This is a genomic window from Planctomycetota bacterium (assembly GCA_016872555.1).
Taxonomy (GTDB): Bacteria; Planctomycetota; Planctomycetia; order Pirellulales; family UBA1268; genus F1-20-MAGs016.
The window spans coordinates 1-56,824 of the sequence record VGZO01000025.1 but is presented as its reverse complement, the minus strand read 5'-3'; the positions used below and the strand labels follow the sequence as shown (position 1 = coordinate 56,824).

Annotated in this window: 50 protein-coding genes, 1 tRNA gene, 2 pseudogenes and 1 riboswitch (1 of these 54 cut by a window edge); of the genes and pseudogenes, 22 read left to right on the top strand and 31 right to left on the bottom strand. The window is 70.3% G+C overall.

Going from position 1 to position 56,824, the window contains the following annotated elements:
• The 3 genes from hisI to FJ309_10145 all read right to left on the bottom strand — a co-directional run.
• A protein-coding gene (hisI, locus tag FJ309_10155) for a phosphoribosyl-AMP cyclohydrolase (protein ID MBM3954959.1) crosses the window boundary here: on the bottom strand, positions 1 to 323 show its 5' portion. The gene continues 256 nt to the left of window position 1, outside the view; only the first 323 of its 579 coding nucleotides appear in the window; it begins with the start codon at positions 321 to 323; its stop codon lies off the left edge, out of view.
• Between the two features lie 223 nt (positions 324 to 546).
• A complete protein-coding gene (locus tag FJ309_10150) occupies positions 547 to 1,146 on the bottom strand; it encodes a hypothetical protein (GenBank protein MBM3954958.1) in 600 nt (199 codons plus the stop codon).
• 302 nt (positions 1,147 to 1,448) lie between these two features.
• Entirely contained in the window at positions 1,449 to 4,268 is a 2,820-nt protein-coding gene (locus FJ309_10145) for a hypothetical protein (protein MBM3954957.1), read from the bottom strand.
• A 302-nt stretch (positions 4,269 to 4,570) separates the two neighbouring features.
• On the opposite strand from FJ309_10145, the gene FJ309_10140 reads away from it, so the two are divergent.
• On the top strand, positions 4,571 to 5,869 hold the full coding sequence (locus FJ309_10140; GenBank protein MBM3954956.1) for a pyrrolo-quinoline quinone: 1,299 nt from the start codon (positions 4,571 to 4,573) through the stop codon (positions 5,867 to 5,869).
• A gap of 16 nt (positions 5,870 to 5,885) precedes the next feature.
• Here the strand turns inward: FJ309_10140 and aqpZ are convergent, their stop codons facing one another.
• From aqpZ to FJ309_10125, 3 genes are all read right to left on the bottom strand, one after another.
• A complete protein-coding gene (aqpZ, locus tag FJ309_10135; protein ID MBM3954955.1) occupies positions 5,886 to 6,584 on the bottom strand; it encodes an aquaporin Z in 699 nt (232 codons plus the stop codon).
• Between the two features lie 103 nt (positions 6,585 to 6,687).
• On the bottom strand, positions 6,688 to 7,089 hold the full coding sequence (locus tag FJ309_10130; protein ID MBM3954954.1) for a diacylglycerol kinase family protein: 402 nt from the start codon (positions 7,087 to 7,089) through the stop codon (positions 6,688 to 6,690).
• Positions 7,090 to 7,620 carry a peroxiredoxin gene (locus tag FJ309_10125; protein ID MBM3954953.1) on the bottom strand — a complete coding sequence of 177 codons (531 nt, stop codon included), beginning with the start codon at positions 7,618 to 7,620 and terminating at the stop codon, positions 7,090 to 7,092.
• Between the two features lie 117 nt (positions 7,621 to 7,737).
• Between FJ309_10125 and FJ309_10120 the strand changes: the two genes are divergently transcribed.
• Positions 7,738 to 8,703 carry a DUF4921 family protein gene (locus FJ309_10120; GenBank protein MBM3954952.1) on the top strand — a complete coding sequence of 322 codons (966 nt, stop codon included), beginning with the start codon at positions 7,738 to 7,740 and terminating at the stop codon, positions 8,701 to 8,703.
• On the opposite strand, the gene FJ309_10115 is transcribed toward FJ309_10120, so the two are convergent.
• Positions 8,681 to 9,889 (bottom strand): pyrrolo-quinoline quinone, encoded by a 1,209-nt coding sequence (locus FJ309_10115; GenBank protein MBM3954951.1) that lies wholly within the window; start codon positions 9,887 to 9,889, stop codon positions 8,681 to 8,683. The genes FJ309_10120 and FJ309_10115 overlap by 23 nt on opposite strands.
• A gap of 255 nt (positions 9,890 to 10,144) precedes the next feature.
• On the bottom strand, positions 10,145 to 10,981 hold the full coding sequence (gene bioD / locus FJ309_10110) for a dethiobiotin synthase (protein MBM3954950.1): 837 nt from the start codon (positions 10,979 to 10,981) through the stop codon (positions 10,145 to 10,147).
• Between the two features lie 140 nt (positions 10,982 to 11,121).
• On the opposite strand from bioD, the gene FJ309_10105 reads away from it, so the two are divergent.
• From FJ309_10105 to FJ309_10080, 6 genes are all read left to right on the top strand, one after another.
• The gene (locus tag FJ309_10105) at positions 11,122 to 11,352 is read left to right on the top strand and encodes a ferrous iron transport protein A (GenBank protein MBM3954949.1); all 231 of its coding nucleotides are present in this window, start codon (positions 11,122 to 11,124) and stop codon (positions 11,350 to 11,352) included.
• A gap of 28 nt (positions 11,353 to 11,380) precedes the next feature.
• Positions 11,381 to 13,459: a ferrous iron transport protein B gene (gene feoB, locus FJ309_10100; GenBank protein ID MBM3954948.1), complete on the top strand. Its 2,079-nt coding sequence runs from the start codon at positions 11,381 to 11,383 to the stop codon at positions 13,457 to 13,459.
• Between the two features lie 323 nt (positions 13,460 to 13,782).
• A complete protein-coding gene (locus FJ309_10095) occupies positions 13,783 to 15,045 on the top strand; it encodes a glycosyltransferase (protein ID MBM3954947.1) in 1,263 nt (420 codons plus the stop codon).
• A gap of 37 nt (positions 15,046 to 15,082) precedes the next feature.
• On the top strand, positions 15,083 to 16,081 hold the full coding sequence (locus FJ309_10090) for an NAD-dependent epimerase/dehydratase family protein (protein ID MBM3954946.1): 999 nt from the start codon (positions 15,083 to 15,085) through the stop codon (positions 16,079 to 16,081).
• Between the two features lie 47 nt (positions 16,082 to 16,128).
• Complete coding sequence (locus FJ309_10085; GenBank protein ID MBM3954945.1) at positions 16,129 to 16,956, top strand: class I SAM-dependent methyltransferase; 828 nt, start codon at positions 16,129 to 16,131, stop codon at positions 16,954 to 16,956.
• 58 nt (positions 16,957 to 17,014) lie between these two features.
• Positions 17,015 to 18,346 (top strand): hypothetical protein, encoded by a 1,332-nt coding sequence (locus tag FJ309_10080; protein ID MBM3954944.1) that lies wholly within the window; start codon positions 17,015 to 17,017, stop codon positions 18,344 to 18,346.
• A 108-nt stretch (positions 18,347 to 18,454) separates the two neighbouring features.
• On the opposite strand, the gene groL is transcribed toward FJ309_10080, so the two are convergent.
• Both groL and FJ309_10070 read right to left on the bottom strand, forming a co-directional pair.
• On the bottom strand, positions 18,455 to 20,083 hold the full coding sequence (groL, locus tag FJ309_10075; protein MBM3954943.1) for a chaperonin GroEL: 1,629 nt from the start codon (positions 20,081 to 20,083) through the stop codon (positions 18,455 to 18,457).
• A gap of 69 nt (positions 20,084 to 20,152) precedes the next feature.
• The gene (locus FJ309_10070; GenBank protein ID MBM3954942.1) at positions 20,153 to 20,473 is read right to left on the bottom strand and encodes a co-chaperone GroES; all 321 of its coding nucleotides are present in this window, start codon (positions 20,471 to 20,473) and stop codon (positions 20,153 to 20,155) included.
• Positions 20,474 to 20,973: 500 nt separating this feature from the next.
• Here FJ309_10070 and FJ309_10065 point away from each other — a divergent pair, with 500 nt between their 5' ends.
• The 3 genes from FJ309_10065 (at position 20,974) to FJ309_10055 (ending at position 22,355) form a co-directional block, all read left to right on the top strand.
• Complete coding sequence (locus FJ309_10065; protein ID MBM3954941.1) at positions 20,974 to 21,327, top strand: STAS domain-containing protein; 354 nt, start codon at positions 20,974 to 20,976, stop codon at positions 21,325 to 21,327.
• Between the two features lie 54 nt (positions 21,328 to 21,381).
• On the top strand, positions 21,382 to 21,867 hold the full coding sequence (locus tag FJ309_10060; GenBank protein MBM3954940.1) for an ATP-binding protein: 486 nt from the start codon (positions 21,382 to 21,384) through the stop codon (positions 21,865 to 21,867).
• Between the two features lie 415 nt (positions 21,868 to 22,282).
• Positions 22,283 to 22,355 (top strand) — tRNA-Asn (locus FJ309_10055).
• 55 nt (positions 22,356 to 22,410) lie between these two features.
• On the opposite strand, the gene FJ309_10050 is transcribed toward FJ309_10055, so the two are convergent.
• The 13 genes and pseudogenes from FJ309_10050 to FJ309_09990 all read right to left on the bottom strand — a co-directional run bounded on the left by FJ309_10050 (position 22,411) and on the right by FJ309_09990 (position 30,544).
• The gene (locus FJ309_10050) at positions 22,411 to 22,680 is read right to left on the bottom strand and encodes a HEPN domain-containing protein (protein ID MBM3954939.1); all 270 of its coding nucleotides are present in this window, start codon (positions 22,678 to 22,680) and stop codon (positions 22,411 to 22,413) included.
• Positions 22,677 to 23,015, bottom strand: coding sequence for a nucleotidyltransferase domain-containing protein (locus FJ309_10045; protein ID MBM3954938.1), 339 nt, complete (start codon positions 23,013 to 23,015; stop codon positions 22,677 to 22,679). The genes FJ309_10050 and FJ309_10045 overlap by 4 nt, the downstream gene beginning before the upstream one ends.
• Positions 23,016 to 23,629: 614 nt before the next feature.
• A pseudogene (locus FJ309_10040) lies at positions 23,630 to 24,181 on the bottom strand (DUF1214 domain-containing protein).
• 1,035 nt (positions 24,182 to 25,216) lie between these two features.
• The gene (locus FJ309_10035; GenBank protein MBM3954937.1) at positions 25,217 to 25,678 is read right to left on the bottom strand and encodes a GNAT family N-acetyltransferase; all 462 of its coding nucleotides are present in this window, start codon (positions 25,676 to 25,678) and stop codon (positions 25,217 to 25,219) included.
• Between the two features lie 116 nt (positions 25,679 to 25,794).
• Entirely contained in the window at positions 25,795 to 26,175 is a 381-nt protein-coding gene (locus FJ309_10030) for a phosphopantetheine adenylyltransferase (protein ID MBM3954936.1), read from the bottom strand.
• Between the two features lie 20 nt (positions 26,176 to 26,195).
• Positions 26,196 to 26,525: a hypothetical protein gene (locus FJ309_10025; GenBank protein MBM3954935.1), complete on the bottom strand. Its 330-nt coding sequence runs from the start codon at positions 26,523 to 26,525 to the stop codon at positions 26,196 to 26,198.
• 105 nt (positions 26,526 to 26,630) lie between these two features.
• Positions 26,631 to 26,840 carry a cupin domain-containing protein gene (locus tag FJ309_10020; GenBank protein ID MBM3954934.1) on the bottom strand — a complete coding sequence of 70 codons (210 nt, stop codon included), beginning with the start codon at positions 26,838 to 26,840 and terminating at the stop codon, positions 26,631 to 26,633.
• A 232-nt stretch (positions 26,841 to 27,072) separates the two neighbouring features.
• Positions 27,073 to 27,516, bottom strand: coding sequence for a type II toxin-antitoxin system VapC family toxin (locus FJ309_10015; GenBank protein MBM3954933.1), 444 nt, complete (start codon positions 27,514 to 27,516; stop codon positions 27,073 to 27,075).
• Positions 27,513 to 27,752 carry a DUF2191 domain-containing protein gene (locus FJ309_10010; protein MBM3954932.1) on the bottom strand — a complete coding sequence of 80 codons (240 nt, stop codon included), beginning with the start codon at positions 27,750 to 27,752 and terminating at the stop codon, positions 27,513 to 27,515. Before FJ309_10010 ends, FJ309_10015 begins: the two co-directional genes overlap by 4 nt.
• Before the next feature lie 124 nt (positions 27,753 to 27,876).
• Positions 27,877 to 27,987: a hypothetical protein gene (locus FJ309_10005; GenBank protein ID MBM3954931.1), complete on the bottom strand. Its 111-nt coding sequence runs from the start codon at positions 27,985 to 27,987 to the stop codon at positions 27,877 to 27,879.
• Between the two features lie 58 nt (positions 27,988 to 28,045).
• Positions 28,046 to 28,600, bottom strand: coding sequence for a GNAT family N-acetyltransferase (locus FJ309_10000; protein MBM3954930.1), 555 nt, complete (start codon positions 28,598 to 28,600; stop codon positions 28,046 to 28,048).
• A gap of 554 nt (positions 28,601 to 29,154) precedes the next feature.
• Positions 29,155 to 30,108 (bottom strand): MBL fold metallo-hydrolase, encoded by a 954-nt coding sequence (locus FJ309_09995; GenBank protein ID MBM3954929.1) that lies wholly within the window; start codon positions 30,106 to 30,108, stop codon positions 29,155 to 29,157.
• A complete protein-coding gene (locus tag FJ309_09990) occupies positions 30,011 to 30,544 on the bottom strand; it encodes a hypothetical protein (GenBank protein ID MBM3954928.1) in 534 nt (177 codons plus the stop codon). Before FJ309_09990 ends, FJ309_09995 begins: the two co-directional genes overlap by 98 nt.
• Between FJ309_09990 and FJ309_09985 the strand changes: the two genes are divergently transcribed.
• From FJ309_09985 to FJ309_09970, 4 genes are all read left to right on the top strand, one after another.
• Positions 30,194 to 30,712: a GNAT family N-acetyltransferase gene (locus FJ309_09985; GenBank protein MBM3954927.1), complete on the top strand. Its 519-nt coding sequence runs from the start codon at positions 30,194 to 30,196 to the stop codon at positions 30,710 to 30,712. The two genes, FJ309_09990 and FJ309_09985, sit on opposite strands and share 351 nt — an antisense overlap.
• 57 nt (positions 30,713 to 30,769) lie before the next feature.
• A complete protein-coding gene (locus FJ309_09980; protein ID MBM3954926.1) occupies positions 30,770 to 31,048 on the top strand; it encodes a transposase in 279 nt (92 codons plus the stop codon).
• Positions 31,049 to 31,686: 638 nt separating this feature from the next.
• Positions 31,687 to 33,294, top strand: a complete 1,608-nt coding sequence (locus FJ309_09975) for a hypothetical protein (GenBank protein ID MBM3954925.1) — start codon at positions 31,687 to 31,689, stop codon at positions 33,292 to 33,294.
• Positions 33,105 to 35,783 carry a DUF2309 domain-containing protein gene (locus FJ309_09970; GenBank protein ID MBM3954924.1) on the top strand — a complete coding sequence of 893 codons (2,679 nt, stop codon included), beginning with the start codon at positions 33,105 to 33,107 and terminating at the stop codon, positions 35,781 to 35,783. The genes FJ309_09975 and FJ309_09970 overlap by 190 nt, the downstream gene beginning before the upstream one ends.
• Before the next feature lie 102 nt (positions 35,784 to 35,885).
• Here FJ309_09970 and FJ309_09965 read toward each other — a convergent pair.
• Both FJ309_09965 and FJ309_09960 read right to left on the bottom strand, forming a co-directional pair.
• Positions 35,886 to 36,144, bottom strand: a pseudogene (locus FJ309_09965) (DUF2075 domain-containing protein).
• Positions 36,145 to 36,303: 159 nt separating this feature from the next.
• Complete coding sequence (locus FJ309_09960) at positions 36,304 to 36,948, bottom strand: BlaI/MecI/CopY family transcriptional regulator (protein MBM3954923.1); 645 nt, start codon at positions 36,946 to 36,948, stop codon at positions 36,304 to 36,306.
• A gap of 347 nt (positions 36,949 to 37,295) precedes the next feature.
• Here FJ309_09960 and FJ309_09955 point away from each other — a divergent pair, with 347 nt between their 5' ends.
• Positions 37,296 to 38,786 (top strand): hypothetical protein, encoded by a 1,491-nt coding sequence (locus tag FJ309_09955; protein MBM3954922.1) that lies wholly within the window; start codon positions 37,296 to 37,298, stop codon positions 38,784 to 38,786.
• Here the strand turns inward: FJ309_09955 and FJ309_09950 are convergent.
• From FJ309_09950 to FJ309_09930, 5 genes are all read right to left on the bottom strand, one after another.
• Complete coding sequence (locus FJ309_09950; protein ID MBM3954921.1) at positions 38,686 to 39,078, bottom strand: hypothetical protein; 393 nt, start codon at positions 39,076 to 39,078, stop codon at positions 38,686 to 38,688. The genes FJ309_09955 and FJ309_09950 overlap by 101 nt on opposite strands.
• Before the next feature lie 568 nt (positions 39,079 to 39,646).
• Positions 39,647 to 40,975 (bottom strand): DUF1501 domain-containing protein, encoded by a 1,329-nt coding sequence (locus FJ309_09945; protein MBM3954920.1) that lies wholly within the window; start codon positions 40,973 to 40,975, stop codon positions 39,647 to 39,649.
• Positions 40,976 to 41,078: 103 nt separating this feature from the next.
• On the bottom strand, positions 41,079 to 44,009 hold the full coding sequence (locus FJ309_09940; protein ID MBM3954919.1) for a DUF1553 domain-containing protein: 2,931 nt from the start codon (positions 44,007 to 44,009) through the stop codon (positions 41,079 to 41,081).
• A 411-nt stretch (positions 44,010 to 44,420) separates the two neighbouring features.
• Complete coding sequence (locus tag FJ309_09935; protein ID MBM3954918.1) at positions 44,421 to 45,500, bottom strand: zinc-binding dehydrogenase; 1,080 nt, start codon at positions 45,498 to 45,500, stop codon at positions 44,421 to 44,423.
• The gene (locus FJ309_09930) at positions 45,493 to 46,797 is read right to left on the bottom strand and encodes a hypothetical protein (protein MBM3954917.1); all 1,305 of its coding nucleotides are present in this window, start codon (positions 46,795 to 46,797) and stop codon (positions 45,493 to 45,495) included. The genes FJ309_09935 and FJ309_09930 overlap by 8 nt, the downstream gene beginning before the upstream one ends.
• Positions 46,798 to 46,957: 160 nt before the next feature.
• On the opposite strand from FJ309_09930, the gene FJ309_09925 reads away from it, so the two are divergent.
• The 6 genes from FJ309_09925 (at position 46,958) to gcvP (ending at position 56,095) form a co-directional block, all read left to right on the top strand.
• Complete coding sequence (locus tag FJ309_09925) at positions 46,958 to 48,103, top strand: TIGR03364 family FAD-dependent oxidoreductase (GenBank protein MBM3954916.1); 1,146 nt, start codon at positions 46,958 to 46,960, stop codon at positions 48,101 to 48,103.
• 19 nt (positions 48,104 to 48,122) lie between these two features.
• Positions 48,123 to 48,947: a phosphonoacetaldehyde hydrolase gene (locus FJ309_09920; GenBank protein MBM3954915.1), complete on the top strand. Its 825-nt coding sequence runs from the start codon at positions 48,123 to 48,125 to the stop codon at positions 48,945 to 48,947.
• 74 nt (positions 48,948 to 49,021) lie between these two features.
• Positions 49,022 to 50,062 carry a zinc-binding dehydrogenase gene (locus FJ309_09915; GenBank protein MBM3954914.1) on the top strand — a complete coding sequence of 347 codons (1,041 nt, stop codon included), beginning with the start codon at positions 49,022 to 49,024 and terminating at the stop codon, positions 50,060 to 50,062.
• Between the two features lie 79 nt (positions 50,063 to 50,141).
• Complete coding sequence (locus FJ309_09910) at positions 50,142 to 51,914, top strand: hypothetical protein (protein ID MBM3954913.1); 1,773 nt, start codon at positions 50,142 to 50,144, stop codon at positions 51,912 to 51,914.
• A gap of 250 nt (positions 51,915 to 52,164) precedes the next feature.
• Positions 52,165 to 52,860, top strand: coding sequence for a hypothetical protein (locus tag FJ309_09905; protein ID MBM3954912.1), 696 nt, complete (start codon positions 52,165 to 52,167; stop codon positions 52,858 to 52,860).
• Positions 52,861 to 52,978: 118 nt separating this feature from the next.
• A riboswitch (glycine riboswitch) is annotated at positions 52,979 to 53,088 on the top strand.
• Between the two features lie 55 nt (positions 53,089 to 53,143).
• Entirely contained in the window at positions 53,144 to 56,095 is a 2,952-nt protein-coding gene (gene gcvP / locus FJ309_09900) for an aminomethyl-transferring glycine dehydrogenase (GenBank protein MBM3954911.1), read from the top strand.
• Positions 56,096 to 56,408: 313 nt separating this feature from the next.
• Here gcvP and FJ309_09895 read toward each other — a convergent pair.
• A partial coding sequence (locus tag FJ309_09895; GenBank protein MBM3954910.1) for a transposase occupies positions 56,409 to 56,824 on the bottom strand: 416 nt, incomplete at its 5' end.

The window sequence follows — 56,824 nt, the reverse complement described above, 5'->3', positions numbered from 1 at the left end:
CACAGCTGCTTGCGGCTCCGGCTGTAGTACCAGGCTTCGCCGCTCTCGATCGACCGCGACAGCGCCTCGCGATTCATCACCGCCACCATCAGCAACTCCCCGCTGCGATGGTCTGTCGTGACGCAGGGAATCAGCCCCTGCTCGTCGAACTTGGGGGCCAATTCCACCCCCTCCTCCACCTGCTCGACACTCGCCCGCGGCGCGAACAGTCGTCCGTCGTCGTGCACCTGACACCTCCGAGCCGTCAAACCCACCGCCCTGGTCAGCCGCCCTGGTGACCGCCGCAACGAAACGGGCCCCGGCGTATGCCCGCCGGGGCCCATTCCACGATACCCCCAATCCGTCGTCGTGACTCTCCTCAGGTCACCCGCCCACCGGGGCGGCGGACGGGATGGGGACTATCGGCGTGTGCAGTTTCGAGATTCGCTTCCTCCCGGAGGCTGGCCGGGACGGTGAACGGGCACAATCGGCACCATGGCGTTCGGGCGACTAGGGCGCGATGCCTGCCAGCCGATCACCGACGGTGGCGAGCACCGGTCCGGACGGTCACGGAGTCAGGAACCGGCTGCCGGCCATGGCGAACCCCTTGCGGCTCAAGCCCAGACTGACCGCCTGGTAGCCCCCCGTGTAGGTGTCCAAATCGCTGTCCTCGGTCGGCAGAGTGGTCACGTCGTCGACCACCAGCGCGGCACCGCCCCAGCTCGGGTAGGGGTCGATGCCCGACTTCGCAGGCCGCGAGTTGATCGCCATCCACGGCAGAGTCGCGCCGAACTCCGTCTTCTCGGAAGCTGCTTCCTTCGCGGTGATCGCCGTCTTGACCGCCAACGGGAGCTCGATGCTCACAGGCGCCGCCACGACCGGCTGGGCGATCGGCGTCGGCGCGGGGTCTGACAGCGCGGCCAACGAGCCGCGCGTCACGGTCGCGTGATCGACATCGAGCGACTTGGCCCAGGAGGCTTCGGCCACACCGATCGAACGGGTCTCGGGGGGATCGATCCAGGTGATCGTCTCGCCCTGCGAAACGGCTGCAGTCAGGCTCGCGGCCAGCAGGCAGGACACCAGAGTCTTCCCGAACGTGAGGAGAGAGCGCATCGGAAAACCTTTGTGGTTAGGCCCCACAGGCACCGGCAATCGCACCGGAGCCACGCATCCTCCGCGAGAAGAATCAGCGGAACCCGGGGTCGGGAAAACCCAACCCGAACGCCTACCGGAAACAGCCAGGCATATGGCCGAGACACGGAAGACCAAGGAACCAAAAGAGACTGCAAGCGGACGCGATTACGCGACCTTCGGCGACGATGACCGATGCTTGCAGTAGCGGTTCCTGGGAAAGAAAGAACTTGCGGACAGGTGGAGAATACAAAATCGCCAGAGTTGGTCAACAGGTTGGCAAAAAACTCATCAGTTCCTAACAAATGAGCTCGTTCTCGTTGTTTTCCTGCAGTTTTTCAGGGTGCCACCGCTGGAATGTTCGCCCCGGGGGTTGCATCCGGGGCGCCGTCGATGCGGGTTTGGACCTCGGCGAGGATCAGCGGAAGGAACACGATCCCGGAGTAGTGGTTGGCGTACATCTCCACCAGCCGATCGCGGGGCAGGCCCGCCGCCGTCGCCAGCCGCCGCGAGTGCTCCGGAGGCACGACGTCGTCGAACCGGCCGCAATAAATCCAGGTGCTGTCGCGATCGTAGCGGTGGGCCAGGCGCAGCGGTTCGATCGCGGAGAGCGTGTCGCGGACCATCGTCGGGTCGAGCCCCGAGCGGGCCAGATCCTCACGGAGCTTCGCCGCGTCCTTCTTGCCCTGCTCGATGACGCCCGCCAGGTCGCCGCCGGCGAGCATGATGAAAACGCGGTGAAAACCGCGGTCGAGCCCCGCCGTCGTGGCGGCCACGAAGCCCCCCAGGCTCGTCCCCTGCAGCGCGATCCGCCCAGGATCGACCAGCGGCAGTGCCGCGGCTGCGTCGCGGGCCCGCCGGACATCGGCGACGGCCTGCCGGACGGCGAGCACCACCGCTTCGCTGCCAAGTCCCGACTGGGGGGGGCGACGGCGGCCGTAAAATGGCAGCTGGACCATGAACGCGTGGACGCCCCGGGCGGCGAGGCTGCGGGACACGAGCCGGCCGACGGTCATGCCGCCCCCCGACTCGTGGACGACGATGCAGGCCGCCGCCCGCTTCGGCACGCCGGCTCCGTCGCGGGCCTGGTACCACTCCATCCAGACCGCGTCGTTCGACGGCACGCCGCCGGCCCTGGGGGAGGGGAAGCGGACGAGGAGGTCGCCGGGGCCCTTCCCCGGCTCCTCGAGCTCGACGGTGAACGCCTCCGGTTTCCAGACCAGCCCGTCGAGGCACTCCCGGGCGTCGGCCTGCGGATCGATGCCGGCGGCGAGTGAATCGGTGGCTGGAAAACAGGCCCCCGGAGCCACGCGGACCGCCGCCGCCGCGTCGCGGGCCTCCGCCGGCACTTTCTCGAGGAGGGCGCCGAAATCGAGCCGCACGCTGCGGCATTCGGCCGCCGGCTTGCCGTGGGCGGCGTGGGCGACATGGAGGACGAGCTGCTCGGGCACGAAGAGGACGTTGTGGAGGTTGGAGCGCATCGCCACCGGGCGGTCCATGAGGTGGAAAGCCGAGGTTTCGTCGAGTTTCCCGTGGGCCTCCTCGACCCGGCCGCGGAGGCACGCGAGCCGATCCCCCGCCGAGAGCACGACGGAGTCGGGGATCCCGGGCCCGAGCAGCGGGTGCGCCTCCCCCGCGCCGACCACCTGCAGTTCGGCGGGGGTCGCCGCCACACCGACGGCCCGCCGGCTCTTGCCGTCGGCGAAGACGTAGTAGTATTCGCACGTCCGCGGGTTGTCGCGCCACAGGGCGACGACCTCGTCGAGGGTCGAGCACTCCTCCAGCGCCCGGCGCATCAGCGTCGCCATCGGCACGCCGTCCCACTGCCCCTCGCCGCGGCCCCCCATCTCGCCGAGCGAGATCGACCGGGCGTTCATCCCGCTGACGCTGCCGGTGAACCCGGCGTAGCCGACGTTGACGAACGGAATCATCCCCGTGGGGACGACGACGAACGCCGCCGCCGCGTCCTGGAGGCCGATCTCGGTCATGTAGTCGAGGACCCGGCCGTGGTAGAGCACGCCGTCGGCGGTGGCGCTGCCGGAGACGGCGAACCCCGAACAGTGGAACAGCTCGGGAAAGACGTTGACGACGGCGAACAGCTCCGGATCGACGCCGAGGGCCGCGGCGAGGGCGTTCGTCTCGGCTTTGTGGCGCTCGGGGATGTGGGGGGCGAGGCGGGCGGCGGCCCCGGCGAGCCGGTCGCGGAACCACTCCCCGGTCCGGATCGTCTCCACCGTCCCGACGACGTGGAGCACCGAGTCGATGCACCGGTGCGCTTCGACGGCGAGCAATTCCCCGTGGGCGCGGCCGATTTCCTCGGGTGTGCCGTGGAGCGTCACCACCCGCATCCCGTCAACCCACTCGAGACTGCCATGAGGGACACGCTTCCCGTCGCCCGAGGGGTCGAGAAGCGTCGGCCCGGGGGCGAGGATTTCCAGGGCGCGGCGGGCCCCGCGGGCCAGTTGCCGCTCGATGTCCCCGCGCGGGACCCTGTTGACCCGCAGCCCAGGCCACTCGGCGAGGGGCGCCGCATCGCCGGCGGGGGCGAGGACGAGATCGACGTGGACGTCCCCGGCACGCAGCGCGAGCGTGTCGGGGGCCGGGAAGGCGAGGGTGGCGTCGTCGAGCTTCCAGGCAGCCGCGGCCGGGTCGTAGCGAACCCCGAGGATCCCGGTCGCCAGCCCCGCGACCCCGGCGGCGCCAGGCTGGGCGAGAAACGGCAGCGCGGCCACGGCGGCCGAGTCGGGGGACACCAGCCGCGCCACCGCCCCCCCCGGGGCGAGATGGTCGGGGCCGACGAAATCCCCCTCGCCGAGGTGGACGACCCCGTGCCGCGGGAGGGCGAGGGCCACCCCCTCGGCCCGGCGGCGGATCGTGGCGGCATATTCAGGATGCTCGACGACGAGGTCGAACGCCGTGGCGTCATAGCGGGCCAGGCGGAGCGTCGCCTTCTGCTTGGCAGCGCCGCGGGCGTCGAGGACGACGGTCCCCGAGATCGCGAAGGCATCGCGGGTAACGCTGACGCACTCCCACCAGGGGGCCAGCGACGTGGCCAGCGACGGCGGCTCGGCCGCCCCCCCCGGCAGTGCCAGGAGCGCCGCCACCATCCCCCAACTCCAGACCGTGCTCGTCTTGCTCGCGCGCGACACGTATCCCATGAGACGTCCCCCGTTCACGCCCGTCCCCGCGCACCGCGACCGGTCCGTCCGATCCGGCGCCCCATGGGGCGAGTCTCCCGCCGGATGCGGCAGAGGGCAAGGGGAACCGCGGGGCGCAAGCGCGCTTTCGGCCGACGTCGGGCGACAGGCGCCTCCCGGCGCGGGACCGGACCGCGCCTACCCGGTCTTCCCTGGCCAGTTGACCGTCGCTCGGCCACCGTCCTAGGCTCGCCGCTCGCCGCGCCCCTCGCGTGCCGCCACCGGCGCGGCCATTTGATCCCCATTTCCCGGAGCCCCGCACCATGGCGTTCTCCCGCCACCGGCAGTTCGTCACCGTCGCCCCCCTCGCCGCCAGCCTGCTCGCCGGCCTGTCCCTCGGCGCCCGGGGCGACGACTGGCCGACGTTTCGCGGCCCGGCCCGCAGCGGCGTGGCGACCTGCGGCGGCCTGCTCCAGTCGTGGTCCGAAGGGGGTCCGCCGCTTGTCTGGAAGACCACCGGGGCGGGGCGGGGCTACGCCAGCCCGGCGATCGCCGGCGACCGCATCTACACCCTCGGCGACGGCCTCTCGACGACGCCCGGCGACGCCGACGAATACCTCACCTGCTTCGAGCGCGCCACCGGCAAGGCGCTGTGGCGGACGAAGACCGGCAAACCGTGGACCGACGGGCAGGCCACCTGGCAGAGCTCGCGGAGCACGCCGACGGTCGACGGCGACCGTGTCTACGTGGTCACGCCGTTCGGCGAACTGGTCGCCTGCCACTCCGCCGACGGCAAGGAGCTGTTCCGCGTCAACCTCAAGGAGCAGTTCGGCGGCAAGAAGGGGGACAGCTGGGGCTACAGCGAGTCGGTGCTGATCGACGGCGACCGGCTCGTCTGCACCCCCGGCGGCGAGAAGGCGACGATCGTCGCCCTCGACAAGAAGACCGGCACGCCGATCTGGACCTGCTCGCTACCGGGCGACCGCGGCGCCGGCCACGCCTCGATCGTGGTCGCCGAGGTCGGCGGCAGGCGGATCTACGTCCAGACCACCGCCAGCGGCGCCCTCGGCGTCGACGCTGCCTCCGGCACGCTGCTGTGGACCTACCCGATCGACCAGACGACGGCCGTCATCCCGACACCGATCGTCCGCGGGGATCTGGTGTTCTTCTCGGCCGGCTACAAGCGCGGTGGGGCGCTGCTCAAGCAGGTGCCGCAGGCCGACGGCACGGTGAAGGTCGAGGAGGTCTACGGCCTCAAGCAGGACCTGGCCAACAAGCACGGCGGGATCGTGCTCGTCGGCGACCACCTGTACGGCGACTCCGACGACCGCGGGATCCCGTTCTGCGCCAACCTTTTGACCGGCGAGGTCGCCTGGAAGGAGCGCGGCAGCGGCAAGAACTCGGCGAGCGTCATCGCCGCCGACGGCCACATCTACATGCGCTACTCCGACGGCACGCTCGCCCTGGTGAAGGCCGACCCGCAGGCCTACCGTGAGGTCAGCGCCTTCAAGATCCCCGACAGCGGCGACCGGCCGAGCTGGTCGCACGCGGTGATCGTCGACGGGCTGCTCTACCTGCGCGAGGGGGACGCGATCCTCTGCTACGACCTGCGCCGGAAGTGAGCGTCGCCGGCGCCGCTCAGTCTTCGGCCTCGTCGACGACCCGGTAGAGGAGGCCGCCGAGCGCGCCGCCGATCAGGGGCGCCAGCCAGAAGAACCACACCTGGTAGGCGATCGCTTTTCCGAAGGAAGCGGCGATCAGCGCCGTGGCGGTGCTCCGCGCGGGGTTCACGGAGCAGTTCGTGACCGGGATGCTCACCAGGTGGATGAGCGTCAGGCACAGCCCGATGGCGATCGGGGCGATCACCGACCCCGACTGCTTGTCGGTGGCGCCGTGGATCACGAACAGGAACACGGCCGTCAGCACCACCTCGGCCACGAAGCAGGCCGCCGCGGAATACTTTGTCGGGGAGTACTCCTCAAAGCCGTTGCAGGCGAAATTGCCGAGGTCGAAGTCTGGCTGGCCGTTGGCGATCACGAACAGCACGAAGGCGCCGAAGCAGCCGCCGAGCGTCTGGACGGCCCAGTAACCGATCACGTCCTTCCAGGGAAACCGCCCGCTGACGGCGAGGCCGAGCGTGACCGCCGGGTTGAGGTGGCAGCCGGAGACGTGACCGATGGCGACGGCCATCGTCAGCACCGTCAGCCCGAACGCCAGCGCGACGCCGAGAAACCCGATGCCGAGATGGTTGTCGTACTGGGCGGCGAGTACGGCACTGCCGCAGCCGCCGAGGACCAGCCAGAACGTCCCGATGAACTCTGCGAGGAGCTTGCGCATGGGGGATCTCCGGAAAAAAGCGGGGACGACCGCGGATCGCGGTCGTGCGATGCGGCACGGTAGCTTCCGCGCCGTGCGCGGGTCAACCTGACGCGGGGGCTGTTCAGCGGCCTGCCGGCAGGCTGTCCAGGATCCGCCACAACGGCGGGCCGAAGACCAGCCCGCCGACCACCACCGCCGTGCCCGCCGCGACGAGGACGGCGGCGCTGGCGATGTCGAGGGCGTCGCGGATCCGCGGGTGGCGCGGCACGCCCGGCGCCCGGACCAGCGACTCGATCGCCGAGTTCACCAACTCGGCGACGAGGACGCCGCCGACCGCCAGGGCCAGCAGCGCCAGATCCCGGCGCGGCACGCCGAGCATCAGCGCCGCGGCGACGACCGCGACCGCCGCCGGGAGGTGGACGGCGAAACTCGATTGGCCGCGGATCCCGCGGGACAACCCCCGGAAGGCGTCGGTGAACTTCCGCCGCCAGCTCCGATGCTGACCCCCCTGGCCGGAGGGCACCTACCCCACCTTCACGTACGGGTCGCCCTTCTTCCAATTGCACGGGCACAGCTCGTCGCTTTGCAGCGCGTCGAGGACGCGGAGCACCTCGGCGACGTTGCGCCCGACCCGCCCCTGGTTGACGTCGACCCACTGGATGACGCCGTGGGGATCGACGATGAACGTCGCCCGCAGGCAGTAGCCCTCGGTCTTCTCGAGGATTCCGAGCTCCGGGGCGAGCTTCTGCGCGGCAAGCAGGGGGTAGCCGAGCTTTTCGAGGTCGGGATGGGCGCGCCGCCAGGCGAGGTGGGAATACTCGTTGTCGGTGCTGCCACCGACGACCGCGGTGTCGCGGTCGGCGAACGCCTTGAGCTGCTTGTGGAACTCCGCCAGCTCCGTCGGGCAGACGAAGGTGAAGTCCTTGGGGTAGAAGAAGTACACGACCCAGTGGCCGGCGTAGTCCTTGTTCGACAGGGTCTTGATGTCGTCCTTCCCCGTGCCGACGCAGGCCGGGGCGGTGAAGGCGGGGAAGGGATCACCGACGGTGAGCATGCGACGGTCTCCGGAAGCGGGCGGGGCGGCGGAGAGTGTACGGAGGCCAGGCACCTCCTTCAACGCGCCCGCCACCGCCCCGGCGCGGTGCTCGGTCCATCCCCGGTGACAAGCCCGATGCCCGACCAACGACCCCGCCTCGCCGACGACGCCGCCGTGCCGAGGAGGGTGTTCGTCGCTCCGGGGCGCGCCGCACGGCCGCTCGAGATTCCCGGCTCCGCCGAACTGGCGACGTGTCCGTTCTGCGCCGGCCACGAACACCTCACCCCGGGCGAAGTGGCGCGGCTGCCGGAATCGGCGGCGCTGCCGTGGAGCGCCCGGATCATCCCCAACCGCTATCCGGTCGTCGCCGACGGCGACGACGCCCTTCCCGCCGCGTCCGACCGGTCGCCGGCCGCCGGACCTCCCGCCCACGGCGTCCACGAAGTGCTCGTCGAGTCGCCGCGCCACGACACCTGCATCCTCACCGTCGACCCGGCCGCGTGGCGGCTGGCATGGGAGGCCTGCCGGCGTCGGTTGGCGGCGCTGGCGGCCCGCGGCGACCTGGCCTGGACCACGGTCTTCAAGAACTCGGGGCCCGCGGCCGGCGCGTCGCTGGGGCACGTCCACAGCCAGCTGGTCGGGCTCGGGTTCGTCCCCCCGGTGGTCGCCGCCGAGCTCGCCGGCGCCGCGCCGTTCTCACGCCAACTGGACGAGGCCGCCGCGGAGGAGCGCGTGGTCGCCACCGCCGGTGGACTGGTCGCGCTGGTGCCCCGCGCCCCCCGGCAGCCCTACGAGGTCTGGATCGTGCCCCGCGCGCCGCGGCCGTGGTTCCACGCCGACGCGGACGCGGCGGGGGCGATTGCCGACCTGACGCGCGATGTCGTCGGCCGGATCCGCACCCTCGAGCCCGGCGCCGACTACAACTGGTGGCTCCACCAGGCGCCGCTCGTCGGCGCCGAGCCGCCCGGGTGGCACTGGCACCTCGAGATCCTGCCGCGTCTCTCCGGGATCGCCGGCTTCGAGCTGGCGACCGGCTGCCACATCACCACCGTCGGCGCCGCCGAGTCGGCCCGGCGGCTCACTTCCATTCGTAGGCCGTGACGCCCTCGAGATCGCGCACGTAGACGGTGCCCCCCTCGACGGCGAGGTGGGCCCAGCTCTCGCGCTCGGCGACCTTCGCCTCGCCGAGCTGCTCGTACTTCTCCGGCGTGGCGCGGATCAGGCGCAAGTCCCCGGTCTCGTCGAGGGCGAGGATCCTGTCGCCCTGCGCGACCATGCTCCAGTAGCGGCCGAACGGCGTGGTGATCCAATCCTCCTTGCCGGTCGCCAGGTCGAGGCAGGCGAAACGCTGGTTGCGGAGGTGGACGTAGGCGTGGCCGCCGAGGACGATCGGACTCGACATGTAGCCCTGCACCTTGTTACGCCACACCGTCTCGACCGACCGCGGCCCGTCGGCCGCCGGCGTACCGAGCGCGAACAGGAACGACCCACCGCCATACGTGGTGGTGAAGATCCGCCCGTCGATCACCGTCGGGGTGACGATGTTCATCCCGCGGAACGCCTCGACCGGCGTCTGCCACAGCACCTTTCCCGACTCGGGATCGATGCCGGCGAGGAACTCCCGCGCCTGCACGAGGATCTGCGGCACGCCGTCGAGCGTGGCGACCAGCGGCGAGGAGAAGGCGCTCCCCGACATCCCGCCGGCGTCGGCGAGCACGCGCCACACCACCTTCCCGGTCGCCTTCTCGAGCTTCACGAACCCCGACCCGGCCTGGACGAAGACATTGTCACCCACGATCAGGGGGCTGGAGACGAAGCCGAACGCCGGCAGCGGGCTGTCGAACTCCTTCATGAAGTCCTTCCGCCACAGTTCCTTGCCGGTGGCGGCGTCGAGGCAGACGAGCATGTCGCGCATCCCGGCGACGTACAGCCGCCCCTCGTCGACGGCCGGGGTGGAACGGATCCACGAGCCGTTGGAGATCGCGAAAAACGGGACGGTCATTGCCCCCTCCCACGACGCCTCCCAGACCTGCTTGCCGGTCTTGCGGTCGAGGGCCCGGACGTGCTCGGTCTTCTTGTCCTTGGTCTCGGTGACGAACACGAGGTCGCCGTCGATCACCGGACCTGAGTAGCTCGGGCCGAACTCGACTCGCCACGACTTCACGAGACGGTCCGACGACAGCCCGTCGGGCCAGGTCGCGCCGGCGACGAAGCCGTCGCGCGCCGGGCCGCGCCACTGCTGCCAGCGGCCGGAGGCGGCGAGATCCTGGGCGGGCGCGGCAAGCATGGCGCCCGCCAACCCGCAGGCCGCCGCGGCCCGCAACGCCGCATTCCACCGGTCTCCCAACCCCTGGCACCCCTGCAGCATGATCCACCCCCTCACGGCACGACCCCCACGACACCATCCTCATGGTACCCGTCCCGCTTCGCCGCCACACCGACGCGGCGACGAGCGGCGCTCCCGAGACACCGGACCGACCCCGACGGCGCGCCGGACCGTGGGGGGGCGGGTGTGCCTCCTGGCTGCTCCCGCGGCCGGAGGCTACCGCTGCCCGCCGGCGCTATCCGTCGGTACCGGCACCGGCCGGCACAGCGCCAGCCAGTCGATCTCCGGCTCGATCGCCGCGGCCCCGTGCGCCAGCCCGAGCACGGGGAGCGGCGCCAGCCGGGCGGCGAGGAATTCCCGGGCGGCCACCGCGATCCGTCGGGGGTCGTCGACCGCCGCGGCCTGAGCCTCTCCCGCCGGCGGCGGCGTGACCTCCGAGAGCACGACCGCGGCGACGACCAGCCCCAGGGCGCGCGCCGCGTGGACTGTCGCCAGCGTGCGTCCGATGCAGCCGAGGCGGGAATCGTCGACGATCACCACCGGATGGCCGAGATCGCGTGCCACATCGGCGACGAGCGTCGTGTCGGACAGCGGCGAGCAGAGCCCGCCGGCCCCCTCGACGACGACCACGTCGCTCACGCGGCGCCAGACGTCGATCCCCGACCGCAAGAGCGCGTCGTCGACGGCACGCCCCTCGGCCCGGGCAGCCTCGGCGGGTGCGACGGCGGCGCGAAACACCTGCGGGCAGACCGCGGCGACCGCCAGCGGTCTGCCGGCCGCCTCCCACAACCGCCATGGATCGCCGTGCGGATCGTCGGCCGAGGTGCCGCTGGCGACCGGCTTGTAGACGCCAACCGGCACCCCACACGCGGCGAGCCGGCGGACCAGCGCGACGGCGACGGCGGTCTTGCCGACGCCGGTGTCGGTGCCGGTCACGCACAAGCCGGGCAGGCGCTGCCGCTGGTCGACTCCACTGCCACCCACGGCAAGGCCCTCCCGTGCGGTTCCGTCTTGGTTACGCCACTCCCTGTCGCTGCGATCCCCGCCGAGCATCGCCCGCGGTCGCCCGCAGCGTCGCAAAAAAACGGCCGGCGTTTGCCTCGCGCGCGGTGATCGCCTACACTTCCAACTGTACTGAGATTGAGTCTCAATTGTGCCGTTCAAGCCACAAACCGCCAAGGACAGCGTGTTCGATGGAATCGCTCGACCAGGTGGCGATCGGCGGTGCGACGCGCGTGACACGCGTCGATGGGGATGATCCGGCGGCCTGCCGGCTGTTGGAGCTCGGCCTCACCCCCGGGGTCGAAGTCCGGGTGGTGCGCCGCGCTCCCCTCGGGGATCCGGTGGAACTGGAACTGCGGGGCTACCGGCTCTCGATCCGTCGGACCGAAGCCCGCCGGGTCGCCGTGACCGCACCCCGCTGACCTTTCGCCGCCGTCTCTCGTCGTCTCCATGGCATCCCCCGCCTCGTCCGTCGCCGGCGCCGGGGAAACGGTTCTCACCGTCGTCCTGGCCGGTAACCCCAATGTCGGCAAGAGCTCGCTGTTCACGGCGCTCGCCGGCGTTCCCACCCGGGTCGGCAACTATCCGGGCGTGACCGTCGAGCGCAAGGTTGGGCGGTTCACCCACGGGGGCCGCGCCATCGACCTGGTCGATCTCCCCGGTGTCTACGGCCTCGTGCCCCGGAGCCCGGACGAGCAGGCCGCCGTCGATGCCCTCGCCGGCCGGGTGCCAGGAATGGCCCCCCCGGACTGTGCCGTGGTCGTCGCCGACGCCACCAACCTCGAGCGCAATCTGTACCTCGCCAGCCAGGTCCTCGGCCTCGGCGTGCCAGTGGTCGTCGCGCTCACGCAGTCGGACGTCGCCGGTGCCGAGGGGATCACGATCGACCACGCCCTGTTGGCGGCGCGCCTCGGCTGCCCCGTCGTCCCTGTCGTGGCGCCGGCCCGGCAGGGGATTCCCGCCCTGGCCAGCGCGATCGTGGCCGCCGCCGCCGGCCCGGTACCTCCCGCCCCGGCGGGGCTCGAGGCGATCGCCGCCGCCGCCGGTCCGGAACACTCCCCGGCCGCCCGGGAGGCGATCGCCCGCTACGCCTGGATCGAACGCCAACTTGCCGGGGTCGTCACCCGCCGCCCCCCGGCCGGCGCCGCCGCGGCGCGCCAGATCGACGAACTGCTCACCCATCCGCTCTCCGGCACGCTCGCCTTCGTGCTGGCGATGCTGGCGATGTTCTCGTCGATCTACTGGCTCGCGGCACCGGTGATGGACGGCATCGAGGCCGGCGTCGCGGCGCTCGGCGGCGCCGTGCGCGGGCTGCTGCCGGAGGGGCCGATCGCGTCGCTCCTGGTCGACGGGATCCTGGCCGGCGCCGGCAGCGTGGTCGTGTTCGTGCCGCAGATCGCGCTGTTGTTCGCGTTCGTCGCCCTGCTCGAGAGCTCCGGATACCTCGCCCGGGCGGCGTTCCTGATGGACCGGCTGCTGGCCGGCGTCGGGCTCAGCGGCCGATCGTTCATCCCGCTCCTGTCGAGCTTCGCCTGCGCGATCCCCGGAATCATGGCGACGCGCTCGATCGAGAACCGGCGCGACCGGTTGCTGACGATCATGCTCGCGCCGCTGATGAGCTGTTCGGCGCGGCTCCCGGTGTACCTGCTGTTCTGCGGGGCGTTCGTCCCGGACCGCGCCGTCGGCCTGCCCTTCATCCGCCTGCCGGCGCTGGTGCTCCTCGGCCTCTACGCCCTCGGTGTCGTCGTCGCGGCGGCGGTGGCGTGGCTCCTGACGCAGTCCGTCCTCGGCCGGTCGCGGCAGCCGTTCGTGATGGAGCTCCCCCGCTGGCGCTGGCCGCTCCCCGGCGTCGTCCTCCGCCGCGTCGCCGAGGCGGCCGGGTCGTTCCTCCACAACGCCGGCACGCTGATCATGGCGGTGAGCGTGGTGATCTGGGCGCTGACCACCTACCCCCGCGACGAAGCGGCGATCGACGCCGAGGTCGCCGCCCGGCGCGGGGCCCTCGAACGGCGGATCGCGGCCGGCACGGAGCCGGCGGCACCGGCCGCGGAGCTCGCCCGCCTCGACACCCCCGCAGGCCTGGCCGCGGCGCGCCGCGGGGCGGCACAGCGCCAGAGCTTCCTCGGCCGGGCCGGCCGGCTCGTGGAGCCTCTCGTGCGTCCGCTGGGGTGGGACTGGCGGATCGGGTGTGCGGTGCTCGCCAGCTTCCCCGCCCGGGAGGTGGTCCTCGGCACGCTCGGGGTGCTCTACGACCTCGGCGACGGCGACGACGCCGAAGGGGGCCTCGCCGCCCGCCTCCACGCGGCGACCTGGGACGACACCGGTCGGCCGGTGTTCACCCTGCCGGTGGCGCTGTCGATCATGGTGTTCTTCGCGCTGTGTGCGCAGTGCGCCAGCACGCTGGTGGTGATCGGCCGGGAGACCGGCTCGGCCGTCTGGCCGGTGGTGTCGTTTCTGTCGATGACGCTCCTGGCGTGGGTCGCCGCCTGGCTGACATTCACCGTCGCCAGCGGCCTGGTCGGCGGCTGATCACCCTTGGCGTTCGGCGATGCCCGACTTCTGGCAACATGTCGTCGCCCTCTCCGTCGTCCTGGCGGCCGCGGCCTGGCTGGTTCGCAGGCAATTCCGCAGCCGTCCGGCGCGCCGGTGCCAGGGCACGGCACCGGCAGGGGCCGACGGGTTCGTGTCGGTCACGGCGCTGGCAACCGGCCAAGGACGAGCGGGGAAAACTGGTCTTTTGACCCCTGCCCAGGGTCGCTACGTTCCCGGCCCGACCGAGCAGCCGTGCCCCACCGGATTCGACGATCCGGGAAAGGTGCCGACCGCGCCCGGCCGCCGACGCGAGGGCTTCGATGAAGGGCAATCTGGCAGTGGCGCCGCAGATCCGCGGGGCGGCGGCCGCGACTGACGCCGAGCTTCCCCGTCTGGCGGCTGTCCCCGACGGGCTGTCGGTCGCCCTGATGACGCCGTGGGACCAGCAGTGCGGCAACGCCGAATACGCCAAACGGCTCGCCGTCGGCCTCGGGCGCTTTTCGACGATCCTGCCGTTCGACATGCGGAACCTGATCGACGGCGAGAAGCGCGTCAGCCGCTGGGAGCTCGACCGCTACTTCCGCGACCTCGTCGCGGGTGTCAACCGCTCCGACGCCGACCTGGTCCACATCCAGCACGAGTTCTGCTTCTTCGCCCGGCGGATCGGCCCCTCCAACCGCCGCTTCCTCCAGGTGATGCGCGCCCTCCGCAAGCCGGTCGTGATCAGCCTCCACACCTGGCTCAAGAGCATGTCGCGCGTTCAGCGCGGCCGGCTCTCATCGCAGCTCTGCGAGAACGTCCTCCACGGCCACCGCAATCGCCACATCGCCGCGGCGCTGCGCCGTGCCGACGCGATCGTCCTCCACAGCAAGGACACCCACAAGTACTTCGTCGAGACGTTTCCCGACCTGAAGAAGCGGGTCCACGTCGTGCCGATCCCGATCGAACGGCCCGTCACCGACGTCGTCGAGCCCCCCGTCCGCAAGCAGCCGCGCGACACGTGGGTGATGCTCCCCGGCTTCGTGAGCCGCTACAAAGGACACGGCCACGTCCTGTCGGCGCTCCGCCACCTCCCCGACGGCTTCAAGCTCGTCGTCGCCGGCGGCGTCCATCCCAAGGACAAGACGGGCAACGACTACTGGATGGACCTCATCCAGCAGGCCGACGTCTGGGGCCTCCAGTCGCGGATCATCTTCACCGGGTTTCTCGCCGACCCCGCCGAGCAGGCGGCGGTCCTCGAGCAGGCCGACGTGTTCGTGCTCCCTTACGACGAGGTGGGCCAATCGGGGTCGGCGGTCCTCGCCGACGTCCTCTCCTACGACCGGCCGGTCGTGACCTCGCGCGCCCGGAGCATGTTCGTCTACCGGATGGACAAGGACACCGCCTTTTCGAGCATCGCCACCGACGTGGGCGAGGCCGAGCCACTCGCCGCCACGATCCGCCAGTGCGCCCGGTTCGAGCCGCAACTCTACGCCGAGACGCAAAAGCACCGGGCGACGGCCCGCGGGCGCTACTCGCTGGCCAACACCCAGACCGCCTACGAGCGGATCTACCGCGGCGTCCTCGCCGGCCGGACACCTTGACCGCATCGACCGTCTCCCTGTCCCGAGGATTCGTCCGATGATCGCCATTCCCTCCGCCCCCGTCGTCGTCACCGGTGCCCGGGGCTTCCTCGGCCGCCACGTCGTCCGCAGCCTCGAGCGCCGCGGCCAGAAGGTCCGCGCCGTGGGCCGCCAGGACGGCGACCTCCGCGACCCCGCCACCGCCGAACGGCTCCTCGCCGGCGCCGCGACGGTGGTCCACCTCGCGGCCGATGTCGGTGGCGTCGGCTATCTGAAGAGTTGCCCGGGGCGCGCCTTCCACGACAACTACACCCTCGGGCTCAACGTCATCCGCGCCGCCCTCCGCGGCGGCGTCGGCCGGCTCGTGCTCGCCGGAACCCCCTGCTCCTATTCCGGCGATGCGACGCTGCCGCTCACCGAGGATGCGCTGCGTGACGGCGTGCCCTCTGGTGACACCGGCACCTACGGCTACGCCAAGCTCGCCACCTCGTTGGCCGCGGCCACCCTCTGCGCCGGTCAGCCGACCGACACCGTGACGGTGATCCCCTCCAACCTCTACGGGCCGGGCGATGCCTTCAACGAGAAGCGCGGCCACGTCGTCGCCGCGCTGATCCGCAAGGCGGTTCTCGCCGCGGAGCTCGACGAGGGCTGCTTCGAGGTCTGGGGGGACGGCTCCGCGACCCGCGACTTCGTCTACGTCGCCGACGTCGCCGAAGGGATCGCGGCGGTGGCCACGGCGCCGGAGCGCTTCGACGGCGACACCTTCAACCTCGGTTCGGGACGCGAGACCTCGATCCGCGAGATCGCCTCGATCGTGGCGACCACCGTCGGCAACGGGATCCGGCCGCTGTTCCTCACCGACAAACCGGTGGGCTACACGCGCCGCGTGATGTCGGTCGACCACGCCGCCGAGCGCATCGGCTACGTCGCCCACACGCCCCTGTCCACCGGCATCCGCCAGACCGTCGATTGGCTGCGGGCCTCGGGCCACGTCGCTGCCTGGGTCGCCGCCGCGACCGAAGCAGCGGCGGCGCCTCCGATCCGCCGTGCCGCCTGATCCACGCCCCCGAAAAGTATCCCTTCCCGCTCTCCGAGGACCCACCGATGACGACGACCGCCACCGACTCGATGCCGCAGTGGATGGTGGAGGCCGAGGAGGGCAGGCGGTCGTTCATCATGGGCCACCTGCCGGCCCACCTCCCGGGCCTCGAGATCGCCCCCTACTTCCATCCGGTCTCCGACCGCTCGAAGCACGACGTGTTCTACGTCGACTGCATCGACAACGACGAGATCCAACGCAAGGCCGCCGTCAATCCGGGATCGGTGGGGCGCGAGGTGCCGTGGATCGACGCGGTCTGGGTGCCGGGCAAGCGGCTCGCCAAGTGCATCGAAGGCCGCCGCTTCGGCTATTGCATCGCCAGCCACGTCCTCGAGCACGTCCCCAACCCGCTCGGCTGGCTGCAGGAAATCCTCGAGTGCGTCGAGGTCGGGGGGCGCGTGGCGATCCTCCTCCCGCACAAGGCCTTCACGATGGACTACTACCGCCCCCTGACGACGTTCGCCCAGGTGGTGGGGTGGTCGATCGAAAAGCCGTCGCGGCCGACGGCGACGCAGGTGATGGACTTCCTGTCGCAGTCGTTCTACGACGACGGTAGCGTCTCGTTCGCCGCCGGGCTGCCGCCGTTCGCCGAGGCGCGGCGGCACTACTCCGACACCCAATCGGTCGACTTCGCCCGCCACGTCCACGCCACCGACACCTACCTCGACGTCCACTGCACCGTGTGGACGCCGGAGTCGTTCGTCGAGATCTTCCGGCGGATCCGCGCGGCTGGGCTGATCGATGCCGACGTGATCGGCCCGTTCACCGGGTTTACCGGATCGCCGCAGGCCGAATTCCTCGTCTATCTGGAAAAGACCGCGCCGGCGGCATGATTCGCCTCAAGCCGACGACCCTCCCGACCCGAATCATGTCGGGAGGGACAGGTTCCGCATGGCTGACGATCTGCCACTGGTGCTGCATGTCGGCGGCCCGAAAGCCGGGTCGTCGGCACTGCAGTACGACTTCACCTGGAATCCCCGGCGCCCGGCCCATGGCCGGCCAGGGGTGACCTACGAATACGTGGCCCTCACCGCCCGCGGCCAGCTCCGCCGGGGCCCGGGCCTCGAGGAGATGGCGTCGCGGTTCGCGGCCCACTACGCCAACAGCGGCGCGATCGAGAGCCTGTTCGCCCTGCCCGCCGCCCGGCTCGGCGGCTGCATCGCCGAGCTCCACGCCATGCGGCGCGAGGGGATCATCCCGGTCCTCAGCTACGAGCTGTGGCTCCACGCCGATCCGGCGCTGGTCGCGCGATTCGTGACCGCCCTCGACGCACCGCTCGAGATCGTCGCCTACGTCCGCGACCCGGTGTCGTGGCTGACGAGTGCCTACTGGCAGCGCCACGAGGCCGAGGCGACGACGATCGACGACTGGCTCGCGGCGATGCTGCCGCTGACGCGCTGGGCCGACCATCTCGCCGTCTGGCGGGAGCAACCGGCGGTGAAGCGGCTCATCGTCCGGCCGGTCGCCGGCTCGATCGCCGGCGACTTCTGCCGGGTCCTCGGCTGCGCGCCGTCGGCCGACGACATCCGCCACAACGTCGCCCTCCCCGGACCATTCGCCCGATTTCTCTCGCGGTACTCACTCCCCTCCACGACGAGCGTCTCCGAGCTGAAGTTCGCCTGGTGGCGCTGGGTGCGCTCGGCCGACAACGGCGCCGACCCGGTGGCAGGCCTCGGCCCGCTGCCGCGGGTCATCGGCCAGGAGCAGCTCGACACGATCCTCGCGGCCACGGCCGACGCCAGCCGTCGGCTGCTCGCGCTGTGCGATCCCGAGACCACCGCAGCCCTCGAGGCCGATCGGCGCTGGTGGTCGGCCGACGAGCGCGATCATCGCCTCGGTGGTCCCTGCGTCGAGCCGACGGCGGCCGAAACCGTGGCCGAGGCCGACCGGCTTCTGGCACTGTCACTCCAGGCGACGATGGCGGCCGACGCCGCCTGGCGCCGCGTGAGCTACGACTTGGCGGAAGCCCGGCGGCAGTGCGCGGCCATGGCCGAGAGCGAGCTTTCCCTGCAGATCGACGCCTCCCGCGCCGATCACCAGCGGCAGGTTGCCGAGCACCGCTGCCACGAGCTCGACCATCAGCGGCAGCAACTCGACCATCGCTGCCAGGAGCTCGACCACCGCTGCCGTGACCTCGAGTGGCACCTGGCGGCCGCTCGGCAGCGGATCGCGAAGCTCGAGCGCCGTGGGTGCCTCCCCCATCCCTGGCGCAAGGCAGCCTGACGCTTGCCCCAGCGCGAAAAAAACCAGCGCGCAAAAAAAGCCGGGGTGCCCGTGCACCCCGGCTCGTGATCGACACGGGCACGACGGCCTCGGCGGCCGACAACCGGCTCAATACATGTCGTAGTCACCGCCGCCGTGGCCGGCGGCCGCCTTGGCCTTGGTCTCCTTCGGCTTCTCGGCGATCAGGGCGTCGCTGGTCAAGAGCAGCGTCGAGACGCTGGTGGCGTTTTGCAACGCCGTGCGGGTCACCTTGGTGGGGTCGATGACGCCCGCCTTGACGAGGTCCTCGTACTCGTCGGTCGCGGCGTTGTAGCCGAAGTTGCCGCTGCCGCCGAGCACCTTCTCGCAGACGATCGAGCCGTCCTGACCGGCGTTGGCCGCGATCATCGTCACCGGCGCCCGGCAGGCCCGGACGACGATGTTGAAGCCGATCGTCTCGTCGTCGGCCAGGCCCTTCGGCTTGACCTGCGAGCTGGCCCGCAGCAGGGCGACACCGCCGCCGGGGAGGATCCCCTCCTCGACGGCCGCCCGGGTGGCGTGGAGTGCGTCCTCGACGCGGGCCTTCTTCTCTTTCATCTCGCTCTCGGTGGCCGCCCCGACGTTGATCTTGGCGACACCGCCGGAGAGCTTGGCGAGGCGCTCTTCGAGCTTCTCGCGGTCGTAGTCGCTCGTCGCCGCCTCGATCTCACGGCGGATCTGCTCGATCCGCGCCTTGATCTCCGAGGTCTTGCCCGCCCCCTCGATGATCGTCGTGTTGTCCTTGTCGACGATCACCTTCTTGGCGCGGCCGAGCTCGGCCAGCCCGAGATTCTCGAGCTTCATGCCGAGGTTCTCGAACACCGCCGTGGCCCCGGTGAGGATCGCGATGTCCTCCATCATCGCCTTGCGGCGGTCGCCGTAGCCCGGCGCCTTGACGGCGCACACCTGGAACGTGCCGCGGAGCCGGTTGATGACCAACGTCGCCAGCGCCTCGCCGTCGACCTCTTCGCTGACGATCAGCAGCGGCTTGCCGGCGTTGACCACCGCCTCGAGCAGCGGGACGATGTCCTTGACCGACGAGATCTTCTTCTCGAACACGAGGATGTAGCAGTCGTCGAGGACGCACTGCATCTGCTGGGCGTTGGTGACGAAGTAGGGCGAGAGGTAACCGCGGTCGAACTGCATCCCCTCGACCCACTCGACCTCGGTCTTGAGGCTCTTCCCCTCGTCGACGGTGATCACGCCGTCCTTGCCGACCTTGTCCATGGCCTCGGCGAGCAGCTGGCCGATCTCCATGTCGTTGTTGGCGGCGATGGCGGCGACCTGGGCCATCTCTTTCTTGCCCTTGACCGCGATCGACATGTCCTTGAGCTTGGCGGTGATCTCCTCGACCGCCTTCTCGATCCCGGCCTTCATCTGCACCGGGTTGCAGCCCGACACGACCGCCTTGAGGCCCTCGTTGAACACCGCCTCGGCGAGCACCGTCGCGGTGGTCGTGCCGTCGCCGGCGACGTCGCTGGTCTTGCTAGCGACCTCGCGGACCATCCGCGCACCCATGTTCTCGTAGACGTCCTCGAGGTCGATCTCCTTGGCGACGGTGACGCCGTCCTTGGTGACGGTCGGCGAGCCGAAGCTCTTCTGGAGGATGACGTTGCGGCCCTTGGGACCGAGCGTCACCTTGACCGCCCGGGCGAGCTTGGCGACACCGCGCCGCATCGCCTCACGGGCCTCCTGGTCGAATGCCATCATCTTGGCCATGGGTCGGAACTCCTCTGGAGAAAAAAGCGGTGACAGGGAAGGTGGGAAGAAGGCCGGCAGCGGCGCGGATCAGCCGAGCACGGCGAGGATGTCGTCCTCGCGCATCAGCAGCAGCTCGTCGTCACCGACCTTGAACGGCTCGCCGGCGTAGCTGGTGAACACCACCCGGTCGCCGGGCTTGACCTGGAGGGGCTGCCGGACCCCCTTGTCATTGAGTTTCCCGTCGCCGACGCTCACCACCACGCCGCGGGCCGGCTTGTCCTTGGCGGTGTCGGGCAGCAGGATGCCACCGGAGGTCTTTTGCTCGCTCTCCTCGCGCTGGACCACGACGCGATCGCCGAGGGGCACGAGGGTCGACTTCTTGCGGGGGGCGGCCTTGGTCGCGGACACGGCGGGGAATCTCCTCTCGAAAAGGGCTGGATCGCGGTGGCGGGCCCGAAACCGGGCGGGACACGGACTGGCAATCCGTCGCCACCGTGCCTGGTGGGGCACGGACTTCCGTCGATCGACGGAAGGGGGCGACCGACCCGCCTGGTCCACCGCGGTGGACCCGCTGGCGCGGCCGCCTGCCGTCCGGGCACCCGGAACGACGACTCTCCCGTAGCAGCAAGTGGCGCGCCGGAAGGGCTTGAATCGATTTTCACCCGATGAATCGTGCGAAACGACAGACGGTCCGAGGTGAAACGACCTGGCTGGAGCGCTCTCCACAGTTTCCAGCCCTCCCGGCTGCTGCCAATCTGGCAGCGAAGTCGTCCACCCCGGGGTGATGGCTTTTGCCAATGTGAAGGGGTACGCTCTCGCCCAAGTCGATAATGTCTGAGCCGGGCCGAGGGGGGCGTGACGTCGCCTGGCGCTGCCCCGGACATGGCCTTCCGGTCGGAGTCTGTCCCATGCCGGACCTGCGGCGGATCACGGTGACGGAATCGGGTGACGTGACGGTTGTCCGGTTCGTCGATCGGAAGATCGTCGATGAGGCCCAGGTCAACGAGCTCGCGGGCGAATTGGGGCGGCTTGTCGACGTCGAAAAACGCCGTGCCCTGCTCCTCAATTTCTCGGGCGTGGAGTTCGTCTCCAGCGCCGGCCTCGGCAAGCTGATCGCCATCGACCGCAAGCTCAAGTTGGGCAAGGGGCGCCTGAAGATGAGCGACATGGTGCCGGAGGTGATGTCGGTCTTCGAGATCACCAAGCTCAACAAGATCTTCGACATCCGTGCCTCCGAGGCGGAAGCCCTGAAGGCGTTCTGACCGCGCCGCAGGGTCGGTGCCGCGGTGATGGACCGGGAACGGCAGCGAAGCGGCATGGCACGTGAGGCGATCGTGGGTGGTCCGACCGACGAACCCGGGAACCGTTCCGCCGGCGGCCGAACCACGCCGGGCTGGCGGATCGACGAGCGCCTGCCGAGCGAGCGCGGCGCCAGCAAACGGGTCACCGATCCGCTCCTCGAGCATCTCGAAGCCCATGGCTGGCCGATGAGCGACGTCTTCAGCATCCACCTCGCCGTCGAGGAGGCGATCGTCAACGCGATCGTCCACGGCAACAAACTCGATCCGGGCAAGACGGTCCACGTCGTCTGCCAGGTCGACGCTGAACTGATGCGGATCCAGATCACCGACGAGGGGGAGGGATTCGATCCCGCCGCGGTGCCCGACTGCACCGCCGACGACCGCCTCGAAGTCCCCAGCGGCCGCGGCGTGATGCTGATGCGCAACTTCATGTCGCGGCTCGAGTACAACGCCCGCGGCAACAGCGTGCTGATGGAAAAGCGGCGCGAGCCGCAGCCGTGAGCCCTGTGCGGTCGAACAGAGCGCGGCCTTCGCACGGGCGCTTTTGGCCGCCGGTGTCCCGCACGACCTGCTCGTGATCGAGGGCGCGCCGCACACGTTCGGCATCGATTACGCCGGCCACGACGTGGCCACGCCGATCCTGGCATTTGTCGAGACGCACCTCGGCACCGGGGCGGCGGGCCAACCCCCGCCAGCCGGGGCGGCGCCTGGGCGATAGCTGCCGTGCCGGCCCGACGGCGACAATGACCGGCCGAACGGGGCGGTCGTCCCGCGCCCCGACGGAGAAGCGACAGCCGCCGGCCGATCTGGTTTTCCGGCCGCAACGCCCCCCTCGCCCGGCGGCTTTTTTTCGGCTATTCTCCAGAGTTCGCCATCGGTCCTACCGCCTTCGGGTAGCGCGGGCGAGCCGGTTCATTCCCCGATAGCTCAGTTGGTAGAGCAAGCGGCTGTTAACCGCTGGGTCGTAGGTTCGAGTCCTACTCGGGGAGCTTTCTTCGCAGGGTGCGGCACCGGCTCGCATAGAGCCGCACCAGGCGGCATCTTTCAGACAGCGCCATCCGGCAAAAGAGGCTGGAGCGCGGTCAGGATCGTCCGTGCCTTCTCGATCGCCTTCGTTGCACTCGCGAGGGCCGCCCGCACCGCCGTGTGCTTCGTGAATTCCATGCCTCGCCCCGCGAGCGTCGCGGTTACCCCGTGAAACGCGGCATAGTACGCTCTTGACGCCGCTGAGTCCGGGTCGGTGTCGAGAGTTGCCTCGGCGGCAGCAAGCGAACGCATCGCCTTCGTCCATTGACTGCGGATGAACTCCTTCATGCCGCAACACCCGAACGGCGTACCTCGCGAAGCAGAGGGCTGTCGCCCTGCTCATACTCATCGCGTGCCAGGGGTTTGACGCTGACGCGACGACCGAGCCGCAGGGCAACCGGATACACCGCTGCAAGTCCTCTCTCCAGTTCGTCGCCGTAGTCGCCAGCCAATTTATCGAGAACGACCACGACATCGATGTCACTATCCGGCCTGGCATCCCCGCGGGCTTCAGAACCGAAGAGGACAACCGCGTGCAGCCGTTCACCGTAGGCCTCCGAAAGCCGTTCCTTGAGTTCAGCGAGTATTCGGGGCGCTTTCACGGCAGTTTCCCTGACGATCAGATGATGAACTTATCCTACCGCCACCAGCGTGCGACCTCCTGCGGCTACGTGCGAAGTTCACGCTGCGTCGGATTCTGCGTCGCTTTGACTCGGCAAGCCCCGTTTTCTGGCGGGAAAATGCGATTGTGCGCAATCCTACGCGGGGAGCTTGCCGGCCAACTGTCGAATCCAGTGCGGCGTCTGGGGCTCCACGCCAACCGGGAGTAGTGCGGGCACGGCCGCACGGATTGCGTCGCATCCATGCAGGGGTGCGGCGAACTTCAGAACCGCCACCCGAGGCCAGAGTCCACGAAGTACGCCGCCGCATTTTGAGTGAGGCCCCAGCCCATGCGGCAGCCGATCTCGAGGTTGGGCGTGATCATGAAGTGCGTGCCGGGCCCCACGAAGGGCCGTACCCTCTCGTCCTCGAGGCCGTCGGCTCGATCGCCGCCAAGCTCGCCCGTGCCTTTTCGATGGCCTTCGTCGCACTCGCCAGCGACGCCTCGGCGACACCGCCAGAGTCGGCCGTCTGGCGAAGATCGAGGAGAAAGTCCTCGTCTCGGGCCAGATCTGCCGGCAGCAGCCCCGGCTGGATGAGTCCCCGATGCGGGAGCCGCCCTCACGGCCATCCCCGACTACTCGATCACCTCGATGTCCGAGAGCACCCAGGAGCAGTCGAAGTAGGCCTGGGTCGGACCGTAGATGCGGAAGTAGCTGAACCAACCTTTGCCCGGGACGGTCTTGATCCAGTTGCTGTGGGGCGTTCCGGCGGGAACCGCAGGTCCGAACGTGAGGTCCACTCAGCCGTCGGCGTTCGTGACGATCGGGTCGCGCGACGAACGATCCGGCGGTGCGCCCGACTTGACGAAGCACCGGGTCTCGTTGTCGTACACGGTGACGGACCAGAACCGCGCCGCGGGAACGTCCTTCGGAACCTTGAGGCGATAGGTCTTGGCACCGTCGAGTCGACCGGGCGAAGCGGTCGCTCTACGTGTGGATCGCGCGGACGGTGTGCGGGATCCGCATCGAGTCGTTCTCGGAGAGCTCCGGCGACACCACGTACGACTGGGTCCGTGTGGCAGCCAACGTGGTGATCGCGGCGGCGGGCTGCGCGCTGTGGACGCTGCTCGACCGAGGGTCGCGTGGCCATCCCCGCCTCGCCGACGCCCTGCGGACCGCGATCCGATTCACCCTCGCCCTGTCGATGTTCACCTACGGCTTCGCCAAGGTGTTTCCCTTGCAGTTCCAGCCGCCCGAGGTGACCGCGCTGCTGCGCACCTACGGCGAGTCGTCGCCGATGGGGCTGCTGTGGAACTTCATGGCGGCCAGCCGCACCTACACCGTCTTCGCCGGAGGGATGGAGATCGTCGGCGGCCTGCTCCTCTGCTTCCGGCGGACGCAGCTGGCCGGAGCCCTGTGGACGGCGGGTGTGATGGCCAACGTGTTCATGCTCAACCTCTGCTACGACGTTCCCGTCAAGCTGTTTTCATTCCAGTTGCTGCTGCTGGCGCTCGTCGTCGCGGCGCCCGACGTGCCGCGGCTGGTCGCGATGTTCCTCCGCAACGAGGCCGTTCCCCCTGCCGACCTGCTCGGCCCCTGGCGCGGATCCCGATGGAGTCGGGCGGCCACGGGGCTCAAGATCGCCTGGCTCGGGGCCACGCTCGGCCTCCTGGCCTTCGGTTCGTCGCAGACCGCAGCCTTCCTCGCACCATCCGCGGCGCCCGGCACCCGCGCGGGAACTTGGGAGATCGGCGAATTCAGCCGTGACGGACACGGATTGCCGCCGGTGGAGGGGGACGCTCGCCGGTTCCGGTTCGTGACGATCGTCGACCGCTCCGAGGGGAAGGCGTTCATGATCGAGGCGATGGACCGCTCGCGACGGACATGGCTGTTCGAGGATCGCGACGGGGGAATCGACCTCTTCGATCCCGCCCCGGGGGACGGCGGGGGGCCGCGCCAGGGGGCGCCCGCGGGCGCCCTCTCGCTCGCACTCGACGGGGAGAACGGCCTCCGCGGCACGGGGAAGATCGGTGGCGAGCGCATCGAGTTCACCGGCAGGCGCCTCGATCGCGGTGACTTCCTCCTCGTCAACCGCGGCTTTCACCTCGTCAACGAGGCCCCGTTCAACCGCTGACGTGGTTGCCGTTCGGTGGCCCGTCCTCGATCACGGGCCTTCGCGGACGAAGATCCCGTCCACGACAAGCGCGATCGCCGGTGCCTCCTCACGTGTCTGATGCGGCGCGGTAGATGTCTGGGCGGTGGATCTCCATGAACGCCTCCGGTCGGGCCGGCGGCCGGAAACCAAAACGCTCGTAGAGCGAGTGCGCGTCGCGCGTCGCGAGGAGGAAGCGGCGCAGCCCCTGGAGATCCGGATGGCCGACGACCGTCTCCACCAGCCACTGCCCCAGGCCGTCACCGCGATGGGATTCCTCGATCCACACGTCGCACAGCCAGGCGAACGTCGCCCGGTCGGTGACGACGCGCGCGAACCCGACCTGCTTGCCGCCTGCGTAGAGCCCGAAGCAGAGCGATCCGGCGAGGGAGCGGCGCAGCGTGTCGGGGGGGATCCCCGCCGCCCAGTACGACTGCCCGAGAAAACGCTCGATCGCGACGGCATCGAGGCGGGCCGGATCGGTCGAGATCGTGTAGGCCCCGCGCGACGTCTCGACGATCCCGGCGCTCATCGTGACACCCCCACCGTGGCCCCTCGCCTCCGCGCTTACACCCCGGCCATGAGCGGGCTCATGCCCCCGCGCTGACCGAGCGAGTTAGGCGGTGATCCCGCCCGTCGACCGCCATGTTATCCCGCCCCACGGCCGGTCAGGTGAACGACGAGGCCGGCGAGGAGGCACGCCGCGGCGACGGCATCGACGACGCAGATCCTGCGCACGTGGGCGTTCATGGCGCCGGTTCGCGACGCGAGGACGAGGAACGACCCCACGCTCGCCAGACCGGCGACGAGGCCTGCGAGGTGGAGGCGCCGATCAAAGGCGGCGGCCAGAAGAAACGCTCCGAGGAGCCCGAAGAGGACGGCGCGGTGCCGCATGAGGACGAGCAGGTTCGGCTCGTCGACGGCGGTGCCGTAGAGCCGCTCCAGCGGCGCGCGTCCACCGACGCCCACCGCCGGGAGGAGATGGATGACCGCGACCATCACCAGGAGCGGCGGCACGACGTCGGGCATCAGGATCCGCCGGCGGGGTGTCAATCGACGATGAACAGTGTCGCGCCCGTCGCGGTCGAGGAGCGGTGCGGTTCCACGTCGTCGGCCACCTGGTACGACATCCCGGGCACGAGCGTGAATCGCCGTCCGTCGGCGAGCTCGGTGTCCAGCGTGCCCGCGAGACAGAGGAGCACGTGCCCCTTCGTACACCAGTGATCGGCCAGGTATCCGCGGGAATACTTCACCATTCGCACTCGGATGTCGCCGAAGTGCCGGGTGCGCCACGTCGCCTCCCCCGTCGTGCCGGCGTGGACGGTCTGCTCGACGGCCGACCAATCGGTCGTGCCGAAAGGCGGGTCGGTGATGCGCATGGCGTGGCCGGGGAGGGTGGAGCCGGTCCCGCGATGATAGCGTCATGCCCCGGCGGAGGCCGGCGAAGCAGCTGCGGACGTGATCCAAGGGGGCAGGTTTCGGCGTCAGCCGGCCGCCGGGTGGATGATCCGGATCCCGTGGCGGGCCCGGATCACGTCGCGTTTCGTTTCGTCCCCTGCGTCGGCGGGAGGCATGCCCCGCAGTTCCGCCACAAGGTCGTCGAAGCCCCCCGGCGTGAAGACGGTGACGAGTCGGGCCGGCGCGTCGCCCGGATTGCGGAAGGCGTGCGGGACGCCGCGCGGGAGGAAGGCCACCGTCCCCGAGGCGGCGGTCGTTCGTCGTCAGGGATTGGCGAGGATCCGCTCGATCTGTTGGCGGTGAAAGCCGAAGGCCCATGTGGATGACTGCCACGGGGTGCCAGCCCGGGAGGTCGAGCGGGTCGAACCACGCGTGGCCGCGGTTGAACCCCGTTGTGTCTCGGCGTGCATGGAACGCATCGATGTCGCACTACGCCGATGCCGGCGAACTCGTGGACGGAGCCCATGATCAATCGGGGGCGAACGCCGCGAGTGGCAGCACCCTGATCCCGGGGAAACGGGTGAAGTCGCGATCCTCGGTGAGGAGTGTCGATGCCCCGTGTTCGAGACAGACCGCCGCGATCTGTGCGTCGAAGACGAGGTTGCCACGGACATCCGAGCGTTCGATCACCTCATGGAGAATCTGCAGAAACCTGCCCCCTGGCGTGAGGATCCGTGCCGCTGGACTCGCCAGCAGCGACTCGATCGACGCCAGGGCCTCGCCGATCGGGGTCGGTGGTTGGAAGACCCGGTCGTGGGAGACGACGCGGAGAAACTCGCCGACGCACTGGATCGGCAACGCCCACGCCTCGTGTCCTTCCGCGAGCCGCCGGATCGCCCGCAGGGCTGCCCGGTGCTGCGGAGTCTCCTCGCGATCGGCGTAGAGCAGGATGTTCGTGTCGACGGCGATCATCGCCGCCCTTCCATGACATCCATGAGCCGGTCGCGATCGGCCACATCGACAGCCGGAGGCGAGGATCCCCGGTGGGTCTTCCACGCGAGGCGATAGCGGGGGCCCGTCTCGGCCCGTCCGGCGAGCGCCGCAGCGAGGGCATGCTCGACGAAGGCCGTGAGCGTCGTGCCCTTGTCAGCCGCACGGCGCTTCGCTTCGGCAAGGAGGGTGTCATCGATGTCGAGGGTGGTTCGCATGCATAAATATGTACTTATTGTGCAGCGATATGTCGAATGATCAGGTTCGCCTCCCGGGAGAGCCGAAGTGGTCCGGTGCCATCGAGGCGGTCGTCGTCCTGGGCCAGCGCTCGGGTTGCTCTGCTCACCTCGGACGGGCCCACACGGCGCGGCACCGGCGTTTCCGCTCGGCGGTGAACGCCCACCACGGGCGGGCCCGGCCGCCGTCGATGAAGTGCGTCACCGGCATGAACACGTCGAGGACGCACGGGTCGTGCCGTGCGCGCGTCGCCGAGACGCGCCACTGCCCCGGGTCATCTGGCCCGCTTGATCATCCAGCCGTTGGTCACGGCTTCCATGCCGATTCGGGCATAGAAACCCATCGCCTCCGGTGCGGAAAGGAGGAGAAGCGCGGCTTCCTCCCCGACGGCGGCTTTCGTGCGTCGCACGAGCTCGGCGCCGATGCCGCGGCGCTGCAGCTGGCGATCGACGGCCAGGTCGGAAAGGTAGCAGCAGTAGCGGTGATCGGTGAGCGACCTGGCCACACCCACGAGGGCCCCGGATCGCCAGGCGGTGATCATGAGATCGGCGTGGCGGATCATCGCCTCGAGGCGCGGCACGTCGTCGACCGGCCGGCGGATGCCCGATCGGCGAAACAGGTCGGCCAATTGCTCCGCCGAGACGGAGGCGTCGTCGCGGTACTCGATCACGTCGGCCGCGGCCGGGCTTGAAGGGGCGGGTCCGGCGACGCCCCCTGCCCCCGCGACTTCCGTGGGGCACGGGCCCACGGCCGGCCGTGCGGGCGGGGTTGCGAGCGCGGCGCGTTCACCGGAGCCGATCCGCGCCGTGACCTCGATCTCGATCCGCATCCGCGGATCGGCCAGCCCCGCCGAGATCATCATCGCCGCCGGACGGATCGCCCCGAAATGCGTCCGGAGCACCGGCCAGCATTCCGGGAACTCCTCCCGGTTGGGAACCACGTACGTCACCCGGACGACGTCGGCGAGTGTCGCCCCGGCCTCCCGGAGCGCGGATTCGACGTTCCGCAGGCACTGCTCGGTCTGTTCGGCGATCCCCTCGGCGATAGTCATCGTCCGGTAGTCGAAGCCGGTCGTCCCGGAGACGAACACCCAGTCGCCGTCGACGACGGCCCGCGAGTAGCCGATCTCGGCTTCGAAGGTAGAGCCGGAGGTGATCAAGCGGCGTGTCATGGAACGCTCCTCATGGAAACGACATGCCCGTCGCCGCGGGTGGGCCTTTCAGCGATCCAGCATGGCGAGATGATCGAGCGTCAGCATCGCCAGGCCGGCGTCTGAAGCCTTGCGCAGCGCCTCGGTCGCACGCTGGTGATCGCGCTGGCAATCATCGTCGTTTCGGGTATCCATCGCCCGAAGGAGGAGGCTGGCGATCGGACCGGCGGCGATCATGACCAGCAACTGCCTCCTGAGGAAAGATTCGCCGGATCGCCGGGCGGATGGGGTGAAGACCTGACGTCAGCACCGTGCGTCGCCCGCCATCGTGCCACGTCCTCGTGACACAGCGGCCCGCCATGCCCGACGAAGAGGGTTCCGCGGGTCGCCGCGAGGACCTTGTCGAGGCTCTCCATCGCCGCCGGCAGGTCGTCGGCGAAGGAGTGGAAGTTGGGACGCGTGGGGAACACCGCCCGTCCGGCGTAGCCCCCCATGAGCGTGTCCCCGACGATCGCATCACCCGAGTCGAGAATCAACGCGATCGATCCGGCCGTGTGGCCGGGAGTGTGGAGCACCGTCCCCGCCACGCCGAAATCGTCGAGCCTCATGCCGTCGGCGGCCGTGACGTCCGCGGCGACCGGGTCGAAGGAGAGATGGCCGAACAGGCGGGCCAGCAGCCGGCCACGGAGGCCGATCCCCTGGAGCGGGCCGTTGTCGCCGCGGTCGGCCAGGGACTGATCGGCCAGGTGGTACGAGACCGGACAGCGAGCGCGTTGGGCCACGCCGGCCGTGTTCCCGAAGTGATCGGAGTGGACATGGGTCCGCAGGATGAGCGCCAGGTCACCGAAGTCGATTCCCAGCACGGCCAGCCCGGTGGCGTGGGCGGTCGCGAGGAACATGGGGGGCGTTCGCCGGCTCGCGGTCGGCTGGAATCTACTCGGCATCGCCGATTTCCTGGTCGCGGTGAGCATGGTGTCGCTGTCGTTCATCGGTGTCTTGTCCTTACAGCCGGCCCCCGTCCGCATCGGTCTGCATCCGCTGGCGGATAAAGCAACAGCCCTTCTGTAAATCGCGGGTTTCAGAGGTAGGTCATCTGGCTCCCATGGTGAGGTAAGCCCGTTCGGTCTCCCCATCGTCACTGATCTCGGAGAGGACTGCGGACGCGAGCCTGAGCAGCGATGCTTCATTGGGGAAGAGCGTGGCGACCCTGGTGCGGCGTTTGATTTCCTTGTTGAGCCGCTCGAGTCCGTTGGTCGTTCGAAGCCGCCTTCGGTGAGCGGCAGGGACCTGGAGGATGGTGAGCGCTTCGGGGATGTTCTCCTCGAGCCAAGCCGCCAGGGCAGGTGCCGGCTTTCGGTAGCGAGTGGTGACATCGTGAAGCCGGCGATTGGCTTCGGCCGCATCGACGACGAGCGGGGCAGGCTCGCCCTCGCAGACCTGAATGCCGTCGCCTACGGCATCTCGACCGAGTGGGTGCGCGATGCCGTCGCAGGTGATGCCCTGTGGCGGACGCCGCTCTACGGGCACAACGCGATCGTGGATGGTCATCCCGTCGCGACCGCCCTCGCCGTGCCGCTCGATGGCGTCCTCTACGTCGCCTTCGTGACCACGGCGACGGCCCATCGCCGCCGAGGCCTCGCCGAACTCGTCATGCGTCGCTGTCTCGAGAGCGCGACGAGAGAAACCCGGATCACGCGAACCGCCCTCCATGCGACCGCCGATGGCTGCCCCTCGTACGCCAGGATGGGTTACCAGCCGGTCGACGAGTTTTCGTTGTTCGTGCCGAGCTAGTGCTACTCCGTCAAGCGGATCTTGTGCCAGACCTGTATCTTCTTCAGGCTTCGCGGCATGAAGACACGCAAGCTGGAAAAACTGAAGCGGGATCTCGAGGGGTACGTGTCCGACATCGCGTCGGGCATCGGTCGCAGGGAGCGGACGTTCTGGTGCATGACGTACCTTCGCGGCCTTCTGCTCGATGGCGAGCAGCAGAGCATCGAGCCGATGGCCCAACGGCTGACCGCCATCGATCAACCGAAGCAGGACTACGTCCAGGCGCTCGAGCAATTCGTCAAGACAAACAGCCTGCTGCACCTCATGGATGAGGTGCCGGGAGCGCAGTTCCGGTGAAAACCGCAGGTTTTCGAGTGGCCAAAGGCCAGGGATGGACTTTGGCCACGGGCTGCTCGCAGCCCGACGGGGAAGCGCGTCGCCGCCGGAAGCGGCCTCCGTCATCCCCGAAGAACCTCGGCTCCCTCGGGGCGTTTCCCTTCTGCCAAGGTGTTCGCTGTCCAGCCCGCGGCCGTTCGCGTCATGGATGACGCCTTCCACCGACCGCCGGGCCACGGCGGGATCATTTCCGTCCGGAGCATTTCGCCGCCGGCTTCTTGCGACTCTCCCCCGCGATCGCCGTCTTGAGCGCCTTGGAGGGCTTCGCCGGGGGGGCCAGGCCCTTCGTCCGTTCCCCCCACCACCGCCTGTGGACATCCCACCATCGTCTCTGGCCCCATCTCCCTGCCTCCTCGCCCTCGACTGTCATGAGGACAAGGCAGGTGCCGCACAGATCATCGGCGTAGAGGGCCTCTCCTGCGGTGGGCTGCGGCTCCAACCGAAAAAACCACGGATGGAACGTCTCCTCAGGCGGCCCGCATCCGGCGTCGCTCTGGACGGTTTTCGGCAGGGCCGGCGAATGGCAATAATCTCCATTCGCGAGTATCTTGACACGCCAATCTGACATTCTCGAGATCGTTGTGAATGGATTCACTCCAATGGAGAGCTTGTATGCCTGGACGATCATCGCTCCCGCACTCATGCTGCTGGCCGCTGGCCTGATCCTTCGGGGCTGGGCGAATGAACACCTCGATGTCATGCGACGGCTGGCCGAAACCGCGACCGTGGCAGCTGCGGCGTTTGCTGTCGTCGTCGCCGTGGGGCTCGCCGTCAGAGGGCCGATCGACGTTCGCTTGGCGGTTGTGCCCGGCCTGCCCGCCCTCAACTTTGGCGTGTACTTCGACGACCTCGCAGCGATCATGCTGCTGCTGATCAGTTTCATCGGTGCGGTCATCTGCCGGTACGCGGTCCGCTATCTGGACGGCGATCGTGAGCAGGGGCGATTCCTGTGCTGGATGCTCTTCACGCTCGGCGCGGTGTTCCTTCTGGTCACCTCCCGTAACCTGCTCCTGTTCGCTGCCGCCTGGCTCTTCGCAGACCTCGGCCTCCATGAACTCCTCTGCCACCACCGCCATCGGTCCTGGGCCCTCTGGGCCGCACGGAAAAAACTCCTCATCAGTCTGCTCGGCAACGCCTTTCTGATCGCCGCCTTGGCGGTGACGTATGTCAGCTTCGGTAGCTTCGACTACACCGACCTGTTCGCCAAGGCCGTGGCCCTGCGAGAGCAGCCGGCACCGAACTCGATGATGATCTGGGCCATCGGAAGCCTGTTTGTCCTGGCGGCGATGACTAAGTCGGCCCAGTTTCCATTTCACAGCTGGCTGCCCGATACGATGGAGGCGCCCACGCCGGTTTCCGCCCTGATGCACGCTGGCATTATCAATGCCGGAGGGTTTCTCGTAATCCGGCTCAGCCCGCTGCTGGTGCTCTCGCCCGCCGCTCTTAGCCTGCTGGCGATGATCGGCGCGATCACCGCACTCCTCGGTGGCGTCGTGATGCTCTCGCAGACGAGCGTGAAGCGTTCGCTTGCGTTTTCGACGATTGCCCAGATGGGCTTCATGATGCTTCAGTGCGGGCTCGGCGGCTTTTCCGCGGCTTTGCTCCACATCGTCGCGCACTCGCTCTACAAGGCCCATGCCTTTCTCAGCTCGGGAAGCGTGCTGGAACAAGCTGCCCGCACACAGCTGACCCAGGCACGCGCCCGCGGTGGTCGCGCGGTGCTCGTCACCGACATCCTGGCCGTCGCCGGGGCAGTGGCGATCCTCGGGCTGACCCTCGCCTGCTTTGGGATCAAGATCGCCGAAAAACCGGGCGGAATCGTCCTCGGCTTCGTGCTGCTGTTGGCTCTCACCAACCTGCTCTCCACCTTCCTCGCCATGCGGGTCTGGAACCTGTCCCTCCTCGGGATTGCGGCAGCGGTGGTGGTGGCGTTCGCCTACTTCGCAAGCTTCGAGCTCGTCGACAGCCTGCTGGCCGCCACGATGTCGCGACAGCCCCTGGAGCGATCGCCCCTCGAATGGGCGGTGCATGTCGTGGCAGTGGCGAGTTTTGTGGCAATTTTCGTTGTGCAGAACTTCATTCAGAACTTTTCGCATATGGGCTGGGTGCAGGTCTTTTACGTACATGCCAACAACGGCTTTTATCTCGACATTCCCTTCCGCCGGCTGACCGGCTGGATCTACGGCCAGCCGGCGGCCGTCTCGTAGCCCGTGTCTTCCAAGGTGGCCCACCGCTGATGACCAAAGTTACGACGAGCGGCGAAACCGCTACGACCAGACTCACTCCCGCGGACCTGGCGCCGCATCTCGCAGCCGTGAAGGCAATCATTCCGCCGCTCTGGCCATTGGCTGACTACGTGGCAGTCAACCCGTTTCTTGGCCTTGCCGACCGGCCTTTTCTGGTCGCTCGCCAGTTGCTCGCCGATGTTCGCGTCTGTGACATTCTGCCAACAGCCGAATGGTTTCGACAGCGACTGAGCACCGGGGCGATCACGGCGGCCGACCTCGACACCGCCCTGGCCGAGTGCCGGGAGGAGCATCCCGAATGGTTCGCCAGCCTCACGGTGGAAGCCTGCCGGGCCTTGCTCGACGACGAGCCGGCAGCGGTCGGGGCCGAACGCCGCTACCGAACCGTGTCGGAACTGGTAGACGAACGGACCGGTACCCGCTGGACCAGCCACATCGTCACCGACATCTCCCGGCACTGTGCCGGCCACTTCGACCGAGGGCAGGCCACCTGGCTGAGTCCCTGGCTGAGCTTGCCGCTCTACGAGGCGTGGCGGCAGCGGGCGCAGCTGAGCCGCCGGCTCGACCAACTGGGGATCCGTGGATTCCGGCAACTGGTCGCAGCGCTGCCGGATGATCCTCGCGAGGCAATCCCCGCCCTGCTGGCCCGGCTGGCCATTCCCGAGCCACACATCGAACGATTTCTGCTGGCAGAACTCTTTTCGGTCGCCGGCTGGGCCTCGTTTATTCGCTATCTCACCTGGCATGCCGAGGAAACACCATCGGTTGCTGACGACCTGACGGGGCTGTTGGCTATCCGACTGGCCTGTGACGTGGCCTTGGCCGAATCGAGCGGTTCGACAGACCTGCCCGAGGGGCTGGTGCCGACAACGCCCGAGCCGCCCGACCCTCTGCCGGCTGTGCTGGCACGCTACCTGATGCAGGTTGCCGGTGAGGTCAGCCATCGCCGCGGCCTGCTGGCCGACATTGCCACGGATAAACAGCCGGCGGCGACCAGACGGCCTACGTTACAGATGGTGTTTTGCATCGATGTTCGCAGCGAGGTGTTGCGACGCCACCTCGAGGCCCAGAGCAAGCTGGTTGAAACCTGTGGGTTTGCCGGATTCTTCGGGATGCCGCTGGAGTTCATTCGCCTGGGCACCGCGTTCGGCGCTGCTCATTGCCCGGTGCTGCTGCAGCCGACTTTTCCAGTCTTTGAGCGGCTGCTGGGAGCATCGGGAGAGCGGATCACGGCGGCCATCGACCACCGGAAGCTGGTCAGGAAGGGACGCAAGCTCTGGAAGGGCTTTCAGTCGTCAGCGATCTCCTGCTACAGCTTTGTGGAGTCGCTGGGGCTCGCCTATCTGCCGAAGCTTTTCACCGACTCGATTGGCGTTACGCGGCCCGTAGCCGATCCGCGAAACGACGGCCTCTCGCGCGACGAGCAGCGACGGCTCGGCCCCGACCTGGATGGCTCGGATGAACCCATCCCGCTCGACCAGCGGATCGGTCTGGCCGAAGGCATGCTGCGAAACCTCGGGCTCACTGATCGGTTTGCGAGGATCGTCGTCATCTGCGGCCATGCCGCCTCCATGGTCAACAATCCCTACCGTGCGGGCTACGACTGCGGCGCCTGTGGTGGCCATTCCGGCGAGCCGAATGCTCGCGTTGCCGCCGCCATTCTCAACGACATTCAGGTCCGTGCGGCACTGGCCGAGCGAGGCATCTTGATCCCTGCCGACACTTGGTTCGTGGCGGCCGTTCACCGGACCACAACCGATGAGATTGAGTTTTTTGGTCCGACGGGTTGTCCTGCTACGCACCGCGACGAGTTTCGGGACGTCCTTGCCTGGACTGCCGCCGCTGGGAGGGCAACGCGGCTTGAACGGAGCAGGCGGCTGGGCAACGCCGGCGATGAGTCGGTGCTCTTCCGGGCCCGCGACTGGGCGGAGGTCCGGCCCGAATGGGGGCTGGCGGGCAATGCCGCCTTCGTCATTGCCGACCGCAGCCGAACGACAGGACTCAACCTCGGTGGCCGCTGTTTCCTCCACGAGTACTGCTCGGCGAAAGATCCCGAGGGAAAGGTGCTCGAGCTGATCATGACCGCCCCGCTGGTCGTGACCAGCTGGATCGGGCTACAGTATTTTGCCTCCGCCGTCGACAACCAGGCCTTCGGCAGCGGAAGCAAAGTCATTCACGACGTGGTGGGTCAGTTTGGCATCCTTGAGGGGAACGGCGGCGACCTGCGGGTTGGCCTCCCCTGGCAGGCGGTTCACGATGGCACCAAACTGCAGCATGAGCCGCTGCGGCTTACGGTCATCATCGACGCCAGCCGGGAACGCGTTGCCGACATTCTCAATCGGCACTCAGGCGTGCGGGATCTCGTCACCCACGGCTGGCTTCGGCTTGCGGTGGAGGATGCGGGAGCACGCTACCGCTGGACGCCCACGGCTGGCTGGCAGCGACTCTGACCGGAGCGCGGAACGTGTCAATGACTTTGAGACACCTGCGTGACGAAAGTAGTGTCGCGCGGGAGTTGAATCGTGCGTCGCGTGGTGTGTCTCCGGTCGGGGCTACGCCGGCTTCTTCACGTCCGTCCACTTCGCCCCGCGAAAACAGTGGTCGCTCCAATCGTCGCCCGACCAGCGTAAGTCGGCGCCCCACGTGACGATCGTCCAGTCGAGCTCCAGCCCCCTGCACCTGAAACTCCGTCGCCGCGTCTTCGAGATAGAGCGACGAGCGGGTGTCTTTCGCGGGGCTCAGAAACCAGTGCACCGGGTCGATGTTCACCCGAATGTCGATCGCGTGGGGCTTGAGCCGCTCTCGCTGCAACCGCCGCGACCGGTGGCATGACGAGGCGGATCATCACGATCACCCACATGAAATGCACGACCGCCGGGTGGCGGGCGGTGCGACCGATCGCGCGGGCGAGCAGTGCCAGCGGCAGCGCCAGGAGCGTGTTGCCAAGGGCGTAGGAGAGGATCGTGAGCGTCATGGATTCTTTCCGTCGAGGAGATCGCGGAGGCGGCGCAGTTCCGTGCGGCTGAGCCGCTTCCTGTCGATGAGGTTCGAGAGCAGCGGGGCGATCGAGCCGCCGGTGAGGCGATCGGCGAGGGTCTCGAGCTGCGCGCCGGCGTACTCCGCCCGCGAGAGGCACGGCGCGAAGGTGCTCGCCGGAGGCGTCTTGTCGCGCCGCACGAAGTCCTTTTCCTCGAGTCGCTGCAGCAGTCGCTGCACCGTGCCGTGCTGCGAGCGGTCGGAGGCGCCGTAGAGCCGCTCCTGCACCTGCCGCGCGGTCATGGCGCCGTGGTCCCAGAGGAGCTCCATCACGGCAAGCTCGGCGTTGGCGAGGGGGGCGGGGGGGCACCAGGGATGATCTCCGCGGGGCAGGGCTCGGTGTGGCTTGATGTACGACACTGTGTCGTGTACCGAACGACCCGCTGTCGTATGAGTCAAGTCGTCGACCTCGGGCACCGGTGCCATGGATGCCAAGGCCACGAAGCACGCTGCCAGCACTCCCCGCCGCTGGCGTCGTTGGGCTGTCGGGGCGGCCTGCATCGCGCTCACCGCGGTGGTCGCCGCGGTGGCCATCGCGCGCTCCGGCAGAGTCAGCCCCTCGACGTTCTCGATGTTCATCCGGGATCCGTGGGACGCGATTCCGCGGGCGACGCCCGAGGAGATCGCGAAGCTCCACGAGCCCGAGGCGCTCCGCGTCGATCTCGACGCGATCGTCGCGCTCCACGAGCGCACCTGCCCGAATCCGTATCTGCGCGCCCCGAAGGAGTCGATCCTCGCCCTCGCCGGGCGGCTGAAGGCCTCGATCGACCGGCCGATGACGCGGCGCGAGTTCCTCCCGCTGGTAATGGAGATGCAGGCGGGGTACCGGTGTGACCACTACGTCTTCAGAGTCCCCATCGAGGATCTCGAGGCCGCGTTCGCGCGCGGCGAGCGGCTGCTCCCCTTCCGGGCGGAGCCCGAGGACGATGCCCTCGTGGTCGTCGCCGTGGCGGAGGCCGAGCAGGGCATCGAGCCGGGGGACACGATCGTCCGTATCGGGGACGTGTCGGCGGCCGATCACCTCGACCGGCTGCGCTCGCTCATGCCGGCGGAGACCGCGCGCTCGCGATGCGTTTGTCCGTGACTCGTTCCACGTCATCAGCTGGGCCGCAGGCGTTTCGGCGCCGACGGAAGTCGAGCTCGTCCGCTCCGACGGCTCGCGGCACACCGTGACCGTCAAAGGCGTCGGCCACGGCGCTCGCAGGAAGGAGCGGACCGTTCCGGCCAGTTCACCCCCCTCCGCGTCCGCGACGGCTCGGGGCGAGGTCCTCGTCGAGAGCCCGCCATTCCGATGCCTGCTGCTTCCTGGCGACCGGTCCGACGCCGCCCCCATCGCCTTCATCGACTTCCCCTCCATGGACTTCATGCTCGGCGGGCAGTGGGAAGGATTCATCGATCAGGCGATCGCCGCCGCGAATGAGCGGGGCGCCGCGGGACTGATCGTGGACATCCGGGAGAACCCCGGCGGCAACACTCTCGGCGATGACCTGCTCGCCCGAATCACCGATCGCCCGTTCCGGGGGATGTCGCGGATCGTGACGCGCCGCAGCGCGGAATCCGACGCGATGATGCGGCTGGCCGTAAAGCCGATGTGGCGCTGGCTGCTGATCGGTGTCGTCCTGCCGAGATACATGCCGCGGTATGTGGCGCTCGAGCACGGCGAGGACATGATCGACAAGATCGCGGTCAGGAGCCCTCCGCGAGTCGAACCCAGGTTCGACGGCCCGGCCTGCCTGCTGACCGGAGACGGGACCTTCTCGGCCGCGGTGGTGCTCGCGGATGCGGCGCGGACCTACGACCTGATGCTCACGGTCGGCGAGCCGACGGGCGGCTGTCCGAACCAGATCGGTTACATCGGCCCGTTCCAGCTGCCGAGGCCTCATGTTCGCCTTCGTCTATCTCCGCACCGGCAACCTCTTTCTGGCGATGGGCGTGCATGCCCTTCTCAACAACCCGGCCCCGCTGATCGAGGATCCTCTGCCCGGGCCAGGGGCCAGTGGATCGATCGTCCTGGTGGGCATCCTGGCCTGGTTGTTCAGTCTGACGTGGTCGCGGCGCCGCGCGGGGCAACCGACGACGTGACCACGGAACCGCCCACCGCTGCCGCGCCGTGTGCGAACAGTCGATCCCACCAAGCGGCGGAGGATCCGTCGTCACCTCCGGAGCGACCGGGGCGATCAGCGACTCGCCGGGTGGTCGCGACCGGACCTCGCACCGACGACCTGCCTCTCACGGCGCGGGTGGCGCGGAGGAGTCGGCCGGACGGTGCGTGGACACGCCGGCCGGCATCTGCGGTCGCCGCTGGATTCCTCCCGCTCAGGAAATCCGGCCGAGCGCGTCGAGGATGGCGGCAGCACGCGACGGGCTGCCGATCATCTCGACGAACTGCTTGGCGGCGAGCAGCTCGTGGAGCGTGAAGGCGTCGTTGGACGCCGGCTTGGCGGCGACCGGCGCGGCCGCGGTGGCCGGCTTCCGCTTCCGCCCGCGTGGCTCGACCCCCATTCGCTTGAGCACCATACTGACCTGCGGGGAGACGACGTCGACCCCTCGGGCGGCGAGCGCCTCGACGATCATCTTCGGCCGCGGTGTCTGGCCGGCGTCGACGATCCGCCGCGCCTCGACCCGGATCTCCTCGCTCTTGTTGACCTTCGGGGCGTCCGCGGCGGACGGTTCACCGTGATCTTGCGGAGGCTTGCTCTTTTTCACCATGGGAATGTTCCGTGGATACAAGGGGTGAGGTGGGGAGGATACCCTCGAGAACGACTCTCCGACAGCGTTCTCGAAAGGCATCACGACCCCCGACGATCTGCGCTCGTTCCGGCTCGATGGTGCCGCACTCGGTTACGGCGCGCTGTCGTCGCTGATCTTCCACTGCAAGAACCTCGCACCCGACCTCGACGCCCACGGGCCGTTGGTCGACGCGCTGCTCACCGCGGCGGCCCGATCGTTTACGCTCACCAATCGGCTGATCGACCGGCACGATCCCGCGACTGTCCTGGTCTTCAACGGCCGATTCTCGTGCACCAAGGCGATCGTCGAAGCCGCCCGCCTCCGGCAGCGGAAGCTGCTATTTCACGAGGTCAACGCCACCAAGGGGCGCTACTACCTTTCCGACCGATCGGTCCACAGCGCGAGCAACGCGCGGAAGATGCTCCAGGACCAATGGAACCGCGCCGGTCCCGACTGCGAGTCGATTGCAGCGGCGTACTTCGCCCCGCGACGCGCCGGTCTGAGCCTCCTCGAAGCCCGGCACGACGGCGAAGCACCCGCGACCTGCTCAGGCGAGCAGATCGGTGACCACCGTGCCGTGGACGTCGGTGAGCCGGTAGTCGCGGCCGGCGTGGCGGAACGTCAGCCGCTCATGGTCGAACCCCATCAGCCACAGGATGGTGGCGTGGAGGTCGTGGACGTGGACCGGCTGCTCCACGGCGCGGAGGCCATGCTCGTCGGTCGCCCCGTGGACGATGCCGCGCTTCACGCCGGCGCCCGCCAGCCACGACGAGAACGCCCAGGGATGGTGCTCGCGCCCCTTGGCGTCGGCGGTGTTGTTGAACGGCGTGCGGCCGAACTCGGTCGTCCACACGACCAGCGTGTCGTCGAGCAGACCGCGCCGGTCGAGGTCGACGAGCAGGCCGGCGATCGGCCGGTCGACGTTCTTCGCGAGGCCGACATGGGTCGCCATGTCGCCGTGGGCGTCCCAGTTGTCGCTCGACCCGGTGTCGATCAGCTCGACGAACCGGACGCCGCGCTCCACGAGGCGCCGGGCCGCCAGGCACTGCCAGCCGAAGCCGGCCGTCTGGCCGCGCGCAAGACCGTACAGCGCCAGGGTCGCGTCGTCCTCGGCGGCGAGGTCGAAGGCGTCGGGCACGGCCATCTGCATCCCGAACGCCGTTTCGAACGAGCGCATCCGTGCGGCGAGCATCGGGTCGCCGCCGCGTGCCACGAGGTGGTCGCGGTCGAGTGACTCGAGGGCCGCCAGCTCGAGCGCCTGCCGGTCGGCCGGCACGCGCGGGGTGACGTTGGCCACCGGCTCGGCGCTCGGCACGACGAGCGTCCCCTGGTGGGCACCGGGGAGAAAGTCGGCGGCGTAGACCTGCGTCCCGGCGTAGGTCTGCCGCGGGGCGATGACGACGAACCCGGGGAGGTTGGCGTTTTCGGTGCCCAGGCCGTAGCTGACCCACGAGCCGATGCTCGGCCGCGAGAAGGCGAACGACCCGGTGTGCATCCCGAGCGTGGCGTTGTAGTGGTTGGAGTGTGAGGTGTGCATCGAGCGCACCACTGCGATCCGGTCGACGCACTCGGCCACGCAGGGAAACAGCGTGCTGACCTCGGTGCCGCAGTGCCCGTGCGGGGAAAACTCCCACTGCGGCCGCTTGAGGTAGATCCGCTCGTAGCCGGGGCGATCCCTGATCTCGGGGTGGTCGGCCTTGATCTCCTTGCCATGGTCGCGCGACAGCGTCGGCTTGGGATCGAACGTGTCGACATGCGACACCCCGCCGGTCATGAACAGGAAGATCACGCGCTTGGCCCGAGGGGCGAAGTGCGGTGCGTGAGGCGCCAGCGGATCGCCGGCGTCGGCGAGCAGGTGCCGCACGATCCCGGGCATGAGGAGCGATCCGGCGACCGCCGAACGGAGCACGGTGCGCCGTCCGGCGCGGTTTCCCGGTGTCCAGACGGCATCGCGGTGGGATCGGGACATGGCGCGCCGTTCAGTCGACGTGGAGGAACTCGTTGCTCGCCAGGAGGACGCGTGCCCAGGCAGCGAGGCGCTGTTCGTCGCCGCCGGGATAGGCGGCGAGAAAACCGGCGGCCCGGTCGGCCTCGATCGCCGTCGGCGATCGCTGGAAAGCGATCCGGTAGCCGGCGACGATCCGCGCCGCCGGATCGGCAAGCGCACCGAGGCGCAAGGCGAACGCGTCAGCCCGGCGGTGGAAGAACGGATCGTTGAGGAAGTACAGCGCCTGCGTGGGGACGGTCGTCGTCTGCCGCGACGGCGTCGTGGCGTTGGGATCGGCGCCGTCGAACAGCGCCAGGAAAGGATGACGCCGCTGCCGCTGGACCATCAGGTAGGCGCTGCGCTTGGTCGTCTCGTAGACCGCCGCGAACGGACCGTGCTGCGTGAAGTTCCAGGTCGCCTCGGGGGGAAAGGGATGGGCCTCGGCCGGCGCGCTGTCGATCTCCCCCGCGGCCAGAAGCAGGCTGTCGCGGATCTCCTCGGCACGAAGCCGGCGGCGCGGGAACCGCGACAGCCACCGGGCGCCGGGATCGGCCTCGAGGAGGTGCGGCCCGACGGTGCTCGCCCGGCGGTAGGCACGCGTCGCCATGATCGCGCGGTGCAGCGACTTCACCCGTCCGCCTGCGGCGACGAACCCCGCCGCGAGGCGATCGAGCAATTGGGGGTGGGTCGGCGGCGTTCCCCGGGCGCCGAAGTCGTTGGCGGTGGCGACGATCCCCGTGCCGAAGTGCCACTGCCAGACCCGGTTGACGATCACGCGCGACGCGAGCGGGGAAGTCGCCACCCACTCGGCAAGCGCCCGGCGACCGCTGCCCCCGTCGGCACCGACCGGCGTGCCGCCAAACACCTCGAGCCAGCGGCGCGCCACGGCGGGGCCGGGCTTCTCGGGATCGCCGCGCTGGTGGAGCGGCGCGTCGTGGACGGTGCCCTCGACGACGGCGTACGCCACCGGCAGCACCGGCTCCGGCCCGGGATCGGGCAGCGGCGTGGCGCCGAGGCGCCCTGCCTCGGCGAGCAGTGCTCCGTAGCCCGTCCCGCCGGCGATGGCGAGCGTGAAGGCGACGCCGTCGAGCGCGGCCGGATGGGCGTCGGCGACGCGCCCCTCGATGCGGTAGGTACCGTCACGCGGGCAGATCCATGCCAGAAGCGCCTCGCGGTCGGGACCGGGATGGACGAACAGCGCCGCCGCCGGCAGCGTCGTCCAGACCGTGACCGGCTCGGCGGCCGAGTTGGCAAACACGCTGGGCACGTCGCCGCTCCGCCACGCCGCCAGCGCCGGCTTGCCGTCGATCTCGTCGCGCCGCTCGCCGAGGAACGCCGGTCCCTCGGCCGACCGCTCGAGGAAACACCAGGTGGCACCGCCGGCGACGAGGGGGTTGGCGGTCACCAGCCGCGGCACGACGTCGGCCGTGCTCCAGACGCCGGCGCCGTCGCCAGATCGGATCGAAAGCTCGACCAGCGTGCTGTCGGCGCCGTGGTTGCCGCCGGCGGCCACCGCGAGCACGACGACCTGCCCGGCGCCGAGTGCGACGTCGATCGGCCCCGCGGCGGCGAGCGCCACGCTCTCCCCCTCCGCCACCGTTCCGGCGGCGAGCACCCGGGCGTCCTCGCGTGCCGCTTCGCCGAGCTTCGCGCGCGAGGCGACGGCGTCGCGGCGGGCGCGTTCGGCGTCGCGCAGGGCGACGCGCTCCTGCCACGCGGCGTGGGCGGCGGCCAGGTCGGGCTCGGGCTCGAGCGGCACGAGGTCGCGCGGCTGCCCCTTCGGCTCGCAGCCCGGGAACGCGAAGCGCGTGCTGGCGAAGATCCCCGCCAGGGCGTAGTAGTCGTGTGCCGAGATCGCGTCGTACTTGTGGTCGTGGCAGCGGGCGCAGCCGGTGGAGAGGCCGAGGAACGTCTTGCCGAGGGTGTCGATGACGTCCTCGTGCGTGAGGTGGATGTCCTTGTCGATGTCGTGGCCGAAGCGGCGCGCGATCGCCAGGTAGCCGGTGGCGACGATGCCGTCGTTGCGGCCGGAGCGTGCGGCCGCCGGGATCAGGTCGCCGGCGAGCTGGAGGCGGACGAAGTCGGGATAGGGGAGGTCGGCCGTGAAGGCGTCGAACACCCAGTTGCGGTAGCGCCAGGCGTGGGGCAGCGGGCGGTCGGTGTTCTCGCCGGCGGTGTCGGCGTAGCGGACGACGTCGAGCCAGCGGCGCCCCTGGTGGACGCCCTGGTCGGGTGACGCGAGGAGCCGCTCGACGAGCCGGGCGTCCTTGTCGGCGGCGCCGTCGGCGACGAACGCCTCGACCTCCTCCGGCGAAGGCGGCAGCCCGGTGAGGTCGTAGGTCGCCCGGCGGATGAACGTTCGGTCGTCGGCCGGCCCGGCCGGTTCGATGCCGCGCTCGGCGAGCGCCGCCCCGAGGAGGGCGTCTATCTCGTCGGGCGTCGGGAGCCGGGTCGCCTCCGGCAGCGGCCGAAACGCCCACCACGCCGCCGCCTCGTCGCGATCCATGCCGCCGAGCGTGGCCGCGCCGACACGCGGATCGGGGGCACCGCGGCGGATCCACTCCCTGAAGACCGCGACCTCGGCGGGCGCCAGGGGCGGACCATGGTCGGGAGGGGGCATCCGCCAGTCGGGATCGGCACCGCTGACGGCCCGGAAGAGCAGCGACGCATCCGGATCGCCGGGCACGATCGCCGGCCCCTGCTCTCCCCCGGCCTCCCAGCCGGCGCGCGACCCGAGCGACAATCCGCCCCCCGCCTTGTCACCGCCGTGGCAGCCGAGGCACCGCGAGGCGAGGAGCGGGCGCACCTCGCGCTCGAAAAACGCCTCGCCGTCGGACGCGGGCGCCGGAGCCGGGATCGACAGCGCTGCGGCCAGCACTGCTGCCCACGCTGCGTATCGCTCGCTGTGGCGCGATGTGGGCATGCAACACCTCAACTGCACCGATTGAACCGTGAGATTCGTGGGCTGTCGGTCCACACAAACCTCAGCTCGGGCTCGACAGAGGGGGACGCCCCCCGCGCCTCTGCCCTCGCATCGACCCGCATGCAGTTGCGACGGGCCGATGCGAGGGCGACGGCGGAGGGGCTTCGCGGGTCCCTGTTCGGGGGCGGACTGTTTCGGCCGCGTGTCGGCTTGGACGCGGTCTTTCGGGGCCGCGGCGTGGTGGCCACGTCATGACGATCTTACCATCCTGACGGACGCACGGCGCCATGGATTTCACGGCGATCGCCCCAACTCGACCATCGCCAGCTCAGCCATCGCCACCTCGGCGGTCGCCGGCGCGGTTGTGGCTCGAGGCCGTGTCCGGAAACGCAGACGGCACGCGCCGCGGACTCACCCGGGACGGATGCCGACGCGGACGTGGCTGCCGGCGGCGGCGGCGCTGAACGCGGCCGTGACGTCGGCGAGCGGATACCAGGCCGAGACGAGGCTGGCGAACGGATGCCGGTCCTGGGCGGTGGCGAGAAACGCCACCGCCGCGGCGAGGTGGCGCGGCGAGTAGTTGTGGATCCCGCGGATCGAAAGCGCTCGGCGTACGATCCGCTCCGGCACGATTGCCCACGGCGCCCCGGGCGAGACCGCGCCGACCAGGAGGATCGTGCCACCGACCCGGACCTGCTCCCAGGCCCCCGCGAGCGCCGCGGTCGCGCCGGTGAGCTCGAGGAGCACGTCGGCACCGCGGCCCGCCGTCGCCGCGGCGACCAGCCCGGGCAGGTCGCCCGGTGCCCCGACCGCGGTCGCACCGAACTCCGCGGCCCGCGCCGCGCGCCCCGCGCGGGTGTCGACGACGATCACGTCGCGGGCCCCGCGCGCCTGCGCCAGCGCCGCCGCGGTGAGCCCGAGCAGCCCGGCGCCGAGGATCGCGACACACGCCCCGGAAAGGTCCCCGGCCGCCTCGAGCGCGGCGACGACCGTCGCGGTGGCGCAGTTGGCCGGGCAGGCGACCTCGAGCGCCATCCCGGCGGGAAGGGCGACGATCGCCGTCCCCGGCACGAGGAGGCAGTGCTCGGCCAGTCCGCCGCGGAACTCGATTCCCGCCTCGACGCGTTCGTGGCCGTATTTCACGCCGCGCTCGCACTTCGGCCACAGGTCGTGGGTGCAATAGAAACACTCGCCACAGCCGGCGACGATCGCCCAGGTGATCGCCGTGCCCTCGGCGAGCAGTGTGCCGGCGATGTCGTGGCGCGGGGCGCCGGGGCCGAAGGCGGCGACTTCGCCGACGATCTCGTGGCCGAGGACCGTCGGCACCGCCACGCTCCGCCGGCCGGCGACGGTGTGGAGGTCGCTGCCACACAGCGTGCAGCCGAGGACGCGGACGAGGATCTCGCCGGGGCCGGGGACGGGGAACGGGCGGCGCTCGAGCGACAGTTCGCCCGGCGTGCCCGAGAACAAGGCCAGCGTCGATTCAGGCATGGGCCGCGGGGGGGCGGTCGTCGCGCCCCGGGAGCGTGGTGGCGAACGCGGCGGCCGCGGCGAGCAGCGCCACCGCCCCCGCCGCGCCGCAGACCGTGCAGGCGCCGACGAAGAACCCGGCCAGCGCCTCCGGGTCGCGGCTTCCCAGCCAGCCGCGGCCGAGCATCACCGCGACGTAGCCGAGGTAGCCGAAGGCGTCGGCGACCTGCATCAGGAAGCCGATGTTGCCGACGTCACGGGTCGCCGCGAGGAGCCGCTCGAAGACGGTGGTGTGGATGACGACGTAGGGGATCGACAGCCCCAGCCCCGCCGTCACCATGAAGGCGAATGCCGGCAACCGCACGAACCGGGCGACGAGCCCCGTAGCGACGAGCACCAGGCACCCGGCCAGGCACCACGCCAGCGCCGTGAAAAAGGCACGACGGTTGTCGCGGAGGAACACCCCGGCACCGCTCACCACCAGCGCTCCCGCCGCCACCCACATGTCGACGCGCGCGAACGCCGACGGCGCCGCCGGCGCGCCCAGCCCACGGAACAGCTCCGGGGCATAGTCGTCGCGGATGCTGCGGAGGATCGTCACCAGCGTGTAGACGACGACCACGAGCACCAGCCCCGTCGCATGGCGGCCGGCCAGCGCCCGGCGCCCGGCGCGGTCGAGCGGCGCCCGCGGCGCCCGCGCCGCCTCGTCGGCCGCCGTCGGCGGCGGCACGCGCGCCAGCAGCGCCGCGAACCCCACCAGCGGGACGAGGAACAGCCCCCCGGCGGCGGCCGGCATCCAGGTCTCGCTCACCCCGCGCGACAACAGCCACGCCCCGACCGACTTCATCACGCCGCCGGCGAGGATGAAGCTGGCGCACAGCCCCGCCGCCAAGGCCTCGGTCTCGCGCCGCCCCTCGAGGCAGCCGAGGACGAGTCCGAACACCATCCCCAGCGGCAGGCCGTTGGCCACCAGGCACAGCGCGTTCCAGGGGCGTGGCACGACGGCGAACGCGACCAGCGCCGCCTCGGCCGCCGCGATCAGGATCACGATCCCCGCCGCGCGCCTCCCGCGCGGCCACTCGGCCACGATCCGGATGCCGACGAACTTGGAGAGCGTGTAGCCGATCACCTGCGCGGTGACGAGGATCGTCTTGAAATCGACGCCGCCGTACGTCTCTTCGTACGCCGCCGCCGTGAACGGCTTGCGGAACGCGTACATGCAGAAGTAGGTCCCGAACGCCGCCGCCGCGGTCCACAGCGCCGTCGCCAGCCGCGACGACGGGCCCGGGGCCGGCGGGAGAGCGGCAGGCGCGGCCATCGGCGGGATTCCCCGGGACAGCCGCGCGGCGACCGCGCGGCGGCGAGAGCATACCAACCCCGTGCGGCACCGCTGGCCTTGAACGTCCGCCCGGCGCGCGGTCACGATCAGCGGCGTGCCCCGCGTGGGGCGCGTGCCCTTCCCACCCGGCGGTCGCCCGATGCCCACCAGCCATGTCGTGGTCGTCGGCGCGGGGATCGTCGGCCTGGCCCATGCCTGGATGGCGGCGCTGCGCGGCCACCGGGTGACGCTCCTTGAGCGCTCCCCCCGCGCCGCCGGAGCATCGATCCGCAATTTCGGCATGGTGTGGCCGATCGGCCAGCCGGCGGGCGCTCCGCACGCGACGGCGCTCCGCAGCCGGGCGCGGTGGCTCGAGGCGGCGCAGGGCGCGGGGTTCTGGATCGACCCCTGCGGCTCGCTCCACCTCGCCCACCGCGACGACGAGGCCGCCGTCGTCGAGGAATTCGCGGCACGCGCACCCGACGTGGGGATCGAGTGCCGGCTGCTGTCGGCCGCCGCGGTGCTCGAACGAACGCCGGCCGCCAATCCGGCCGGGCTGCGCTGCGGCCTGTGGAGCCCCGCCGAGTGCGCCGTCGATCCGCCGGAGGCGATCCGGGCGCTGCCCGGCTGGCTCGCGGCACGGTACGGAATCGAATGCCGGTTCGCCACCGCCGTGACGCGGATCGAGCGCGACCGCGCGGTCGTCGTCGAGACTGCGGCCGGCGAGCGGCTGTCCTGCGACCGCGCCATCGTCGCCGGCGGTGCCGACCTGGAAACCCTGTTTCCGCGCGAGCTTGCCGCCGCCGGGCTCACGCTGTGCAAGCTACAGATGCTGCGCACCGTCGCCCAGCCGGACGGCTGGCGGGCCGGCTGCCACCTCGCCAGTGGGCTGACGCTCCGGCACTACGCGAGCTTCGCCGGCTGCCCGAGCCTGCCGGCGCTGCGGGCCCGGATCGCGCGCGAGACGCCGGAGCTCGACCTCCACGGGATCCACGTGATGGTCTCCCAGACCGGTACGGGGGAGGTGATCCTCGGCGATTCCCACCACTACGACGCGGCCATCGAGCCGTTCGATACCGACGTGGTCGAGTCGCTCATCCTCCGCGAGCTGTCGCGCGCCTACCGCCTCCCCGAGTGGTCGATCGCCGCGCGCTGGCACGGGTTCTATGCCAAGCTTCCCGGCGCGTGTGAATGGCGCGCCGAGCCGCTGCCCGGTGTGCACCTGGTCACCGGCCTCGGCGGGGCCGGCATGACGATGGCGTTCGGCCTCGCCGACGAGGCCTGGATGGAGTGGGACGATGCCTGAGCGATCCGAGGGCCCGGCGATGCGCTTCCCGATCCGCGCGGTGATCTTCGACTGGGCTGGCACGACCGTCGACCACGGCAGCCGGGCGCCGGCGCGGGTGTTCGTCGAGCTGTTCGCCGGCGCCGGGATCCCGATCACGGTCGCCGAGGCGCGCGCGCCGATGGGGCGCGCCAAACACGACCACATCGCCACCGTTCTCGCGCTGCCGCGCGTCGCGGCGGCGTGGCGCGCCATGCTCGGTCGGCCGGCGACCGACGCCGACGTCGAGCGGCTGTACCGCGACTTCCTCCCGCGGCAGCGCGCCGTGCTGGCGGAGCACTCGGCGGTAATCGGCGGCGTGCCCGAGGCGGTGGCCGAGTGCCGGCGGCGCGGCCTGGCGATCGGCGGCACCACCGGCTACACCCGCGAGCTGTTGGACGTGGTCGAGCCGATCGCACGGGCCGGCGGCTACGCCCCCGACGTCTCGCTGTGCGCCGACGACGTCCCCGCCGGGCGGCCGGCGCCCTGGATGATCTTCCGCGCCTGCGAGCGGCTCGGCGTCTATCCGCCGGCCGAGGTCCTCGTCGTCGACGACACGCCGGTGGGGATCGCCGCCGGCCGCAACGCCGGCGCGCGGACGGTGGCGGTGTCGCGCACCGGCAACGCCCTGGGCCTGTCGGCGGCCGAGGTGGCGGCGCTCCCCCCGGCCGAGCTTGCCGACCGGCTGGCGGCGATCGAGCGCGAGTTTCGCGTTGCCGGGGCGGAGTTCGTCATCGAGAGCGTCGCCGACCTGCCCCAGTTCCTCGACAGGGAGTGCGCCACCGGGCCGGGTGCCAACGCGGTCCCCGCGCCACCACCACGCTGATTTCGAGTCGACAATGCCCTCCGTGGCCGGCGGCCGATCACCGTGGCCACAGCCTGCGAGCCGGAGACGCCGCGATGCGTGCCGCCGTCTACGAGTCGTTCCGCGGGCCGATCGCCGTCCGCGATCTGCCCGACCCGGTGCCACACGACGACGCCGTGCTCGTCGCGGTGCGGGCCTGCGGGATCTGCCGCAGCGACTGGCACGGCTGGCAGGGGCACGACGCGATGGTGCGGCTGCCGCACGTACCCGGCCACGAACTGGCCGGGTACGTGGCCGCGGTCGGCGCGGCGGTCAGGGGTTGGCGCGGCGGCGAGCGGGTGACCGCGCCATTTTGCTGCGGTTGCGGCACCTGCCCCGACTGCCGGCGCGGCGACACGCAGGTCTGCCCGCGGCAGACCCAACCGGGGTTCAGCCACTTCGGCGGCTTCGCCGAACTGGTCGAGATCCGCCACGCCGACCTCAATCTCGTGGCGCTCCCCGACGGCGTCGGGTTCATCGCCGCGGCCAGCCTCGGCTGCCGGTTCTCGACCGCCTACCGGGCCGTCGTCCAACAGGGGCGGGCGGCGGCTGGGGACTGGGTGGCGATCCACGGCTGCGGCGGCGTCGGGCTGTCGGCGATCATGATCGCACGGGCCACCGGCGCGCGGGTGATCGCCGTCGATCCGGCTGCGGCGCGGCGGGCGATGGCGCGTGCGGTCGGCGCCGAGGAGGTGCTCGACCCGACGGCCGGCGACGTCGCCTCCCGCATCCGCGCGGCGACTGGCGGCGGTGCCGCGGTGTCGATCGACTGCATCGGCGCTGCCGAGGTCTGCCGGCAGTCGGTCCTGTCGCTGGCCAATCGCGGCCGGCACGTCCAGGTCGGTCTCCTTACCGGCGACCAGGCGACGCCGCCGCTGCCAATGGATGTCGTGATCGCCAGGGAGCTGGAGCTCCTCGGGAGCCACGGGATGCCGGTCGGGGCATACCGCGATCTCCTCGGCCTGGTCGCCGCCGGCACGCTCGGCCCGGAGCGCCTCGTCAGCGACACCGTCGACCTGGAGGCCGGCGCCCGGCTCCTCGAGCAGTTCGACTCGTTTCCCAACCGGGGGATGACCGTGATCGGGTTTCCGGGCTGAGCGACGCGGCACTCGCGCCCCGTGCGACCGCGCGGCGGCGGGCGTTGACCCGGGCACCGGCCTCGTCGACGATGCCGCCATGAAAAGCGCCTTGCAGACCACCACCGGCACGCTGCGGATCGGCGACCAGTGGAACGCGATCACGATCATCGCCCACTCGCAGACCCATCCCCTCAAGGCGATCTGCGAGCTGACCGAGAACGCGATCGACGCCGGAGCGGCGCGGATCCGGATCGTGCGGCGCCGGGCGCAGGGGCGGATGTTCCTCGAGGTCGAGGACGACGGCCGCGGCGTCGCCCCGGGACCCGACGGCACCCCCGACTTCGAGCGGATCGCGACGCACCTGTGCGACTCGATGAAGCGCCACCTCGACGCCCCGCAGCGCCGCGGCGTGCACGGCGAGTTCGGCATCGGGCTGTTGAGTTTCTGGAGCCTCGGCGAGGAGCTGCGGATGACCTCCGCCGGCGGCACCGGCCGGCCGCGCGAGCTAGAGCTTTCTCGCGGCAAGCGCCAGTACACGATCCGCCCCGTGCGCGGCCGGCTGGCGCCACCCGGCACGCGCGTGGTCGTCGGCCCGCTGCTGGAGGCGACGAAAAACCTCGTCACCGGGGAGAAGATCGCGCGCTACCTGTCGGCCGAGCTGCGCGACCGGATCCGCTCCACCGGGGCGGCGATCGACGTGATCGACACCGTCGCCCGGCGCGAGATCCGCGTCGTGCCGCGCGAGTTCGACGGCGAGCGGCTCGAGATCCCGCGCCGCTATGCCACGCCCCTCGGCGACGTGGCGGTGGAGCTCTACCTGCGCGGCGACGACGCCACCGGCCCGGGTGGCGTGGCGGTCTGCAAGGACGGCACGCGCGTGCTGGCCGACATCGGCGAGCTGCTCCCCTTCCAGCACGCCCCGTGGACCGACCGGCGGCTCGAGGGGCTCGTCGACTTCGAAGCGCTGGCGCTCGCCCCCGGGACGCGCTCGGGCATCGTGCCCGACGCGGCGTTCGACCTGCTGGTGGCCGTCGCCCCGGCGATCGAGGCCGACGTCGCCGGCGCCGTCGCCGAGCGCGAGCAGGCGGAGGCCGAGCGGGCCAGCCGGCAGCTCCTCAAGCAGGTCCACAAGGCGTTCGCCTCGGCGCTCGCCGACTTGCCCCAGGAGGATTACCTGTTCTTCGACATCCCCAAGTCAGAGCCGGCGCTGCAGGAGCGCGGCGGCACGGGGCAAGGGCGCGGCGGGCGCGAGAAACCGGCAGCGCCGGCCCCGGCCGCGAAGCCGCCGGGGCTGTTTGCCGCGGAGCCGGGGCCGCTGGCGGCGCTGCGCGTCACGCCGCGTCATCCCCGCCGCCCTCCCGGCGGGTCGTGCCTGTTCACGGCCGTGGCCACCGATGCCGCGGGGATCGAACTGCGCGGCGTGGCGATCGGCTGGCAGATCGTCGCCGGCAAGGGGGAGCTCGCCGCCGACGGGCCGGCGTGCCGGGTCGCCTCGGGAGTCGAGGGGATCGTCGCGGTCGAGGCGACGGCACGCCATGGGGAGCGCGCCGCGACCGACCGCGTCGCGGTGAAGTTCCTCGTCGATGCCGATCCGGGGGCCGCCGGCGGCCGCGGTCTCCCCGGCTACCGGCTCGAGCCGGGGCACGGCCAGCCGTGGCGCTCGCGCTACGACGCACCCGCCAACGAGATCGTGATCAACTCCGCCCACCGCGACTTCCTCGCCAGCCGCTCGTCGCCGGCGAAGCACCGCCGCTACGTCGGCAAGCTGTATGCCAAGGAGGTCGTGCTCACCAACTTCCCCCACGAGTCGCCCGCCGCGGTGATGGAGCGGCTCATCGAGATCACGCTCCGCACCGAAGACGCCCTGTGACGGGTCTGAACCCGGCGGCGCATTCGACCCCCGCCCGCACACGACGGTAGGCTGCCAATCATGGATCGACATCGCCCCGCGTGTGACTGGCGCGTTGTTGTCGGCGACGAGCAGGCGGAGTGGTATGCCATGACCCCGGCCGAGCGGCTCGAGGCATCGTCCGTACTCTGGCAGACCTATCTGCAATTGGGGGGATCCCTTGACCCCGAGCCCGATTCTCAAAGTCCTTTCTACTCTGAGGAGGAACGACGTGCGTTCGCTCCTCATGGGGGGGCAGGCGTGCATCGCCTACGGCGGCGCGGAGTTTAGCCGCGACACCGACATCCTCGTGCTCGCCGACGACGGCAACCTCGCCCGACTGGCCGCGGCCGTCGGCGAGCTCGAGGCCGAGGTGATCGCGGTCCCGCCGTTCGAGAAGCGGCACCTCGAAGCCGGTCACGCCGTCCATTTCCGGTGTCATGCTCGCGGCGTCGAGGGCATGCGGCTGGATGTCATGGCCCGAGTCCGCGGTCTCGCGGATTTCGCGCGCCTCTGGCAGCGGCGGTCGACCATCGGCACCGTCGACGGGCCGATCGAGCTGCTGGCGCTGTCGGATCTGGTCACCGCCAAGAAGACCCAGCGCGACAAGGACTGGCCGATGATCACGCGGCTGGTGGAAGCGGACTACGCCACCCACGCCCCCGGCGCCGACACCGACCGGCTGGCCTTCTGGCTGACCGAGGCACGGACTCCCGCGCTGTTGATCGAGATCGCCCGCGCTCACCCGAACGCCGTGCGCGTGGCCGCCGCCGGCCGGCCGCTCCTCGCCCACGCGCTGGAGGGCGACAGCGGCGCGCTGGCTTCGGCCCTCCGCGCCGAGGAACAGGGGGAGCGGGAGGCTGACCGGGCCTATTGGGCTCCGCTCCGCGCCGAGCTCGAGCAGCTCCGTGCCCGTCGGCGCGGCTGAGATCACGAAGGCATTCATCCCCGGATCGTGCCCCCGGGGGCGCCTGCTACAATGGAGGCACGTCAGGAGAGAGTCGCAAGACCGCCGAAGGCTGAACGCTCAGGCAAACGGACTGACGACACACACTGTTGGAGAGTGACGCGGGCGAAAGCCCGTGTCCACCGAAGGGGCAAGCCGCGGACGGGCGTCCGCGGTGAATCTCTCAGGTCCCAGGACAACAGGGTTCCCGGTGACGGTCAACCCGCGGGGCGGGGGCCGTGGCCATGCCGCGTGGAGCCTTGTCATGTCGCAGTCCCCCACCGCCGCTCCGCGGCCGGCCGCCCCGGCGGCCAAGCGCCCCTCGGCCCTCGAAGCCCTCGAGCCGGCCGGCGAGTTTCGCACGCGCCACATCGGCCTCGGACCGGCCGAGGAGCGACACATGCTCGACGCCGTCGGTGCGGCGTCGCGCGGGGCGCTGATCGAGTCGATCGTGCCGACGAGCATCGCGCGGAGCACGCCGATGGCGCTGCCCCCCGCGGTCGGCGAGGCGGAGGCGCTGGCCGAACTGCGGCAGATCGCCGACCGCAACCGCCTCCTCACCAACTGCATCGGCCAGGGCTACCACGGCACGCTCACGCCGCCGGTGATCCTCCGCAACATCCTCGAGAACCCCGCCTGGTACACCGCCTACACCCCCTACCAGGCCGAGATCAGCCAGGGGCGGATGGAGGCCCTGGTCAATTTCCAGACGATGGTCTGCGACCTGACGGCGATGCCGATCGCCAACGCCTCGCTCCTCGACGAGGCGACCGCCGCCGCCGAGGCGATGACGCTCGCCCTCCGCTGCCACGGCGGATCGAGCAAGACGTTCCTCGCCGACCGGCGCTGCCATCCGCAGTCGCTCGAGGTCCTCGCCACCCGGGCCAAGCCGCTGGGGATCGAGGTCGTGGTCGGCGACGTCGCCACGTTGATCGGGACGACCGACTGCTTCGGCGTGCTCGTGCAGTATCCCGCCACCGACGGGACGATCGACGACTTCCGCGGCCTCGCCGAGCGCGTCCATGCCCGCGGTGCCGCGCTGTGCGTGGCCACCGATCTCCTCGCCCTCACGATCCTGACGCCGCCGGGCGAATGGGGCGCCGACATCGTCGTCGGCACCACGCAGCGCTTCGGGATGCCGATGGGCTGCGGCGGCCCGCACGCCGCGTTCTTCGCCTGCCGCGACTCGTTCAAGCGCTCGCTCCCCGGCCGGCTGGTCGGGGTCAGCATCGACTCCCACGGCAAGCCCGCCTACCGCCTCGCCCTCCAGACGCGCGAGCAGCACATCCGCCGCGAGAAGGCGACGAGCAACATCTGCACCGCGCAGGTGCTCCCCGCCGTGGTGGCGAGCATGTATGCCGTCTGGCACGGCCCCGCCGGGCTCGCCCGGATCGCCCGGCGCGTGGCGACGCTGACGGCGATCCTCGCCGCCGGCCTCGAGCGGCTCGGGTTCGCGGTGGCCAACGCCCGGGCCTTCGACACCCTCCGCCTCGACACCGGTGACCGGACCACGGCACTCCTCGCCCGGGCCGTCGAGCACGGCATCAACCTCCGCCGGCTCGGCGCCGGCAGCCTCTCGATCACGCTCGACGAGACGACGACCCGGGCCGACGTCGAGCGGCTCTGGGGGGTGTTCGCGGCGGCGGGGCAGTCGCGGCCCACGGTGGCCGATCTCGAGCACGCCGCCGGCCCGCGGCTTCCGGAGGCGCTTCTGCGCACGAGCGACTTCCTCGGCCATCCGGTGTTCAACTCGCACCACAGCGAGACGGCGATGCTGCGCTACATCCGCAGCCTCTCCGACCGCGACCTGGCGCTCGACCGCAGCATGATCCCGCTGGGGAGCTGCACGATGAAGCTCAACGCCACCGCGGAGATGATCCCGATCACGTGGCCCGAGTTCGCCGCCGTCCACCCCTTCGCCCCCGCCGACCAGCGCGAGGGCTACGCGCTCCTCGACCGGCAACTGCGCGGCTGGCTCACCGAGGCCACCGGCTACCGCGGCATCAGCCTCCAGCCCAACGCCGGCAGCCAGGGTGAATACGCAGGCCTGCTCGTGATCCAGGCGTTCCACCAGTCGCGCGGCGAGGGGCACCGGACGATCTGCCTGATCCCCTCCTCGGCCCACGGCACCAACCCCGCCAGCGCCCAGATGGTGGGGATGGAGGTGGTGGTCACCGGCTGCGACGAGCAGGGCAACGTCGATCTGGTCGAGCTCGAGGCCAAGTGCCGGCACTACGCCGACCGGCTGGCGGCGGTGATGATCACCTACCCGAGCACGCACGGGGTGTTCGAAGCGCAGATCAAGGAGCTGTGCGCGATCGTCCACCGCCACGGCGGCCGGGTCTACATCGACGGCGCCAACATGAACGCGCTGGTCGGCCTGGCGGCCCCGGGTGAGTTCGGCGGCGACGTCAGCCACCTGAACCTCCACAAGACGTTCTGCATCCCCCATGGCGGCGGCGGACCGGGGGTCGGGCCGGTGTGCGTGGTCGCGGATCTGATTCCCTTCCTCCCCGGCCATGCCACCGGCGGGCTGCCGGCCCCGCACGTCGGCGCCGTGTCGGCGGCGCCGCTGGGCAACGCGGCGGTCCTGCCGATCAGTTGGATGTATTGCCGGATGATGGGGCCCGACGGGCTGGTGCAGGCGACCGAGGCGGCGATCCTCGCCGCCAACTACGTCAGCCGCCGGCTGGCCGACCATTTCCCCACCCTCTACCACGGCCCGTTCGGCCGCGTCGCCCACGAGTGCATCCTCGACCTGCGGCCGCTCAAGGAGACCAGCGGCATCACCGCCGAGGACGTCGCCAAGCGGTTGGTCGACTACGGCTTCCACGCCCCGACGCTCTCATTCCCGGTGCCGGGCACGCTGATGGTCGAGCCGACCGAGAGCGAGCCGCTCGAGGAGCTCGACCGGTTCGTCGAGGCGATGATCGCGATCCGCGGCGAGATCCGCCGCATCGAATCGGGCCAGTGGCCGCGCGACGACAATCCGCTCAAGAACGCCCCCCACACCGCGGCCAGCGTGGCGGTGACCGAGTGGGACCACCCCTACCCGCGCGAGGTGGCGGTGTTTCCCCTGGCAGGCCTCGAGCGGCGCAAGTACTGGCCGCCAGTGGGGCGCGTCGACAACGTCCACGGCGACCGCAACCTGTTTTGCAGCTGCGTGCCGGTGGCGGCCTGGGCCGAGGGGGACAAGGGCGAAGCGGAGGGATCGTGACGGCGACGAGGGCGCGACCCATGGCCACGATCTCGTCGATCCGTACAACGCTGCTCGAGCAGTTTCCCGAACCGCAGACGAGATCATGATGATCTTCGTCGATTCCGCGATCCCGATGTCCGGGGCATACGTTCGAGGCAGCACAGTGCGCCGGTGATCATCGCCAGCACGCTCGTCAGGCCGGAGTGGTCGATCTCGGGGATCGGCGCGGGGCCGCTGGCCGGACCGGCGAGGCGAAAGCCGAAGCCCGACTCCAGAGCCGCCGCGTCGTATCCCAGACCAATTCTCGAAGAGAGGTGGTTCTTCCGGGATTTCAGTGGCAGGGTAGCTGCGGCCTGAGGTCAAGCTTCCCGCAGAAGAACAGGATTCGCGTTCTGTAGTTCACGAATGACCGGAAGCCGCGGGCTGCGTACTTCAGGGCCTGGATGACGCTGTTGAATCCCTCGCTCGTGGCGTTGGTGATGCGGTGACGGAAGTAGCTCAGCAGGTTCGGCAGATGACGCTTGAGCATCCTGGCCTCCTTGATGACGGGCCGGAGGCGACAGCGCACGCCCCAGGCATACCACTGGCTGAAGAAGTCCTCGGCGCTCGTGGTGTAGACGTGCCGCCAGAACCAGCGGAACTCCTCCTTGATGGCCCACGCGCGAGCGGTTTTCAGGCCATTCTGCCGGATGGCCGCGAACCTGCGTCGCTGCGCCGGCGAGAGATTGGCCTTGTTGAAGAGCCAGA

Excerpts from the sequence above, each read along its gene's own strand:
- FJ309_10145 (MBM3954957.1), bottom strand. The coding sequence starts at position 4,268 with ATGGGATACGTGTCGCGCGCGAGCAAGACGAGCACGGTCTGGAGTTGG.
- FJ309_10140 (MBM3954956.1), top strand. The coding sequence starts at position 4,571 with ATGGCGTTCTCCCGCCACCGGCAGTTCGTCACCGTCGCCCCCCTCGCC.
- aqpZ (MBM3954955.1), bottom strand. The coding sequence starts at position 6,584 with ATGCGCAAGCTCCTCGCAGAGTTCATCGGGACGTTCTGGCTGGTCCTC.
- FJ309_10125 (MBM3954953.1), bottom strand. The coding sequence starts at position 7,620 with ATGCTCACCGTCGGTGATCCCTTCCCCGCCTTCACCGCCCCGGCCTGC.
- FJ309_10120 (MBM3954952.1), top strand. The coding sequence starts at position 7,738 with ATGCCCGACCAACGACCCCGCCTCGCCGACGACGCCGCCGTGCCGAGG.
- FJ309_10115 (MBM3954951.1), bottom strand. The coding sequence starts at position 9,889 with ATGCTTGCCGCGCCCGCCCAGGATCTCGCCGCCTCCGGCCGCTGGCAG.
- bioD (MBM3954950.1), bottom strand. The coding sequence starts at position 10,981 with ATGCTCGGCGGGGATCGCAGCGACAGGGAGTGGCGTAACCAAGACGGA.
- FJ309_10105 (MBM3954949.1), top strand. The coding sequence starts at position 11,122 with ATGGAATCGCTCGACCAGGTGGCGATCGGCGGTGCGACGCGCGTGACA.
- feoB (MBM3954948.1), top strand. The coding sequence starts at position 11,381 with ATGGCATCCCCCGCCTCGTCCGTCGCCGGCGCCGGGGAAACGGTTCTC.
- FJ309_10095 (MBM3954947.1), top strand. The coding sequence starts at position 13,783 with ATGAAGGGCAATCTGGCAGTGGCGCCGCAGATCCGCGGGGCGGCGGCC.
- FJ309_10090 (MBM3954946.1), top strand. The coding sequence starts at position 15,083 with ATGATCGCCATTCCCTCCGCCCCCGTCGTCGTCACCGGTGCCCGGGGC.
- FJ309_10085 (MBM3954945.1), top strand. The coding sequence starts at position 16,129 with ATGACGACGACCGCCACCGACTCGATGCCGCAGTGGATGGTGGAGGCC.
- FJ309_10080 (MBM3954944.1), top strand. The coding sequence starts at position 17,015 with ATGGCTGACGATCTGCCACTGGTGCTGCATGTCGGCGGCCCGAAAGCC.
- groL (MBM3954943.1), bottom strand. The coding sequence starts at position 20,083 with ATGGCCAAGATGATGGCATTCGACCAGGAGGCCCGTGAGGCGATGCGG.
- FJ309_10065 (MBM3954941.1), top strand. The coding sequence starts at position 20,974 with ATGCCGGACCTGCGGCGGATCACGGTGACGGAATCGGGTGACGTGACG.
- FJ309_10060 (MBM3954940.1), top strand. The coding sequence starts at position 21,382 with ATGGCACGTGAGGCGATCGTGGGTGGTCCGACCGACGAACCCGGGAAC.
- FJ309_10050 (MBM3954939.1), bottom strand. The coding sequence starts at position 22,680 with ATGAAGGAGTTCATCCGCAGTCAATGGACGAAGGCGATGCGTTCGCTT.
- FJ309_10035 (MBM3954937.1), bottom strand. The coding sequence starts at position 25,678 with ATGAGCGCCGGGATCGTCGAGACGTCGCGCGGGGCCTACACGATCTCG.
- FJ309_10030 (MBM3954936.1), bottom strand. The coding sequence starts at position 26,175 with ATGCCCGACGTCGTGCCGCCGCTCCTGGTGATGGTCGCGGTCATCCAT.
- FJ309_10025 (MBM3954935.1), bottom strand. The coding sequence starts at position 26,525 with ATGCGCATCACCGACCCGCCTTTCGGCACGACCGATTGGTCGGCCGTC.
- FJ309_10015 (MBM3954933.1), bottom strand. The coding sequence starts at position 27,516 with ATGATCGCCGTCGACACGAACATCCTGCTCTACGCCGATCGCGAGGAG.
- FJ309_10010 (MBM3954932.1), bottom strand. The coding sequence starts at position 27,752 with ATGCGAACCACCCTCGACATCGATGACACCCTCCTTGCCGAAGCGAAG.
- FJ309_10000 (MBM3954930.1), bottom strand. The coding sequence starts at position 28,600 with ATGCGGATCGAGATCGAGGTCACGGCGCGGATCGGCTCCGGTGAACGC.
- FJ309_09995 (MBM3954929.1), bottom strand. The coding sequence starts at position 30,108 with ATGAAGCATCGCTGCTCAGGCTCGCGTCCGCAGTCCTCTCCGAGATCA.
- FJ309_09990 (MBM3954928.1), bottom strand. The coding sequence starts at position 30,544 with ATGGGCCGTCGCCGTGGTCACGAAGGCGACGTAGAGGACGCCATCGAG.
- FJ309_09980 (MBM3954926.1), top strand. The coding sequence starts at position 30,770 with ATGAAGACACGCAAGCTGGAAAAACTGAAGCGGGATCTCGAGGGGTAC.
- FJ309_09975 (MBM3954925.1), top strand. The coding sequence starts at position 31,687 with ATGGAGAGCTTGTATGCCTGGACGATCATCGCTCCCGCACTCATGCTG.
- FJ309_09970 (MBM3954924.1), top strand. The coding sequence starts at position 33,105 with ATGGGCGGTGCATGTCGTGGCAGTGGCGAGTTTTGTGGCAATTTTCGT.
- FJ309_09960 (MBM3954923.1), bottom strand. The coding sequence starts at position 36,948 with ATGAACATCGAGAACGTCGAGGGGCTGACTCTGCCGGAGCGCGCGATG.
- FJ309_09955 (MBM3954922.1), top strand. The coding sequence starts at position 37,296 with ATGCCCTCGTGGTCGTCGCCGTGGCGGAGGCCGAGCAGGGCATCGAGC.
- FJ309_09950 (MBM3954921.1), bottom strand. The coding sequence starts at position 39,078 with ATGGTGAAAAAGAGCAAGCCTCCGCAAGATCACGGTGAACCGTCCGCC.
- FJ309_09945 (MBM3954920.1), bottom strand. The coding sequence starts at position 40,975 with ATGCCCGGGATCGTGCGGCACCTGCTCGCCGACGCCGGCGATCCGCTG.
- FJ309_09940 (MBM3954919.1), bottom strand. The coding sequence starts at position 44,009 with ATGCCCACATCGCGCCACAGCGAGCGATACGCAGCGTGGGCAGCAGTG.
- FJ309_09935 (MBM3954918.1), bottom strand. The coding sequence starts at position 45,500 with ATGCCTGAATCGACGCTGGCCTTGTTCTCGGGCACGCCGGGCGAACTG.
- FJ309_09930 (MBM3954917.1), bottom strand. The coding sequence starts at position 46,797 with ATGGCCGCGCCTGCCGCTCTCCCGCCGGCCCCGGGCCCGTCGTCGCGG.
- FJ309_09925 (MBM3954916.1), top strand. The coding sequence starts at position 46,958 with ATGCCCACCAGCCATGTCGTGGTCGTCGGCGCGGGGATCGTCGGCCTG.
- FJ309_09920 (MBM3954915.1), top strand. The coding sequence starts at position 48,123 with ATGCGCTTCCCGATCCGCGCGGTGATCTTCGACTGGGCTGGCACGACC.
- FJ309_09915 (MBM3954914.1), top strand. The coding sequence starts at position 49,022 with ATGCGTGCCGCCGTCTACGAGTCGTTCCGCGGGCCGATCGCCGTCCGC.
- FJ309_09910 (MBM3954913.1), top strand. The coding sequence starts at position 50,142 with ATGAAAAGCGCCTTGCAGACCACCACCGGCACGCTGCGGATCGGCGAC.
- gcvP (MBM3954911.1), top strand. The coding sequence starts at position 53,144 with ATGTCGCAGTCCCCCACCGCCGCTCCGCGGCCGGCCGCCCCGGCGGCC.